Origin of the sequence: Lactobacillus sp. B4005 (assembly GCF_026536045.1) — a bacterium.
Taxonomy (GTDB): domain Bacteria; phylum Bacillota; class Bacilli; order Lactobacillales; family Lactobacillaceae; genus Lactobacillus; species Lactobacillus panisapium.
Map to the genome: position 1 here is coordinate 1 of NZ_JAFNOZ010000007.1, position 57,671 is coordinate 57,671.

Consider the following 57,671-nt stretch of genomic DNA (forward strand, 5'->3'; position numbering starts at 1 on the left):
TACCACCTTAAAATTCATTGTAAATAAAGTGAACCGAGGTTAGGCCGCTATATTGATACAAATAGATTAATGCTATTAAAATAGCACAATAAATAATTGTTGTGAGCATAAACTTGCCAACACGTTTAGCACGTGAAGGAGTTTGATCTTTTTTAACCATATTCTTCATATCTCTTTCAATATCAACAAATATACTATCGAACATAGTACTACTGTTCCTGATTAACCAAAGATTTTTTGCTATTCTTTTACCAAATTTAAATATTTTATTAACAATTTCAAAGTTTCTCCAGCTTACGGCTGGCACTATAAGCGAAATAAAGCGGTATCAAAATAATAAATGGCATAAAAAGAAACGAAAATACCATCAGTATTAAAATTTTTCCCGGCTTATGCCACATTTCACTTTCAGCGGTTGTTAAAACAAAAACAGCAAAGATAACTATAGTAGCTATTTCCAATAAACAGATGATTGCTAAATCTTTTGCGCCTACCATTCGATAAACAAATAGCCACATTGATGCTGGCAATAAACAAAACCAACCAGAAAAACGAAGCCAAAAAGTTATTTTTTTCCGAAATTTTTCTTGTTCCATTTTTCTCCTTACATTCAAAAAACCTTGATATAAAAACAATATCTCTAATTATATCAATGTAGTCTTTAACAGACAATTTTTTCATTATTCAAAAATTTACTTTATTTTAGCTTTCGTCATACTTTTTTCACATTTACTTTGTATACTAAAGCTGTGACATGATATGAGATAGTCTCATATCATGTCACACTCAACTTTTTGTTTTTCATTCATACTCCTCCAAGTATAAATAATGAAAAAACCGAAATGACTTTAAGGGTCATTTTCATATCTATCCCTTTCGACTCACGTGTATTACGTGGGTTTTTCTATGCCTTTAAAACTTCTAAAGAAATTCTTTACACTTTTATAAGGTATTTTCTAACTTTACTTCAGAATTAACGCTTATTATTACTAACTGTAGTAAGCGAAAAAGCTTGCTACATACTCCCACTTTTTATTTCATTCATTCTTACTCCTTCAAAGTAGATGAAAACTAACAAGGCTCGCAAATGTTGCGAGCCTTTTTCCTTTGTTATAGGATAAGCATATTAATGTATACACTTACAAACGAAAGGTCCATTAGATGTTTTCCCCCTCTATTCAGCACTTATTAGAAGAAAAATCTGGTTCATTTATTATTCCAGCTACAAGAATAGCTTTTGTTGAAGATGATAATCCTCTTTACCATGCCTTTTTAATTTTGACGAAAGTCAAATATTCGAAAATTCCTGTTCTCGACCGCAAAAGTCGTGTCGTCGGTCTACTCAGTCTAGCCATGATTACTGATAAAATGATGACAACTGACAGCATTACCCTTGAGCCATTAAATCAACTAAAAGTGCGCGACGTTATGCAAATTGAGTTTGATAAAATCAACTTTGCGCAGACGACTTTGGAAACTCAGCTGCATTTACTAGTTGATAATGCGTTTTTACCAGTAATCGATGATTATGGTGTCTTCCAAGGGTTATTAACAAGACGTGAGTGGATCAAAGCGTTTAACTATGTGGCTCATAATTTTGAGCAAAAGTACAAAGTTCTACCTAAAAAATAACAATAAATAAAAAATAACATCCGTTATTACTTTTTTACTACAATTTTTAAGAGTATTTTTTAACACCTGTACAAAATATGTACTATAATGATCTTAATAGAAATATATAATTACTATAGCTTAACTATATGGCATTTATATTACTATGTTGCTTATAATCAAATAATAACTATGTGTATTTTTTAATATGTGCTTAAACATAAATAGTTGTTGTAAAAAGTTGGCTTTATAAGCGTAAAAATAAATTGATTAAAATAAAAAACGAAGTAGGTTTCTCTTTTTATCAGTCAGAATGGAAGATACTAAGATGACAAATAAAACAATTTCTGAGCAATTAACATTTTTAATCCAAGCAATTATTAAAGATTGGACGTATCCTGGGGGGCAGGAACTAACTTTAAAGCAACGGCAAGATTTAGTTGCTCAATTAAAAAAAATCGTACATGATTCAGACGACATGAATGAAGCCAGAATAATCGCAGATGCATTTTATAAAGATAAAGTTGTCAAACACTTTAGATCTATGGATACAAACTTTTCGTGGATTTTTGAAATTATACAACACGAATTAGTTTCGGCGAGTCGTTTACAAAATTTACTACTGGATTTGGCTCGTGAAGAACACTTTTCAGATAAAGGAATCAAAAAAATCAATCATTATTTTGCGGAATCGTCTGATCACGGCGATAATGACAACTTTATTACTTTGTCTTCGTCGGATGTTATTGATTCAATAAGCCGTGCTAAGACATTTCAAGTTGATCATACCGCCAAAAAAGATAGTGATACTAAAACACCGGTATCGGAAAGGGCGCAAGTTAATAATGATACGGAATTAGACGAGCCTAAAAGTCACGCTGACAACATTATTAATTTAAAAGATTATTGAAGAAAAAAGAAAGTTAAATCATTTAATACTGTTAGCTCTGCTTCTATTCAAATTTATTTGGACGGCAGCTTTCACCAAAGCAAAGTATGTTAGATTTAGCTTTCTTTTTTTGCCATTTTTAGTTCGACTAAAATTTTCAATCTAATTTAGACTTATTCTAATTAAAGTAAGTAATTTAGTGTTAAAATTGGAAGCAAATAATTTTATTTTAGTCACTGGAGGAAACAGACAATGAGTTTAAGACGGCAATGGAAGTTTATTCTTGTACTAGTAATTGGTGCAATTGGCCTTATATGCCAATTTGGCTTTCACACCAAAAATTTGTTTCAAATCGGTAACTTGCAGTTTCCGATTCAAGCACTATTGATTGATGTTGTGGGCATCATGATGACAATTTCATTATTAGGTGAAATTGTCAGTGATTTTAAATCTGGCCGTTACGGTGTTGACATCTTGGCAGTTATCGCAGTTATTTCAACTATTTTAATTGGCGATATCTGGGCAGAATGGATGATTTTAGTCATGATGACTGGTGGACAAACATTGGAAGATTATGCTACCGGCCAAGCCGACAAAGAATTAAGATCTCTTCTCAGCAATTCACCCACAATCGCTAATAAAATAGTTAATAGCGAGTTAGTGTCAGTTAAAGTAGAAGACTTAAACATTGGCGATCACGTTTTAGTCAAACCGGGCGAACAGGTTCCGGTAGACGGAAAAGTTGTCAGTGGAGAATCAAGTTTCGACCAGTCCTCATTAACTGGCGAATCCGTGCCAGTGCACAAAAATATTGGTGATGAATTAATGTCTGGCTCGATTAACGGCAGCGTAGCAGTGGAAATGGTTGTCACAAAGAAAGCAAACGATTCTGAGTACCAAACTATTGTTTCATTAGTTGAATCATCACAGGCTAAACCGGCAAAATTTGTTAAAATGGCTGATCGCTACGCTGTTCCTTTTACTATCATTTCCCTAGTAATCGGAATTGCAGCCTGGATTCATTCAGGTAATCCAATTAATTTCGCTGAAGTTATGGTAGTCGCTTCCCCTTGCCCGCTTTTAATTGCTGCACCGGTGGCTCTTGTTTCGGGCATGAGTTCAATGTCAAAACATCATATTATTGTTAAATCCGGTCCAACACTTGAAAAACTAGCTACGGCCAAGACCTTTGCCTTTGATAAAACTGGTACTTTGACTGAAAACCAACTGGTAATCGATGAGATTGTGCCTGCCAAAAGGACCTCTTTTAGCCAAGAACTACTATTAAGCTATGCTACAAGTGTTGAACAACAATCCAGCCATATTATTGCCAACTCTCTAGTTGATGTGACTGATAAAAAATTATTGAAACCTGCTACCGATATTAAGGAAACAACTAGCCAGGGAATCAGCGGGATCGTTGAAAGTCACTTAGTTAAAGTGGGTAAAATGAGCTTTGTGACTGAAGAAAAAGCAGCTCCTTCAGTTAACTCAACGGCAATTTATATTTCAGTTGATAATCAGTACGCTGGTTACATTACTTTTAAAGATCAGGTACGACCAGAAAGCCAGCAAACTATTGCTCGGTTAAAGCGGCAAAGTGGAGCTCACATCATGATGTTAACGGGTGATCACCAGGATGTAGCCGAAAAAATTGGTAAAACAGTTGGCGTGAACGATATTCGTTATAATTTATTACCTGCACAAAAAATTGAAGCAATTAAACAAGTACCAAAAGAAAAGCGTCCAGTTGTCATGACTGGTGACGGCATCAATGATGCGCCAAGTTTGACCGCTGCTGATGTTGGTATCGCCATGGGTGCTAAGGGGGCTTCTGCCGCTAGTGAAAGTGCTGATGCAATTATCATGGTCAATGATTTATCTAAAATTAATGATGCTGTAGCGATTTCTAAACATACAATGAAAGTAGCAAACGTTGATGTTTTAACTGCTATTACAATCGTGGTTATTATCGAATTAATCGCCTTTACCGGAGTTATTCCAGCTTTTTGGGGGGCAATTTTACAAGAAGTTGTTGACATGATTTCCATTAGCTTGGCTCTTTTGGCAAAAACTACACCGAAAAATCCGGCCCAAACAGGTATCGCAGAACCACAAAAATAATTTACCTACAAAAAGAACCTTGTAAATCGTTTGGTGTTCAAGGTTCTTTTTTCTTTTAAAGGGTAGTGTTGTTACATCTGAAACCATATTATTATCTTTAGTCATTTACTTTAATCAAAACCGACTCATATAAAGCCTAATGAGTTAAACAGCACATGAGTAATAACCGAATATCGCAAATCCTTTGTTTGAACGTAAACCCATGCCAAAATGCACCCTAAAAACCAATAGATCCAAATAAATTTGGTTAATCCAGGATCATGCGCAAAGCCAAAGACAAAACCACTAGCTAATATACCAACCCATTTATTGAAATTGTTATTATCAGAGAAAAACATATTAAAAAAAAGGCCACGAAAAATGGTCTCTTCAAAAACGGGCGCAATAACCGTAATCATCGGAATAAAAAAACTACCGGCGTGTTTTGAAATAGTATTAAGATCAGCTTGATTTGCTGAAGTAGTATTTACCCCAATATGAAGGATTAGTGTCAGTACGATTTCTGATAGAAGCATTAAAAATGCGGCTACCACAGCAAGCAATAATCTATTAGTTGACCAATGAGGTTTTTCGTTAAATTGCCAGTCATTTTTCTTATTCAACTGACCACAGTAATATCGCAGCAAAATAAGAAGGATTGCTAGCGTTACTACGAGTGTTAATGCTAGATAAATAACGGTATTTAGATGATAATTCTTAATTATTTTATTCGGAAAAAAATAAAATTGTTCAACCACCCCGTACATGACAAAGGCTAAAATGATGACAATTAAATTTCCTAGGAAATAAATAGCTTTTTTCATTTGACTTTTCCTTTAAAGTAACAGCCAATAAGTTAGACGATTCATTTATTATGGACGTTATTAACTCCGCGTGCAAGTTTCAAGAGGTAATTACCCAGCGACTATAATTATTCCCTGGGGAATAATTATAGTTGTTAAAGAAGGCTAAGCTCTATAAAGCTAGTACCATTATTTGTAACTACTTTGTGCGTGCTTTATTTGCTATTACTTTTCTTTTCTTTTTACTATAATAGAATTAGTCTTATTACTGACGGAGGAAATCATGAGCAGTCTTTTTCAATTTTTCAGCCAAAATAAGCCATTTATTTGTTTGTCACTAATAATGTTGGCATCTTTTCTTGTTTTCTTAATTTCTTGGATAAAGGAACCACGTAGATTACTAAACGGAATTTTTTTTACAGTTTTTCTGTTAATGTTTGGCATCTGGCTGACCGTAGCAATTTTATCTACTAGTTTAAGGCCGCTAATTCTTTCTTATGAAATCCTACTAGTACTTTTTATTGGTGCAATTACCCTTATTGTCACTTTTTCTTGGTTATTCTTTCTTTGGAATGCCTATTTTGTTTGGAAACGAGAAACACACACTATGTCAAATCTCTTAACCCTATTTATCGGTATTGCCATTCTCGTCTCGTGGATTATAGCTTTAGTTGGTCCTTTCAATAACTTTCCTTCCTGGGCAAAAACACTACTATACACACCAATAGCTATCATTGATTATCTATTGTTTGTAGCTTATAATTTTTTGGTTAATTTAACGCTTTACCAAATTGTTCCACGACAATATAATCAAGATTATTTAATTGTCCTTGGTGCTGGTTTAGCCAAAGGCAATACTGTTACTCCTTTATTAGCAAGTCGTATCAATCGCGCTATCCAGTATGCGCAAAAACAAGTTGCTAAAGGACGCAAAATGCCTAAATTAATTATGTCTGGGGGTAAAGGTGGCGACGAACAAATTTCTGAAGCTGAAGCAATGTCCCAATATGCTGTTGGCCGTGGAATCAAACCCGATTACATTATTTTAGAAGCTCAATCCAAAAACACTTTTCAAAATATGAAGTATTCAGCTGCTGCTGCTTTTAATGATTTTGGTAGTAAAAATTATCGTGCTAAATTTTTCAGTAATAACTATCACATCTTTCGGGCCGCATTATTCGCTAAAAAAGCTGGCCTTAACGCTAATGGCGTGGGAGCTTATACCAGATTTTACTTTCTTCCCAACGCTATAGTAAGAGAATTCGCGGCTATCCTTGTGCTTAACAAAAAGCGTCATCTTATTATTACTTTGTTAATTATTGTTTTCTTTATTATTTATGCCCTTTTACAATTAACTGGGCTCGCTCATTAATCTAATATTCAACTTTAAGCTTAGAGCATATTTTAAGAAATATGCTTTTTGTTTTATAAAAATAATTTTTAGTTAGCAATTTTGTGGCAATAAAGTTAATATATTATAAATACTATTAACAAACTTTAGATTTATTTAATTATAAATGTTAAACTGTTTTTTATGATTATTTAACTAGAGGGAAAAGGAAAACAGCAAAATGCTTCAATTAAAGAACTTACGCAAGTCATATCATGTTGGCGATTCTGTAACCCATGCTTTGGATGACGTGTCCATTTCATTTCGAAACCAGGAATTTATAGCAATACTAGGGCCCAGTGGATCGGGCAAAACGACAATGCTAAACGTTATTGGTGGTCTTGACCGCTATGATAGCGGCGACTTGGTTATCAACGGGAAATCAACCAAAAATTTTAAGGAAACTGATTGGGACGCATATCGTAATAATTCTGTAGGCTTTGTTTTTCAGAATTACAATTTAATTTCACACTTATCAATTATCGCAAACGTTGAGTTAGGTATGAACCTATCTGGCGTTCCTGCCTCTGAGAGGCGCAAGCGTGCGATTGATGCCTTATCAAAAGTTGGCTTAAAAGATCATATCGCTAAAAACCCTAATCAGTTATCTGGTGGACAAATGCAACGGGTCGCAATTGCTCGTGCACTTGCCAATAATCCCGACATTCTTTTGTGTGACGAGCCCACGGGTGCTTTAGATACTGAAACCTCGGTGCAAATCATGAAATTAATCAAGGAGTTGTCGAAAGATCGTCTTGTTGTCATGGTTACTCACAATTCTGATCTAGCTAAAGAATATGCAACTAGAATCGTTAATTTCCAAGATGGCCAAGTTTTAGATGACTCAAACCCGTTTACACCTATTAGTGAAAAAGACACGTTTAATTTAAAGCGGACAAAAATGTCATATTGGAATGCCATCAAGCTGAGCTTTACCAACATCATGACTAAAAAGGGGCGTACCACTTTAACCGCATTTGCCTCTAGTATAGGGATTATATCAATTGCCATTGTCTTGTCCCTGTCTAACGGTTTTCAAAAACAAATTGATACTACTATGAGCAAAGCCTTGGCGAAGTATCCGGTAACAATTACGAAAACCGAAACTGACCTCAATAGTATTAGAGATCGTGAAGAAGCTGACAAAGAAAAAAATGTTAAAAATCGGGGTTATATCATCGCTAAACAGGATAGACTACTAAAATCCTCCCATGAAAACAAATTTACGCGCGAATACATCAATTATGTTAAAAAAATCAATCCCAAATATGCCAATAATATTTCTTATCAAGTTGGTGCTAATCTTAATTTAATTGGTAATGATAATGGCCAGATAAAACCTGTCCAGTTTTCACCTCTGCCAGCCGGAACTGCCGCCTCCCAAGCTTACGAACAAATGCAGTCCCAAGCTGCTAGCATTTCCTTTATGGGTTCATCAGTTTTTCCAACTTCACTTGATCAAAGCAAAGGAAACTTCCTTAAAGATAATTACCAGCTTCTTTCCGGAACATGGCCCAAAAAGGCAACCGATTTAGTTATGGTAGTAGATAATAAAAATTCGCTTAATCTTAATGTTCTGAAGAACATCGGCATTAAGATAAAGTCAGGTGAAAAAATAGACTATCACAAGGTGATCGGCAAAGAATTTAAAGTAGTTTCTAACAATAATTATTATCAAGAATTACCGACTGGCATGTTTATTCCTAAAAAGCCTGATAGGGCGATGTATGGTAATAGCAAAATTAAATTGCGTCTAGTCAGCGTGATTCGACCCAAAAGTGCGGATTCAATGGCCTTGCTTTCTGAAGGCATTGTCTACAGCGATAAATTAGCTGTTAAAATCATTAATGAGAATCAAAACTCTGATATTGTTAAAGCTCAGAAAAAAACTTCACGCAATGTTATGACTGGACAAAATATGAATGGCGCTGTTAAGAAGCAAATGATGCAATCAATCGGCGGTTCTAGTCTTCCCGCCGGGATTATGATCTACTCTAATGATTTTGAATCTAAAGACAAGGTTTTAGACTACCTTGATAAGTGGAACAAGGGTAAAAAGAAAAAAGATCAGATCCTTTACACTGATATGTCTAGCGCGGTTACTTCCATGACTGGTGGTTTACTCAGCGGAATTACAACTGTGCTAGTCGCCTTTGCAGCAATTTCACTCATAACCTCGATGATTATGATTGGTATTTTAACTTACACATCTGTGCTAGAGCGAACCAAAGAAATTGGAATTTTAAAGGCTCTTGGAGCAAGAAAGAAAGATATCACACGAGTATTCGATGCCGAAACGTTTATCTTAGGAATTTTTTCTGGTGTATTAGGTGTTGTCATCGCTCAATTGCTTGTTTTCCCGATTAATAGTATCTTGTATTCGATCACTAACCTTGCAAATGTTGCGCAACTTAATCCCCTTCACGCGCTAATCTTAATAGTTATTTCTACTATTTTAACCGTGTTAGGCGGGCACTTACCTGCACGAATGGCAGCTAAGAAAGATGCAGCGATTGCTTTAAGAAGTGAATAAAACCGTTAAAAGCAATTATTATGTTACATGTGAAACATAATAATTGCTTTTTCCCTGCTTAAATTTTTTTGAATAAATATCATGTTTCTTTTTGTAGCTAGTTGACAAATTGGTATATGCCAATTTATAATAAATTTATGATATTTTGGAGGCGTAATTATGAAAATCATCGTTACAGATAGTAAAGAAAATGGCAGCACTAAAGGTTTTAAGCTTTTTGAAAAAAGCATTAACAACGGTGCTAAGGTAATCGGCTTAGCTACTGGCTCTACCCCAGTAGGCCTATATCATGAATGGACTGAAAGTGATCTTGATAATACCAACTTGATCAGTATTAATCTAGATGAATATGTTGGCTTAACTTCTGATAATGATCAAAGTTATCATTACTTCATGCAAAAAAATTTGTTTGCAAAGAAACCTTTTAAAAAGTCATACATTCCTGATGGTATTAAAGCAATTAACGATCCACAAGGTGCATCTGATGATTACAACCAAATTATCGCTGAAAATCCAATCGACATTCAGCTTCTAGGTTTAGGTCAAAACGGTCATATTGCTTTTAACGAACCAGGAACACCTTTTGATTCGGTAACTCATGAAGTTAAATTGACTGAAAATACCATTGAAGCCAATTCACGTTTCTTTAATAAGATTGAAGATGTGCCAAAATCTGCAATTTGTATGGGTATTGCAAATATCATGGCAGTAAAAGAGATTGTCATTATGGCCTTTGGTGAAAACAAAGCGGATGCTGTTAAGAAGATGGTTGAAGGCCCTGTAACCGAAGATGTACCTGCTTCAATTTTGCAAAAACATGATAATGTAACACTTATTGTCGATAATGCTGCTGCAAGTAAGCTTAGTGCTAGTGCAAAGAATTAGATAATAAAATAACAAAGATAGAAAAAAGATGCATTAATGCATCTTTTTTTGTGTCCTAAAACAGTAAATCCTAAACAGATATAAATTGGTGCATATCGCTAGGCTAACAAAATAATCCGTATTATGATTAAGTTGAATCATGAGAGGATGGTGATAAGTTGAAGCGAAGTAAAAAGTGGTTACTGGTAGTGTTAATGATTTTATTATTACCCTTGCCAATTTACTTTCTATGGGAAACTAGTGGTTTTTGGCAAAAGTATTTAAAGATTAAACTACCCAGTATGGGGACACTAAATCCAGTACTAGAATGGTATTTAATCGTTGTCAGCGCTGTTGTCCTTTTAGTTTTAATTATTAGTTTATTAGTTGTCCTATTTTGGCCTGTTCAAAGGTACTTTATTTTGATTCACAAGCATGACGGACAAGTCAAAGTTACTAGCAAAGCTATTAATGGCTACGTCATGAATTCATTGGCAGAATTGCCTTTTATTAATAAAGTCAAGGTTGATTCAAAACTCACTGATCATAAGATCAACATCAAAATTAGTGGTAATCTTGGGCGCGGTGAAAATGTTAGTGCCCTTCTCGAAAATTACTTAGAAGAGTTAAAGAACAACCTTAACCGGTTATTGGGTATTGAACAGAAGCCAAAGATCAAAATCAAATTTGTTAATTATCAAAACCCCGATAAACCAGAGACGCGCGTTCAATAAAGGAGGCTGAAATGAACGAAATTTTACAAAAACACCTCCCAGAAATATGCGGTGCTGTAATCGGCTTGTTACTAGCATTTTGTTTTTTGGGACTAGGATTTTTTAAAACTATTTTTGTAGTCGTAATGTTAGTAGTTGGTTTTTTAGTCGGACACTATTGGCCCCTGCTGAAAAGTCTTGTAAGTAAACAATAATTGAAAGGAACTTAATATGGTACAAAATAATAATCAAAGTAGTGCAAACAACTCAAGCAGCTCAAAGCAAGAAATTAAGGGCGACTTAAAGTATGACGAAAAAGTCATTCAAAAGATTATTGGTATTGCCCTCTCCGATGTTAAAGGCTTATTGGATGTTAACGGCGGCTTTTTCTCAAACTTAGCTGACAAGATTGTTAACAACGATGATGTTACCAATGGTGTTAATGTTGAAGTTGGTAAAAAGCAAGTAGCAGTTGATATCGAAATTATTGCTGAATACGGTGTTGAAATTCCTAAACTTTATGATGAAATCAGACAAAAGATTTACGACAAGGTTAAGGAAATGACGGGCTTAGACACGGTTGAAGTTAATGTCACCGTTGTTGATATCAAGACTAAAGAAGAACACGAAAAAGATTCAGTCAGTCTGCAAGATCGGATTACCGGTGCAACACAAGATGCCAAGGATAAGATTGGCGAACAAAAAGATAAGGTTGAAGACAAAGTCGAAGATAAAAAAGAAGACCGCGTTAAATAATCACCCTTTAGCAGGATAAGTTTTAAAAAGTGAAGTAGTACACTTAAATGCTACGTCACTTTTTTGGTTTCACGTGAAACGAAGTACTTTTTATCAAAGCAAAATAGCACAAAAGCCGTCTAATTTAGCTGGATTTTTTATGTAGCAATAACTAAATCTACCGCCATTAACAACTAAGATAACCTCTTAAATTTTATACCAGTTATTGCATAAAAATATTGCCAATTTATTACTGTTTAAAAACAAAATAATATACCAAAAATTGACGACTGTTTTTTTAGCACTGCTCAGTTACTTGGTTTCACGTGAAACAATAACTATTGATCTAGATATTGAAAAATATTTGGTTGTACTCAGTAATTTTTTAACTATTTTATACAAAATCACTTGACTTTTTAGTGGCAATTTCAATTAACTTTTTACTTGTATGCCACTATATCTCGTATTAAACTAGATAAGAATCTATATATTGTATTTAAGAAAGAACGTGATTCAAGTTATTGTTTTAAGCGGGCCAATTGGAGCCGGTAAATCCAGTTTAACCAGTATTTTAGCCGAACATTTAGGTACTCAGGCCTTTTATGAGGGAGTTGATAATAATCCAGTTCTTCCTTTATATTACAAGGACATGAAGCGGTACACTTTTTTACTTAATATCTACTTGCTCAATCATCGGTTAGCTCAAATTAATCAGGCAGTCAGAGAAAAAAATAGCGTTTCCGATCGTTCAATTTATGAAGATGCACTCTTTTTCCAAATGAACGCTGAAAGTAAGGTTGCCGACCCTACTGAATTTAAAATTTATGACAGTCTGCTTGAAAATATGATGGAGGATACTCCTGGAAATCCAAGCAAAAAGCCTGACTTATTAATTTACATTCGCGTATCTTTAGACACAATGTTAAAACGCATTGAAAAACGTGGCCGTTCTTATGAGCAAATCAGTACTGATCCTAGTCTGAAAGATTACTACGCACGTTTGATTCGCTACTATGAACCATGGTATGAAAACTATGATGCATCTGCCAAAATAGCAATTGACGGCGATCGGTATGATTTCATCGGCAACGAAGACGCTAAAAAAGAAGTTTTGAACCAGATTGATAATAAATTGCGTGAAATCGGCAATTTGAAATAAAGAAGGAACGTGATGACAGTTATTGTTTTAAGTGGCCCAATTGGAGCCGGTAAATCCAGTCTAACCAGTATTTTAGCTAAATATTTAGGAACTAAGCCTTTCTATGAAAGTGTTGACGACAATCCTGTCTTGCCACTTTTTTATGCTGACCCTAAGAAATATGCATTTTTACTGCAAGTCTTTTTCCTAAATACACGCTTTCGTAGTATCAAAGATGCGCTAACCGATGATAACAATGTGCTTGATCGTTCCATCTATGAAGATGCACTCTTTTTCCAAATGAACGCAGACATTGGCCGCGCAACTACTGAAGAAGTTGACACCTATTATGAGCTTTTGAATAATATGATGAATGAGCTAAAGCATATGCCAAAGAAAAATCCTGACTTGCTTGTTCACATTAATGTTTCTTATGACACAATGCTCAAACGAATTCAAAAGCGTGGCCGACCATACGAACAGCTCAGTTATGACGCAACGCTTGAGGATTATTACAAACGGCTCTTACGTTATTACAAGCCATGGTATGAAAACTATGACTACTCGCCAAAAATGGAAATAAATGGCGATGAACTTGACTTTATGACGGACGAGCACGCTCGCGAAGTTGTTTTAGAGCAAATTGTTGCTAAATTAAAGGAAATGGGCAAGTTGCCTGAATCGTGGGATAAGTCAACGAAAATTGAAATTGATGCCTAAAGATCTAATCGCTTTTCTACTTAAAAGTTAGAGAAGCGATTTTTTTGCCATTTTGCAATGATAGTGCTTAATTAAGCGATATCATTTAAAAAGTCTACAGTCACATGCTTTATCAGAAAAAAACTGTGGTATGCTTGTTCTATGTAACTTTTTCAGGTAATTTTTCACCTAGAATTCAACTAACTCAGCTGAGTTGTACGGCTGCTACAAAGGAGAACACAATGAACTATATTATCTCAATCATGCCTTCTCTATTTTCTGGCGCAAAAATGACGCTAATCCTCTTTATATGGACACTTGTTATCTCTATTCCTCTTGGCATCATTGTCAGCTTAGGCTTAGTCTCACACTTTAAACCATTACGCCTAGTCTTGAAATTTTATATATGGATTATGCGGGGAACGCCGCTGTTATTACAATTAATTTTTATTTTTTACGGTTTGCCAATTATTGGTATCATTTTTCAGAGATACAATGCTGCCCTTTTTGCATTTGTTTTAAACTATACCGCGTATTTTGCCGAAATTTTTCGGGGTGGTTTTCAATCTGTTCCAGCTGGGCAATATGAGAGTGCGCACGTATTGCAATTAACATACTGGCAGACTCTGCGACATATTATTATTCCGCAAGTAAGCAAAATTGTAATCCCGTCAATTGGTAACGAGGTGATTAATCTGGTAAAAGATACCTCGTTAGTGTACGTTATCGGCCTAGGCGAACTGTTACGAGCTGGGAATGTGGCAACTGCACGTGACGTAACCCTTGTTCCATTGGTCTTAGTAGGCATAATTTACTTATTAATGACAGGAATTGCTTCATTTGTATTGAAAAAGATCGAACATAATTACTCTAAATGGAAATAGAGAAAAGGAACTATCATGCTTGAATTAAGAGATATTACCAAAAAATTTGGTTCCCGTGTCATCCTAAACAAATTAAACTTGACTATTCCTGACGGACAGATTTTAGCAATTGTTGGCCATTCCGGTGCAGGAAAAACAACCTTACTGCGCTGCTTAAGCGGTCTTGAAAAAATTGATTCCGGTCACTTCTTCTGGAATAAGCATGAATTTGACCCAGCCGTTCCTAACCAAAAGAGTCAAATTATTGGTGTCGTCTTTCAAAATTACGAATTATTTCCTAATTTGACCGTTAAAGACAACATTACTTTGGCACCTATATTAGTCCGCAAAGAAGACCGTAAATTAGCAGAGCAAAAAGCGCAAGAATTGTTGGAGCAGCTTGACCTGATTGGTAAAGATTCACTTTACCCCTACCAACTTTCAGGCGGTCAGCAGCAACGGGTTGCTATTGCCCGCGCTCTTGCAATGGCTCCAAGGATTTTATGCTATGACGAACCAACATCTGCTTTAGACCCTGCTTTACGTACAAAAGTCGGCGAAATAATCCTTCAGTTAAAACAAGATCATGGTATGACTCAGATCATTGTTACTCATGACATGGATTTTGCCAATCAAGTTGCTGATCGTATTTTTACAGTCAAGGCTTTGGATAACGGAGAAGGCCATGAAAATGAAGACTAAACGATTTCCAGCCCTCATAATTCTAGTTTTAGCACTAGTAATGTTATCTGGGTGCAGTGGCATTTCTTTAAATAAACGAGCTAACACGATCGATAATTGGTCTCATATTAAGCAACGAGGCTATGTTATTGTCGGTGTTGACGATACATTTGTGCCAATGGATTTCCAACAAAAAAACGGTCGGTTAACGGGTTACGATGTCGATTTAGCAAATGCTGTCTTTAAGTTATACGGCTTAAAGGTCAGTTTTCAAACAATTGACTGGTCAATGAATACAACTGAGCTGCGCAACGGTACAATTGATTTAATTTGGAATGGTTTTAGTAAAACACCGGCAAGAAAGAAAAAAGTAAGGTTTAGCAAAACCTATTTATATAGTAGTCAAGTTTTAGTTGCATTATGCCGGAATAAAATCTTTAAGCCAGCTGATATGAAACAACAAACACTCGGAGTGCAATCCGGATCATCTGGTTACAACGATGTCATGAATTATCCCCGTGTTTTTATTAACAGAATTAAAGGACACGATCCAATTCTCTACGATTCCTTCACCAATGCCTTTATTGATCTAAATGCTGGTCGTATTCAAGGTCTATTAATAGATAGCACCTACGCAAATTATTATATTTCACACGAGAAAAAACCAGAATTATTTTCTGAAGTCGACAGTCCTTTCCCCAAAGAAGAATTTGCAGTTGGAATGCGGAAAAGCGATACAACTTTATGCCGAAAAGTCAATGCAGGTCTAGAAGAGCTCGCACGAAATGGTACTTTAGACCGAATCAACCGTAAATGGTTTGGCAACAAAGCACAATCACCTTTATTAAAAGCAAAGTGATAACTATTCTAACCAATCAAGCACTTCTGCTATCCCGTCATGATTGTTATCAGATGTTACATCAGTAAAATGACGCTTTAAGTCCGCAGGTGCGTTCCCCATTATGATTGGGTGACCAACGGCTTTTAGCATTGGCTCATCATTATAATTATCGCCAAAAGCCCAGCAATTTTTCAAATCAACATTGAACTCCTCGGCTAGCATTTTAACGCCTTCACCTTTAGAAACGTCTTTAACCATTATTTCTAATAAATTAGGTGCAGATTTCACTATTACAAGCTCTGGATACTTACTGCTTAACTCCCTTTGTTCTTCAGTCAGCTGTTCAGGATTTCCTAGTAACAGCACTTTATGAACGCCTTTAAGCTCTTGAATTTGTGTAATTGAACTTGCTTTAGCCTTGACCTTCACGATTTGTTCTTCTTGCTTTATTAAATCACTATTATTTCCTGGGAAATAATACCAATCATAGCCACTATATACACTCCAAGTAGTTTGATTTTGCTTTTCTTCGATATAAGTGCAGATTTCTGCTGCCTGCTTTGCTGTCATATATTTCGAACATAATGGCCGTCCCATTTCGTCTAATACGAGTGCACCATTATAAGCAACCATTGGGCAAGTTTTCATAATTTGTCCCGCTGCTGTCATAATTGCTTGGGGCATTCTAGCCGATACCGGTATAAAAACATTGCCATTAATAATTTGTCGCCGGATTGCTTCTTTAGTTTTTGCAGTTACCTCTAATTTAGAATTGATTAATGTTCCATCAATATCTGAAAATAGCAGTTTTGCCATATTTTTTGCCTCTTCATAATTTAGCTTACTTAGTTACTTTTACTAATTTTACCGGTATTTGAATTACCGGGTCAATCTATGCCAAAGCTAAATTTGTTCGAAAATCTTTCCTATATTGTCATTTTCGCTTACTATAATTCGCATTTGCAATTATCCATTCGCGTGCTACACTATAATAGTTGTTAGTTTATAATAAAAACACGAACATTATTTTTGTAGGAGAGATTAGATGAATTTTATCAAGAGCTACTTTCAGCTCGACAAATACAAGACTAGTGTCAAGGTGGAATTTCTAGCCGGTTTGACTACCTTTATCAGTATGTCATACATTTTATTTGTTAACCCTAGTGTCTTAGGTGCTAGTGGGATGGACAAAGGAGCAGTTTTCACTGCGACTGCGTTAGCAAGTGCATTGGGAACAGCCTTAATGGGAATAGTTGCCAATTATCCAATTGGTGAGGCTCCCGCTCTCGGAATCAATGCTTTCTTTGCCTATACAGTTTGTATCGGGATGCATGTTTCATGGGAAACAGCACTTGCAGCTGTTTTCGTTGCTTCAATTATCTTTATCCTGATTACGATGTTTAAATTAAGAGAAAAAATCATTAATGCTATTCCAGCAGATTTAAAATTTGCAATTTCTTCCGGAATTGGCCTCTTTATTGCTTTTTTGGGCATGCAAGACGGTGGCATTATTGTTGCTAATAAATCCACATTAGTTGGTCTAGGTTCTCTTCATGATCCTGCAGTTTGGATTACTATTTTTGGTCTGTTAGTAACAGTTATCCTGATGATTTTAAACGTTCCTGGTGCAATTTTCATCGGAATGGTATTAGCTGCTTTGTTTGGTGTAGCCACAGGGCAAATTGCTCTGCCAACCAAAATTATTTCAGTGGCACCAAGCATTGCGCCAACTTTTGGTCAAGCTGTCTTTCACGTTAAAGACATCAACTCACTTCAAATGTGGGTCGTAGTCTTAACCTTCTTATTAGTTACCTTCTTTGATACTGCTGGTACATTAATTGGTTTGGCTCAACAAGCTGGTTTTATGAAAAATAATAAAATGCCACGTGTCGGCAAAGCTTTGGCATCTGATTCCACTGCAATGATGGCCGGTTCTGTTTTAGGAACTTCCCCCGTCGGTGCGTTCGTAGAATCAAGTGCTGGGATTGCCGTTGGTGGTCGAACAGGTTTAACGGCTGTCTTTGTCGCTATCTTCTTCTTAATTTCAATGATTTTTAGTCCGCTATTAGGTCTGTTTAATACGCATGTTACGGCTCCAGCACTAATTATCGTTGGCGTTTTAATGGCACAAAATACCGCCCACATTCACTGGGAAAAGATGGAAATTGCCGTCCCTGCTTTCTTAATCTTAATCGGTATGCCACTAACTTACTCTATTTCAGATGGGCTAGCCTTAGGCTTAATTACTTATCCAATTTGTATGCTTGCAGCTAAAAGAGGTAAGGAAATTACCCCAATGATGTGGGTACTATTCGTAGTCTTCATTATTTTTCTGGCGGTCTTAAACTTCTAAATTTAAAGAAGCGTCATGAAGACGTTAGAAAAAATAGACTACCGAAAAATCTATTTTTCTGCTTTTATTTGGACTGGTTTTCTGGTTCACAACACCGATATGACCAGCTGGTGTAACAACGCAAACATCGCACATGCTAACAATTTACACTGCAACATTTGTCGGCTGTAGTATATTGCCAATTGCAAGCATTGGGGGCACGTTAATTGGTTTTACATTAACCATCTGTCATGATTTAGTACCACTTGCAGATAAAGTAGTTGACGGCAATTAGTTGAAAAAGGGGCAATTAACGCCTTCTCTAATACCTCTGCTTGATTAATTGTAATGGTATTTATGATTTCAAGAGAATAGCCAAAACCGGTTTGGGCTAAAGAATCACTTTTTACATCATAAAGTGGTTTGGTCACAAGTCATTAGGCTTAGTCTATGCTATCGGAGCAATCGATTTAATCCTTTCGCCAGCAACTCCTTTTAATGGTGCTAGAACCGGTGGTGTGGTTTATCCATTAATCGAATCATTGGTAATAATTTATGGCTCTAATCCTAACGATCTATCACGAAGAAAAATGGAAGCGTATTTGATTTTCAAGTAAATGTCATTACTTCGTCCCTATTTATGACTGCCTGGGTACCGAACTTAATTGCAGTTGCTTTAGCGGGTAAGGGTGGCGTAACACTAAGCTGGATGCCTTGGCTTACTGCAAGTATCGTTCCCGCAGCGATTTGTTTACTCGTAGTTCCTTATTTTGTTTACAAAATTTATCCGCCTGAGATTAAGGAAACACCTAATGCAAAGGAATGGGCTACTAGTAAACTTGCTGAGATGGGTAAGTTAACCTTGCCTGAGAAAATGATGGCTATTATCTTCGTAGTCACGTTAGCGCTATGGATGCTTTCAAGTACTTTAGGAATTGACGCAACTTTAATTGCCTTTATTTCTGTTGTTCTCTTATTGTTAACTGGCGTATTGACACCAAAAGATATTCTAAGTGAAACAGGAGCATGGAATATTTTAATTTGGCTGTCTATCTTAGTCTTTATGGCAGAGAAACTAACTCAATTCGGCTTTATCGGTTGGATTTCGACTAGTATTTCTAGCAGCATGAAGGGTGTTAGTTGGTTAACAACTTTAATTATTTTGGCATTAGTACTGTTTTACACACGCTGCTTGCTTGCTGGTGCAACAGCTCACAACTCAGCAATGTTCTTGCCATTATTAACTGTTGCAATTGCTGCTGGTGCTCCAAAAGTAATGGCTGCACAATTCTTAGCATAATTCTCAGCAATTATGGGATCAACTACACATTACTCTAGTGCCGTTTCATCTGTTTTGGCTTCTGCCGACTATGCTAAACAAAGTGAATGGTGAAAAATGAGTTTTATTTTCGGTATCTTTTATATTTTGGTCTATGGCATTATTGGCCTAGGCTGGATGAAAGTAATCGGAATGTGGTAAGTAAAAAAGCAAGTCTGAAAGGGCTTGCTTTTTTATTTCCCGGGAAATAGTAATTCAAACTGGACTGTGTGTGCTACACTAGTTTAGATAGTTCATTTATAATTAATTTTTTGGAGGAAAAATGACGACACTAGATAAAGTCTTTCATTTAAACGATGCTCATACCACTGTCAAACGTGAGTTAATTGCTGCATTAACCACTTTTGTCAGTCTCTCCTACATCCTTTTTGTTAACCCTAATATTTTACATGCAGCTGGCATTGATAAGGGGGCTGCCTTTACTGTCACGGCAGTCTCCATTGCAGTTGGTTGTTTTATCATGGGCCTAGTTGCCAATTATCCTATTGCACTAGCTCCCACACTCGGAAGTGCAGCATTTTTTGCATATAATGTTTGTGGTGGCATGCATATCAATTGGCAAACTGCACTAGCTGCTGTTTTGGTAGCTTCAGTCCTATTTATTTTAATTACGATTTTAAAGCTACGTGAAAAAGTGGTCGATGCTATTCCGCAAGATTTAAAATATGCTATTTCAGCCGGTATCGGTCTCTTCATCGCCTTTATTGGTTTGCAAAACGGCAAATTAATTGTCAACAGCGACTCAAACCTCGTTACTTTAGGCAAATTTAACTCTCCTGCCGTTTGGATCACTCTTTTTGGCTTGACGTTAACAGTTATTTTAATGGCAATGAATGTTCCCGGCTCAATTTTTATCGGGATGGTTGTTACGGCTATTTTTGGTATTGTTATTGGCCAAGTGGCGGTACCAAAAGCTATTGTTTCAGCAGCGCCAAGTATCGCACCTACATTTGGTCAAGCCGTCTTTCACTTGAAAGATATTAATACGCCGCAATTATTTATGGTAGTTCTAACCTTTTTATTAGTCACTTTCTTTGATACCGCCGGCACACTTATTGGTATGACCGAACAAGCTGGAATGGTCGATAAAAATGGTAAAATACCTCGTATCGGTAAAGCCTTTGTTTCTGACTCCCTAGCCATGGTTGAAGGAGCGGTTTTAGGTACTGCTCCCCTTGGAACCTCAGTGGAATCAAGTGCTGGGATTGCTATGGGCGGACGGACTGGCTTAACTGCAGTATTTGTAGGTATTTTCTTTTTAATCAGTATGATTTTTAGTCCTTTACTTGCAGTGATTCCGACTACAGTTACCGCTCCAGCTTTAATTATTGTCGGCGTGTTAATGGCGGGCAATTTAAAGAAAATTAACTGGGACAAATTTGAAATTGCCTTTCCGGCATTTCTCACTGTAATTGGTATGCCTCTGACATACAGCATTTCTGATGGTTTGGCACTAGGAATGATTGCTTACCCAATTACAATGCTCGCTTCTAAACAAGCCAAAAAAGTCTCACCGATGATGTACGCATTATTTATCGTCTTTGTCATCTTCTTTTTAGTGACAAATATGTAATCTTTTATAAGCAAAAAATACCGCTTCCAACCAAGTGGTATTTTTTTATTTTGATAATTTGCTAGCAAACCTGTGGGTATACAAAAATTGGACCTAGTAATTTAAAGACGTTTTGCAAGAAACCGAAATCTTTGTTATGTTATTATATAATAGCTTTGGCGTAAATAAAGGAGATGCAACAAATAGCCCACGATTTAAACCTTTCGGACTATGATTATGTTAAATAAAAAACATAGAATTAAACAAGATTATAAAAAAGCACCGCTTTCTAAAGTACATTTGCGCGTCATGTTGGCAATTTCTTTAGGACAATTTACCTGTGGCTTTTCACTTGGAATAACTGGAATGGCAATGAATAATGCCAGTAATTATATCGCAATCAGTGATTTATGGACTGGACTAATTGGTGCCGGTGGTTTAATTGGCTTATCAAGTAGTGCTTTTATTGGCCGTTTATCCGATAAGATTGGGCGCTGTGAACTATTAATGAGCAACATGTATGTGTTGGCAATTTTATCATTACTTCACCTCACAACTACCAATCTTACCTGGACCTTTCTTATTCGAATTGGCATTGGTTTAATGATGGCAATCGACTATACAGCCGGTAATGCCCTACTGACCGAATGGTTACCTAAAGGAGAAGACAGTAAAAGGCAGAGTCATCTCTTGATTTATTGGGTTCTTGGCTTTATTGCCTCATATCTTACTGGAACCCTCGTAAACGGTTTTGGAGCTCGTACTTGGCAGATCATTTTAGCAGCTGGAGCTGTTCCCGCTACTATTACTGCACTATTTCGGACAATTTTTCCCTTACCACCATCACCAGGTTGGCTTGCTAATAAAGGTAAAATAAAAATTGCTAATCGAGTAATTGGTAAAATATTAGGACACAAATGGGGTATTTCCAGGCATTTTAAGCGTCCGAAGGAAAATGGTTCAAGTTCCTGGACTATTTTATTCAGTAAAAAATATCTACGAAGAACTATGGTTGGCGGAATCTTTTATGCCTGTCAGACTTTCGCTTTCTTTGGTATCAGTATATTTTTACCAATTTTGCTAAATGGCATGAACATAAGCAACCCACGTGTTTCAGGAAATTTATACAATATCAGTATGCTGCTAGGAATTTTTCTGGGAATCTTTCTTTTCGATCATCTCAGTCGACGCGCATTTTTAATTAGTAACTTTTTGCTATCAACATTTTTAATCGGCCTGCTAGCACTGCTGCCAAATGCGCCATCTTCATTTAAGCTTCTACTATTTTCAGTTTTCTCAATTATTTTATCATCGGGTTTGGTTTTAGATTATCCATATCCAACCGAGTTGTTTGACGATAGTGTCCAGGCTAGTGGTGTGGGCACGTGCATTACTATTAGCCGCATTGGTGCTGCAGCTGGAACCTTCTTACTTCCAGTTTTGACCGATGTTGGCGGCGTCAATTTGGCAATGCTTGTTTGCGCCTGCGTATTATTCGCCGCCTTTCTTGTCTGCTTAATTTGGGCACCAGAAACTGCACCAAAATATTTAAAAAAGAACAAATAAAAAAAGCATGCTGCACTTGCTTTGATTGATATCGTTTTGAAATTGAAATCAACGCAATCAACAGCGTGCTTTTTTAGCCATCATACTTAATGCCTTGGAGTTGCCGCATTTGACTATAAACTCGGCCCCGTTGGTTTGAATCTAGTGCTAGGATCAATGAGTCTCCCGGCTTGATCACGGATTGACCATTAGGAACGATATAATTACCATCATGATAGATTGCTTTAACCAAGGTATCTTCTGGCCACTTAACTTGGGCAATTGTTTTTTCAGCAAGTTGACTGTCCTCATAGACAGGAACAGTTAGTTGATCCTCCTTACCCGATTTTTGAATAGTAACAGATGCGCCTTGTTCGGCCATTTTTTGGGCTAATATTCCGTATATTGGCTTACCACCTAACAGTTCATCAGTAAGTAAAGCAATAAACGCAACGACTGCAAGCGGCATTAAGTGCAGAAGCGATCCCACCATTTCCGTAATCAGCATTATCGCTGTAAATGGTGCCCGAATTACCGCAGCAAAATAGCCAGCCATCGCAAAAATTATTAAGTTAATTACTAACTTGGCGGGCAAAAGATGAAGCTGAACCATCATTAGACCATAACAGGCACCAATTAAAGCACCCATGGTTAAGACGGGTAAAAAGATTCCACTTGGCAAGCCAGAGTCATATGAAATGATTGAAAATACTATTCTAATGACAAAATAAAGCACAAGTAGTTTTACCATCTGCCAATTATTAATTTTAATCATCTTTGGTAACGCCAAAATTAAGCGATTGCCTGGTCCAGTTATCAGTGGCCAAAAATAGGCAATTGGAATTAAAATTACTAGCGGAATAAGACTGTATAACCAGTTAGGCAGAATTTTGATTTTGGCATAAAATTCTTTTCCCTTAAATAAACCGGCTTTGTACAGATGCCCTAAGAGACCTAAGAGCAGTCCCAATACCAATAGGTGTCCGTATAATTGAACAGGAAAAGTATGCCGATAAACTAAAGATAATGCCGGTTTTTGACCAAAGAAATTGGATACGACATAATCTGAAACCAAGGCCCCAGCTAGTGCATTAAGTCCTACACGAGGTGAAAAGTTGTGAAAAACTTCTTCTAATACAAATAAGGCTCCACTAAGTGGTGCACCAAATGCGGCTGCCAGTCCACTTGCGGCACCCGTTGATAGCAATACGCGCTCGTTTGTTTTAGCCTCTTTAGAGGCTTTTGCCATCCCTTGACCGATAGTTGACCCGATCTGAAGTGAAGGCCCCTCAGGCCCCAAAAATAGGCCCGTACTAATGACTAGAATGCCGCCAATCACTTTCCGCCACAAAATCGGCCACCAACTAAGTTGCAATTTACCTGCAAGCTGTAATTTTACTTCAGGAATACCAGATCCCCCAACGTGGGGATATTGCTTAACAAAATAGCCCGCAATCAAGCCAACTGCAGCTAAGCCGATAACAATTGGTAAGAACCATAACCAACTTTGATGAGCCAGATGAAACAACATTAGCCACAAGCTAGACATTTGCTCTATTCCAAACCGGAAAAAGCCAACAACTATTCCACTGCAGAGGCCGACTAGCATTGCCTCTAGCAGCAGCTTAATCTGAATTCTATTATTTTTCATTTCGTACCCACTTTGAACTAGTTTCATCACAGCAAAAAACCAGTCAAAAACTAATTTTAACTGGTTTTTGTTTTGTTACACGTGTAACAGAATTATTTTTCTTCGTACCACTCAGTATGGTAAACTCCATCACGATCATTTCTGAAGTAAGTATGTGCGCCAAAGTAATCACGTTGACCTTGAATTAAATTAGCTGGCAGACTTGGATTAAAAATTGACTCCAAATAGTTAAGTGAAGCACTTAAAGTTGGTGTAGGAATCCCGGCCTTGGTTGCAAGCTCAAGCACTTTACGCAATGCTGGGGTATCCTTCTCCATCAAGTCCTTAAAGTAAGGATCTTGGAACATATTGTCAAGCTTCTTGCCATCAGCAAAAGCTTTTTCAATATCTTTTAACATCGATGAGCGAATAATGCAGCCAGCTTCCCAAGATTGAGCAATTGCAGGATAACGTAATTCCCAATGGTAAGCATCAGCAGCCATTTTTAATTGCTGGAAGCCCTGCGCATATGCAACAGCCTGGCTTAACTGCAATGCTTTTCCTAGGTTTTCGATTAAATCATCTGGAACTTCACCAGTCCAATTAATTTCTTTACCTTCACGCGTAGTAGCCTTTGACATAAACCGACTGATAACTGCTTCGGCTATTACACTAATTGGAACACCTAAATGAACTCCATCTTCTAGCATCCAGTTACCAGTACCCTTATATGAAGCAACGTTTAAAATATGATCAATTACATGATCTGGGGTCAAATCATCTTTTTGCTTCAATACTTCGGAGGTTATCTCACTAAGATAGGCCTTAACTATGCCTTGATTCCAGTCAGCAAAAATTGCGGACATTTCATCATTAGATTTTCCTGCTACTTTACGTAAGATATCGTAAACTTCGGAAAACTCTTGCATGATACCATACTCAATTCCGTTATGTACCATTTTAACGTAATGACCACTGCCTTCAGGACCAATGAAGCTGACACATGGCTGGCCATCATCATTTTTAGCAGCAATTGCTTCTAAAATAGGGGCAACTTCCTTATAAGCTTCTTCATCACCACCCGGCATCAATGCTGGACCATTTAAAGCTCCCTCTTCACCGCCTGAAACACCCATGCCAATAAAATGAATGCCATGCTCTTTCATTTCGTGAAAACGCCGATTAGTATCATGGAAGTTTGAATTTCCACCATCAAGTAAAATATCGCCTTTATCAAGTAATGGTAATAGCTTATGTAAAGTTTCATCAACTGGCTTGCCGGCCATAATTTGAATCAAAATCTTACGTGGTTTCTCTAGAGAATTGACAAATTCTTCCCAAGTATAAGTTGGTTTTAATTTATCATCCTGATATTTGGCAAAAGCATCGACTTCTTTTTTATCAATACTAAAGCCTGAAACGGAGAAGCCACTATTTCTAACATTTAAAGCAAGGTTCTTGCCCATTACGGATAAGCCAATGATTCCGAATTGTTGCATATTTAATCCTCCATCGTACAATTTCATACTCTATTATTATACTTGTACGGTAGCAAAAAAGCGAAACTTTCAAAAAGTTTCGCTTTTCCATTTCTAATAATATTTATTAGTGTGCTGAAGCACCTGAAGTTGTGTCAGGCTCTTCTTCTTCTGGTTCAGGTTCTTCTTCTTCAGCTTCTGAAGCACCTGAAGCAGCATCTTCAACTAAACCATATTTATCAGCAAAGTAGCTGAATGGCTTCAAATCTTCAGCTTGATACTTCTTAACAAATTCAGGGTCATCAAGTGTGTTCAATTCAGTTGAGTAAGGCATGTCATGAGTGAACTTGATGTCGATTAACATTGGTCCATCCATTTGCTTGAATTCCTTAACTGCGTCTTCGAATTCCTTCTTAGTACGTACAGTTACACCCTTAACGTTCATACCTTCAGCAACTTTGGCCCAATCGTTGTTTGGCAAAATAACGCCAGATAATGGTTGGTGTGATTCGTCAACTTGTTCAGCTTCAATGTAGCCTAAAGTATCATTAGTAAAGACAACGTTCAAAATGTGCATGTTGTAACGAGCTTCAGTCAATAATTCTTGATTCATCATTGCAAAGCCACCGTCACCACCTAAGTTCCAAACTTCACGTTCTGGGTGAACAGTTGCAGCAGCAAGAGCAGCAGGGGAGCCAAAGCCCATAGTTGCGTATAATCCAGAGGTTGCCCATGTTTGTTCATCATGCAGATTTACTAAACGCTGGAAATCAATATTGATGTTACCAACATCAATTGCAAATTGTGCATTGTCTGCAGCATATTTATTAATAATATCAAAGATTGGTTCGCGACGAATTGGCATTTCGTCTGAGTCAACAAAACTGTTTTCCCAGTCTTCCCAGTTTTTACGGTCTGCAATGGCAGCCTTGTAAAGTGGTGATTCTTCACGAGCTTTACCGGCATCAATGATTGCTTGCAAAGTCTTGGCACCATCTGCCAAAATTGGGACATCAACTGCGTGACGCTTACCCAACTTTTCAGAATCTACATCAATTTGAACAACCTTGGCCTTAGGGTCAAAGAAGAAAATTGAAAATGGTGAGTCATTACCAACCCAAATTACAGCATCTGCGTGAGTTTGAATATCGTCACTTGGCTTTGGAGCAACACGACCGATTGAACCCATGTATGCTGGACACTTATCTTCAACAACACCTTTAGCCATAACTGACGACATCAATGGGGTCTTGAATTTTTCAGCGAATTTTTCTAAGACATCGCCATGTCCCTTCATACCTAAGCCAAAGTAAACAACTGGATTTTTAGCTTCTTCAAGAAGCTTAACAGCTGCATCAATCTCTTCTTTCTTAGGAGCTGCATAGTTAGGAATCGCTTCCAATGCATTGTAATTTACACGGAAATTGTCATCAATCTTATCCCAACCAAAGTCCTTAGGTAAGATTAAAACTGCTGGACCCTTCTTAGCATAAGCTTGACGAATAGCTTCATCCATCATTGCAGGGATTTGTTCAGCCCGCTTGATTTGGTGATTCCAAACTGCAACGGGATCAAACCAAGGCTTTTCATCAAATGCTTGGAAAAAGTCCATATCTTGACGACTAGTTGGAACATTAGCAATAATCGCTACCATTGGAACCTTGTCGTATTTAGCATCGTACAAACCATTCATTAAGTGAACAGCACCAGGACCAGCTGAACCAAAGCATACGCCAACTTTGCCAGTAAATTTATATTCAGCTGAAGCTGCCAAAGCTGCAGCTTCTTCATGCCGAACCTCAATATACTTCAATTTACCCTTGAAGTCGTGGATAGCATTCATAGTTGAATCGAATGAACCACCTGGGAAACCATAAATATGATCAATATGCCAGTCCAATAAAACTTGGAGCATAGCATTTGCGCCATTAATTTTTGCCATTTTTAAAGTGCATCTCCTTAAATACATTTACTTACATACTGTATTAAAACATATAATTTCACAATTTCAAGTGAGTAAAATTATTGGTTGGACAGATATGTAAGCGCTTTGTAAAAATATTATTTTCACAAACTTATATCAATAAATAATCACTTTAAGATAAGAGCAATAATTATATTTGTGATTATCTGATCATTAACGTTTATTTTGTGTCTTTTTTGAATTATTTATTTTCAGAAAAAGAATTTTAAATTTTTTCTAAAAGTTACTTTTTGATTTTAGCATAACGACCATTTTGAACGTAAACACTCAAAATCGCCATATCGGCTGGATTTACCCCAGAGATCCGTTCAGCTTGTGCGATCGTCTCAGGTCTAATCTTCTCAAATTTTTCCCGTGCTTCTGTTGCTAAGCCTTCAATTGCTTGGTAATCAATATCAGCTGGTATTTTTTTGGCTTCTTGGCGGTGCAAACGATTAATTTGTTGCTGTTCCTTCTTAATATAGCCGGCATACTTAACATTAATTTCAATCTGCTCCTTAACGTAGCGCTCAGTTGAAATTGTTTCGCCCGTCAGTTTTTCAATATCATCAACTTTAACTCGTGGCCGACGTAAGAATACATCTGCTTTTACACCAGCTTTAAGCTTATCTTCACCAATACTTGCAAGGTATGCCTGCACTTTTTCATCGGGATGAATAGTAATTGTCTTTACAGCATTTTCGGCTTGCTTGATTTGCTCTTTTTTAGCCAAAAACTTCGAGTAGCGCTCTTCCGAAATCAGACCAAGTTGATAACCATAATCCGTTAAACGTAAGTCAGCATTGTCATGACGTAAAATCAGCCGGTATTCCGCCCGTGAAGTCAGCAATCTATATGGCTCTTCTGTTCCCTTCGTTACTAAATCATCAATTAAAACGCCAATATATGCCTCATCGCGACCTAAAGTAAAGCTAGGTCGATTGGAAGCACGTAAAGCTGCATTAATACCAGCAATTAAGCCTTGTCCCGCAGCTTCTTCGTAACCAGAAGTACCGTTCATTTGCCCGGCAGTAAACAGATTCTTAATGTTTTTAGTCTCCAAGGTATGCTTTAACTGCCAAGGATCAATTACGTCATACTCAATCGCATAACCCGGACGCATCAATTCGGCATCTTCTAATCCTGCAACCGTGTGTAGCATTTTTAATTGAATTTCTTCGGGCATTGAAGTTGAAAAATCGCCAACATAAACTTCCTTGGTATTTTTACCTTCCGGCTCAAGAAAAATTTGGTGGCGCGGCTTATCAGCAAAACGCACTACCTTTGTCTCAATTGATGGACAGTAACGTGGACCCACACCTTTAATCTCACCTGAAAACATTGGTGAGCGGGTTAGATTTTCGTTAATAATTTTGTGTGTTCTTTTATTAGTGTACGTCATCCAGCAAGAAACTTGCTCTTTTAGATAGTCCTCATCTTTACTTTCAAAGGAAAAATGACGCGGTATCTGATCGCCTGGCTCCTCTTCCGTTTTAGAGTAGTCAATCGTATTACTATTGACGCGTGGCGGCGTCCCGGTTTTAAAACGACGTAATTTAAAACCCAGTTTTTCCAGATTCTCAGAAAGTTTAATTGCCGGAATAGTATTGTTAGGACCTGAAGAATAATTTAATTCACCAATATAAATGCGACCACGAGCCGAAGTTCCTGTAGTTAACACAACACTTTTGGCATGATACCTGGCACCCGTATTAGTAATTAGTCCTTTACATACACCGTCTTCAACTATTAGTTCATCAACGGTTGCCTGGCGCAATGTCAAATTAGGTGTTTCTTCGATTACGCTCTTCATCTGCTCATGATATTGCCACTTATCAGCTTGCGCACGGAGAGCTTGAACAGCGGGGCCTTTACCCGTATTGAGCATTCTCATTTGAATATAAGTTGCATCAATGTTTTTACCCATTTGACCACCAAGGGCATCAATTTCACGTACTACTGTCCCTTTCGCTGGACCACCAACCGAAGGGTTACAAGGCATAAACGCAACCATATCTAAACTAATTGTTAATAGCAGCGTCTTTTGGCCCATTCTGGCGCTAGCTAAGGCAGCTTCACTACCTGCATGACCTGCACCAACGACGATTACGTCATAATCGTTTGAGTCATAATTCTTAATCATTCTTTTACACCTATTTTCCTAAACAGAATTGACTAAATAGTTGATTAACAAGTTCATCTGGACTACTTTCACCAGTAATTTCGCCTAGAGTATCCCAAGCACCATTGAAATCAATTTGTGCAATGTCAATTGGCACCTCAGTTTCTAACGCAGCAATGACATCCTGCAACTGCTTTTTGGCCTTTTCAAGTAATCCTACTTGTCTTTGATTAGTTACCATTACTTGATCGTTTGAATTTTCAATACCGTTAAAGAATAAATCTTTAATTGCTTCTTTTAACTGATTCAAATTCTTTCTCTGCAAAATAGAAGTCGGAATTACTTCGCTGTTAGTTAACTCTTTCATTTCAGCAGCTGATACTTTTTGGCCCAAATCGGTTTTATTTAAGATAACAATTCTCTTTTTGTTTGCCGTTGCCGCAATTAATTCGCGATCTTCTGGATCTAGCTCCTTACTTGAATCAAACAAGAGTAAAACCAAATCAGCTTGATCCAAAGCCTTTTTTGATCGTTCTACGCCAATTTTTTCTACTTTATTTTCAGTGTGCCGAATACCAGCTGTATCAATTAATTTTAGCGGTACCCCTTCAACAGAAACGTATTCTTCAAGCGTATCTCGCGTTGTACCAGCGATATCCGTTACAATTGCAGTATCGCTTTTAGTTAAATAATTGAGCAGCGATGACTTACCAACGTTGGGTTGACCAATAATTGCAGTCGCTAGACCGTTACGTAACGCCGTTCCCTCGGCAGCAGTCTTAAGCAGACCATCAATTTTACCAATAACTGATTGCGAAACCCTAGTCATTTGCTCAGATGTCACTTTATCAGCATCATATTCAGGATAATCAATATTAACTTCAACATTTGCAAGAGTGTCTAAAATCTCTTGGCGCATTGCCTGAATTTTTGCTAATAATCCACCTTCAAGCTGATTTTCGGCAACCTGCCTTGCACGATCGGTTTTAGCGCGAACAATATCCATTACGCTTTCAGCTTGGGTTAAATCAATTCGCCCATTAACAAACGCCCGTTTAGTAAACTCTCCTGGCTCAGCCATGCGCGCACCGTTTCTTAGCAAAAGCTGTAAAATGCGATTGGTGACAACAATTCCGCCGTGACAATTAATTTCCACAATGTCTTCGCGCGTAAAAGTCTTTGGCGCCAGCATAACGGAGACCATTACTTCGTCAATTATTTGCTTATTTTCGGGGTCAACAATGTGCCCATAATGAATAGTATGACTAGGAGCTTTAGTTAAGTCTTTTCCTTTAAAAACCCGGTTGGCGATTTTAACTGCATCTTCACCAGACAATCTGACAATTGAAATACCACCTTCACCGATCGGCGTTGAAATTGCTGCTATCGTATCAAATTCAGTCAAAGTTTGTGCCATGATTTCTCCTTTTCAATAAAAAAAGCGCATTATACCACCATGAATAATAATCATGATGGATAAAGCACTTTGACTACTTTATCTAAAAAATACTTTAGATTAATGTTTACGTTTTAATCGTTTATAAGTCTTCCGTAGTTGCCGCTTACGTTCGCGTTCAGCTTCAGCCTTAGCTTCTTGTTCATGCCGATATTTAATCGGATTCTGCAAGATAAAGGTTTGAACCACTTGGAAGAGGTTAGAAATTACCCAGTACAAAACAATTGCTGATTGGAAGTAGATACCCATTATACCGACCATTACGGACATTCCGTAAGTCATAATCTTAGTCGAAAAGTTTTGTGATTCTTTCGGCGTTGATAATTGACTAATGTAAGTCGATAAGAACGTTAAGATCATCGACAAAATCGGCATAATAAAGTATGGATCCGGCTCACCTAAGTCCATCCACAAAAAATGGCCAGTCTGTAATTGTGGCGTCTGCCAAATCGCACCATACAAAGCATACATAACAGGCAGCTGAATAATCAGTGGCAAACAACCTGCGTATGGATTAATGCCAGCTTCTTTATAGAGCTTATTAGTTTCTTGTGAAAGCAGTGTTCGCGATTCTGTATCATTACCTGGATATTTTTTGCGCAATGCATCAATTTCAGGCTGAATCCCTTGCATTTTAGTTGTACTCTTAATCTGCAATGCACTAAGTGGATACAAGATTAACCGCACAATAACGGTAAAGACAATAATTGCCCAACCGTAACTGTTGTTCATTATCTTCGCAAGCCATAACAGGAACGTTGACATGTAATAAATTACCCAACGATCCCACCAGTTACCACTAGTATGTGAAACAGGAGCTGGCTTAGCATTTGAAGCAGCACATCCAGTTAGTACAACGGCAACTGCCATCACTGCTAATAGCACAAGTACACGTTTGACATTCTTTTTAGTTAAAATGTCTTTCACTCTAATCTTCCTCAACTTTTTCAGGTATTTCTTCTATAATATTAGCCAAAAAGAGCGCATGAAGCAAATTCTTCCGGACTTCTGCCATCCTAAAATTTCGTACAAACGGTCTAGCAATTACCAAAAAATCAATCTGTGTATCAATTGCAGGCTTATTTTCAGTAAGAACTGCTCGAATATAACGTTTGAGGCGATTACGTACAACCGCGGTATGTCCGACCTTTTTGCCAACTGAAATTCCAACCCGAAAATGAGTATTCTCGGGTTTAGCTATTTTATAGATGACAAACGCCCGATTTGCTACTGAATTACCAGATTTAAAAACTCGCTGAAAATCATTTTCAGTTTTAACTCGATAAGACTTTCTCAAAACGTTTCATTCCACTCTTTGATATTAAAAAAACCACTGGGATTCAGTGGTTTAAGCAGATAAGACTTTTCTACCCTTTGCACGGCGTCTAGCCAAAACCTTACGGCCATTTGATGTGCTCATACGCTTCATAAAGCCATGAACGCGTGAACGGTGACGCTTTTTAGGTTGGTAAGTTCTTTTAGTTGTCATTAAACTACACCTCCATTTTTAATATGCTAACTGCACAATTTAATATCTAGGATACCATGATTAAAATAAAAAACCAAGTGAAAACGAAAAAAATGCGAATTTACTACCTAAATATATGTTCTTAGCCCCAAAAGATTCTAACACATGTCTTTAGAATGTTTGATCAGCTTTATATTCTTTATTTTTAGCAATTCTACTCTAGAGCAGATTTTTGTTTCATAATTGGATATAATTCGGTAATTTTGCCACTTTTATTATGCTCTAGTAAAAATTCTTGCTATCTTTTTACTTTCCATTCAAATCTTCTTGATGAATTTCAATTGATGGGTAATGACCTAATGACGGCAAAAAGGTATCTAATGGGCAACTATAAACCATGTAGTAATCCCCTTCTTCTTTATTAGCATTATATTCAGTGAACTTCTGCTCAGCCTTTTTGGGATCCTTAGTAAGGTAGACTACACTGACAACACCGACTTTTTCCTGAGCAACATTTTCAACGCATCCCTTAAGAATCACTTTAAGGTTACCATCGTCTTTTAATGCCATTTTGATATAATCATCGTTCATTGGCTAAAATCTCCTTTATTTTTTCAGTAATTGCGTGAAAATATTTAGTTCTATTTTACTATTTTTCACGTGAAACAAAAAGTGGTTCTCACCTTCATGGTAGAATCACTTATCATTATTACTCTAAATATATTTTTCTCAAGGCAACGACTTCTTCAGGGGTAACCTTAAGTTCATTCTTAAAATAAGCGTCAATGCTGCCAGAAAGATTAATCATTTCAGCAAAAGAGGCCTCTAAATATTCCGATCGGGTATCAAGCATCGAATACAAGTAAGCAAGTACATTTTGATCATCTGTTTCGTGCGCATATTGCGCCATTCGATGCTGGTTGCGCTTCTTACGCAGCGTCTTAGTCAGCATATAATCACTTATAATCGTATCCATATCAACACCAAGCAGATACAAAATGATTGCTACACCGTAGCCTGTCCGATCTTTACCGCCACGGCAATGCTGATCTAGCGGAACGTTTTCTTGCTCTAGCAAAACATCTAATAATTTGCGATAAATCCGTTTATTCTCATCAAGCCGGACAAAATCTTTACTTTGATTAATCATCGTCTTGCCTGAATTATCTAAACGAACATTTTGATCTACTTCTCGCTGAACTAATTGGCGAACTTTTTCATGTGTACTGCCAGCCTTGGCCGCCAGAACTGCTCTTTGCGCGTCAGGAACTAGGTGAAAAGTTTGCTGCAATGCTTGCCAGTTCTGATTTGGCTGAGCCAAATATTCGGCTGGACTGCGATAATCAACCACCGTTTTTAGTCCAATTAAATCCAAAACCCGCTTATCATTTTCAGTAAGCCGGTGCAAATGATCAGAGCGAAATAATTTCCCCCACCTGATCCTTTTTCCATCTGCACCAAGATATCCGCCTAAATCACGAAAGTTATTGGTCCCCTCAAGAGGAACTACTCTAGTTGCCCAAATTATTTCATTATCTTCGTCTTTAAGTAGAAAATATGGTCGCGCGTACTTAGTTACTTTTATTTCAATAGAGTTTTCTGATGTTGTCAGTAAAAACTCGCTGACAACTTTATCGGGCTGTGGCAATAAATAGATGCTAGTCTCCTTAGCATTACTCCATTTTAATTTGTACTCATCCCTACCCAAATATTTGACGTTAACATTTGCAATCATAAATCCTCCACTATTATTTGGTTTCTTCAGTTTTGGCTGCTTCTTGCGCACAGCATTGTTTATCAATCATTCTCATAAATGGATACCAGATAGCAAGTAAAATCACGAGTTGAACAACGTGCCAGATGACCATTCGCCATCCCCCCAGAAGAAATGCCCGGAAAAATTCAGGAGTTCCGGCAGTCTGAACCGGGATGCCATTAGGACGTGGAATAAGTCCAATATAAGTAGCCAAATACGTTGCTGCTACACTAATTGTTCCGCCCATCGTTAGTGGAATGAAGGCTAACGGATTTAATACCATTGGAATGCCGAATTTAAATGGCTCGCTTATGCCAAAGAAGGCAGGAATAAACCCGACTTTTCCCAAAGAGCGCAACCGTTCACTCTTAGAACGAATACATAAAATTGCATATGCTAAAGCTCTCGGGCCTTTTTGGTTAGTAATAAAAGTCATCGTCACAATATACGGCAATGCGGTTCCCGCTTTAAATGCATTTAAATTAGCAACATCAAATGGATAAAACAGGGTATATAGTACTGCTGTCGTAGCCATTGTTCCATGAATTCCAAAAAACCAGCAAAATTCGGCAAAAAACACGAGGACTAAAGCAGCAAATGGACTTGATCCTAAACCTTGCAAAGGTACTTGAATTAGCGTCATGATCATATCATCTACATTATGATACGGCGTTAATGTAAATAAGAAATTAACAATCGCATAAATAATAGTAATTAAGAAAATCGGCAACATTGACGCGAATGTTTTTGATACAAATTCTGGCACACTATCAGGCATTTTAATCACTAAATATTTATTATTAGCAAATAGCGCAAACAGCCTCGTAGCGGTCAGCGCTACTACCATGGCGACCAACATCCCTTGTGAGCCAATATAATTCATATCAAGGCCAATAAATTTACCTTTTTGTTCAATCATCGGTGTTACCAGTAAAAAGGCAACAAGCGATGAAATAATTGCCATAAATTTATCAACTTTAAGTTCAGCAGCTAAACTATTGGCTAATGAAACAACAACATAAATTGATAAGATATCGGTAGTAACTGCCGTAATGATATTAAAAATATTTTTTATTCCAGTTTGTGTAATAAAGCTTTGATACGGGCCAATATTTAAACTAAAAAAGATAGACGAAAATGAGCCGACCATCAAAACAGGTAAGATAGCCATCATCCCGCCGGCAATGGCAGAGACATATTTATTACGCTGAAATTTTCCCATTCCTGTTTGAATTTTGTCACGCCACTGTGCTAGCTTGGCCTTATTTGCGCTCACCATTAGCTTTTTTCTCCCCTTCCAAAACTTCTAGAGCATCATTAAGAACTTTTTCACCATTCATCATGCCGTAATCCATCTGGTCAATGACTCTGATCGGAATCGAAAATTCTTTCTCAAGTTCTGGTTTAATATGCCCCACTTGTGGCCCAAGCAAGATAATATCGAGGTCCGTATAATTATTAAGCGCAGATTCCGCAACGGCATTGATGTCAGCGTCAACCTTCTTTTTCTTAGCCGCTTTCTTCATCTGAGTCACCAACATGCTTGTAGAAAAACCACCTGCACAAGCTAACATTATTTTATAAGTCATTTTTACTAATTCCTTTCTTTTAAAATAGCAATAAGTTCTTTGGCCAAATCATTGACGGTCATCGCATTCATCAGATGATCTTGTGCATGTACCATCAATAAGGAAGGCCTTTCTGCACTGCCATTAATTTCTTTTTGCAATAATTTAGTTTGTAAGTTATGCGCCGCAAGTAGGTCATCATGCGCTTTTTTTAGCAATTCTTCGCTTGCCTGATAATCTTGCGAGCGTGCCTTACGAATTGCTGCAATACTTTCAGACCTAGCACTTCCTCCCTGCGAAATTAACTGCATAATAATTTGTTCTTGCTCCATCAATAAAGCCTCCTTCAATTGAGCTACAAGCGCTATTATAAGCGCTTACATTTTGGGGATGGCTTTTTTTTGGAAAAGTACACTATAAATCAGCTGATAAATAAAAAAACGTGTAATATTACACGTCTTTGATTTCCTTATTTAACCTTTTTGCATATCGCTTGAACAGCTCATTCATAACTAATAATACGGGTACTTTATCAGTAACATTATAATCATCGATTCGCTTGTCGGGCGAATAACAAAAAAGGCGTTCATCTGCCAATTTTGCCAACGGATTAACTGATAGATTGGTTAGAGTTATCAAGCAATTACCATGGCTCTTAATTTCCCGCGCTAGCTTCAATAATGGCTTTTTATTGCCAGATAAGCTAATTAGAAAAAAGAGATCACTACTTTCGTGGCCAATAATATGAGTTAAGTCACTAGGATAGTCATAAAAAAAGGACTTGTAATCAAGAGCATAAAAATTGCCAACGATTAGCCTAGTAACATATGCGGTTTGCCCCATTGAATAAAAATTAATCTTTTTCGCACTTAGCAATTTATCTAACACACGTTCCCATGGCATTTGACTAATTAGTTCCAGGTTTTTCTGTAATTCTTTTGCGCCATAATCACCAACCTTTTGGTTATCTATGGTTTCATTCTTGATCGAGCTCTTTAAATCGGCGAACCCAGTGTAGCCTAATTTATGGCAAAGCCGCGTAATTGTATTTGGATATGTGTAAAAGCGTCGCGCCAAGTAAGTGATTTTTAAGTCACCGATATCCTTTTTATTAGCCGCAAAATACTGCACGATCCTATCTTCTAAATCCGTAAAATTGATTGATTGACTGATAACTCGCTCTTCAAAAGTCATACTTTTCCCTCTTTACTAAAAAAATTTGTTGAGGCCATTGTACTTTTAGACTTTACGAAGTTACTAAAATGTAAACAAGTTATGAAAACAGCCACTAACTAATTCAATGAAGTTGAATTCTTCATGTGTTTATCTTGCAGTTAAGCTTAAAAGACACTGGTATAAGTTTTATTTTATGCATGCTAATAGCTATCATCTTTTTTTAATAAAAAGTGTTTTACCCATGAACGACCGCTAGCATGAATTAGTTAATTTTGATCTTTAATTTGTAAAACAAGCAGCCCCTTTTTACCGACAATAGCATTTTTATTATTCAATGTATTTAGGAGCAAATTGGTACCAAGTTTTAACATTTTTTCAGATAATTACTTATGTATCTTGTTTACAAAAGACCAGCATTTTTTATCCACAATTTATAACACACAGCAGTTTGCACAAGTTTATCCACAAGACACAACCTGTTAAAAAAGATATTCACAGCATGTGGATATCTCGCTGCATTATTCATCTCTTTTACTGGTAAATTAATAAAAATAATCCACAGGATTGCCTGCAAATTTCTCATTTCAAGATTTATTTCTCGCAAAATTTGTGTATCTTTCTAAAATATCTATCCACAACTTGTTGATTTTGGATTAATGTTATTCACTTGTGGAAAACATTTTATTTAGATGGTACAATAAGTTTTGCTTAACGTTATCGGAGGGAATTATTTTGTTTGACATCAATAAATTTTGGCAGCATTTTAACGATGAAATGCGTGAACGTTTTAATGAAGTTGCCTACAATGCTTGGTTTAAAAATACTAAACCCGTTTCCTATAATAAGGAAACTCATGAACTAAAAATTGCCGTCCAAAATCCGGTTACTAAAGGATATTGGGAAAAGAATTTGTCTACGCAGCTCATTCAGTCAGCATACGGATATGCCAATATTGAAGTGATTCCTGTTTTTCAGATCGAAGGCGATAGCAGTACTGAACGGCTCGTAACCCCAAAGCCGCAAACACAGCCATTACGTGAAAAGACGCAAAGACAAGAAACCAATGCATTTGTCCGCAATCTTAAGCTGAATGATAAATATACTTTCGATAACTTTGTTCAAGGTGAAGGAAATAAACTTGCAGCAGGTGCTGCTTTAGCTGTTGCCGATAGTCCTGGTAGTTTTTACAATCCGCTTTTTATCTTTGGTGGCGTGGGTCTAGGTAAAACACACTTGATGCAAGCGATTGGTCACCAAATGCTGGCAGAACGACCGAATGCGAAAGTCGTTTATATCCAAAGTGAAACCTTTGTTAACGACTTCATTAATTCCATTAAAAATAAAACGCAGGATCAATTCCGGGAAAAATATCGTACCTGCGACTTATTGTTAGTCGATGATATCCAATTTTTTGCCAAAAAAGAGGGCATTCAAGAAGAATTCTTCCATACTTTTGAAACGCTCTATAACGATCAAAAACAGATTGTTATGACGAGTGACCGGCTGCCAACCGAAATTCCTGACTTGTCCGAAAGACTGGTATCTCGGTTTACCTGGGGGCTGCAAGTTGAAATTACGCCACCCGATCTGGAAACGCGAATTGCAATCTTGCGGAAAAAGGCCGAGGCTGAAAATCTCATTATTGATGACAGCACACTCGATTACATTGCTTCACAAGTTGATACCAATATTCGTGAGCTTGAGGGTGCCTTGGTTAAAGTCCAGGCGCATGCAACAATTGAGCATGAAGACATCAACGTCAATTTAGCTCGCGAAGCCCTAGCAGATCTAAAACTGGTACAAAAAAATCAAGGCTTACAAATTTCTAAAATCCAAGAAGTCGTTGCTAATTATTTCCAAACTTCAACTTATGAATTGAAAGGAAAAAAGCGGGTAAGGCAGATTGTCGTACCGCGCCAAATTGCAATGTACCTGTCTCGTGAATTAACTGATTCCAGCTTACCTAAAATCGGTCAAGAATTTGGCGGCAAGGACCACACAACGGTGATGCATGCTTGCGATAAAATTAGTCGCGAAATAAAAACGGACTCAGATATCAAAACAGCAGTTTTTGATTTGAAGCAAATGCTTGATCGCTAAAAAGTGCTTAAGTGTGGAAAACTTTCAGTCTTGTACACATTTTCTTAACCGTCATAATTACGTTATTTTAGGGCAAATTAAGTTTTTCAACAGAAATCACAGGACCTACTAATACTACTTAATTAAATATATAATTAATAAATAAAACAAATGACAATCTAGGAGGTAACAAATGAAATTTACCGTAAACAGAAATCTGTTCGTTGATAATCTAAACAATGTAATGCATGCTATTTCTTCTCGTGCTACGATACCGATATTAAGCGGAATTAAACTCAACTTAACTGAAGATGAACTTCTTTTAACTGGTAGTGATTCTGACATTTCAATCGAAATTAGAATTCCGGTAAGTGAAGATTTAACTGTTGAATCAACTGGTGCAATTGTGTTACCAGCCCGGTTTTTCAGTGAAATTATTAGACGTTTGCCAGGTAAGGAATTTTCACTTGAAGTAAAAGAAAGTTTCCAAACACAAATTATCTCTGAAAATAGTGAATTCACAATCAATGGTCTTGATGCCAATAACTATCCAAGATTACCGGAAATTCCTGACGAGTCCTCTTTTATCATCTCAGGAAAAACTTTCCGCGAAATCATTAATGAAACCCAATTTGCAGTTGCAACCCAGGAAAGCCGTCTGGTTTTAACAGGTGTTCACTTTGACTTTGGCCCTGAGCGGATTCACGCTGTAGCGACTGACTCACATCGTCTTTCAAGTCGCGCATTGACGTTAGAAAATGGACCACAAGCTAAAACTGACTTAATTATTCCTGGTAAAAGTCTGCTTGAATTAGCACGTATTATCGGGGAAACTGATCCGGAAATTAAAGTTTGTCCGGGTGAAAATCAAGTACTCTTTGAAATTGGTAATATTCTGTTCTATTCACGTTTGCTTGAGGGCAGCTACCCTGATACTGAACGCTTGATTCCAAGTGAAAGCACAACAAGTGTTGAATTTGATTTAGCTGAGCTTTCTAGCGCGCTTGACCGTGCAAGTCTGTTAACTCACGCTGGCCGCAACAATGTTGTTGATTTAACCCTAGATACTGAAAACCAAACAGCTAAATTATCGGGTGAATCGGCAGAAATTGGTAACGTAGAAGAAGATGTTGCCTTTAAGAAATTGGAAGGCAAGAACTTGAAGATTTCCTTCAACCCTGATTATTTGCGTGATGCTTTGCGTGCTTCGGTAACTGATTCGGTTGTAATGGAATTTACCCAGCCACTGCGGCCTTTCACTGTAAATCCAGATAAAGATGATATCGACTTTGTGCAATTAATCACACCAGTTAGAACTTTTTAAACAAACTTTTAGGTAATAATGAAAAAGGCCATCGAAATGATGGTCTTTTCTTTGGCAATTTTCTCAAAATAGACAAAAAAGGCGTCTTATTCTATTTTTACTGTCATTCACTGTGATACGTTTATTTATAAAAAAATCGTTTATAGGGCTTTATATTGCGCTTAAAGTTGTATTTTACCTGTGAAACGCATATACTTAACTATAGGTAATTAAAGTGATGAAGGTGGATATTATCAAAGAGTTTAAGGTAAAGGGTGAGTATGTCACTCTCAGTCAATTTTTAAAAGAAGAAAGTATCATTTCTTCTGGTGGTCAAGCTAAGTGGTATCTGCAAGAAAATCCCGTTATCTTGAATGGGATTAAGGAAAATCGCCGTGGGAAAAAGATTAGACCTGGCGATCAGATTGAAGTTGCCCAAGAAAGATATGAATTTCGGTAACCTGAATGTATCTCAAGCACTTTATTGCACAAAATTATCGTAATTTACAGCAATTAGACGTAGTTTTTGATCCCAATGTCAATATTTTTATCGGGCAAAATGCGCAGGGCAAGACTAATCTGCTTGAGGCGATTTACTTTTTGGCATTAACGAGATCACATCGGACAAGTAGTGATAAAGAATTAATTGCTTTTGACCAGGATTATGCAAATATTTCTGGCCATGTATATAAAAGCCAAATTGATTTATCCTTAAGGGTATTAATTACCAAAAAGGGTAAAAAAGTCTGGGTTAATCGGATCGAACAAGCCAAACTGTCAAAGTATGTTGGACAGTTAAATGCAATTTTGTTTTCTCCAGAAGATTTAGATTTGATTAAAGGAGCACCGACACAAAGGCGGCGCTTTATGGATCAAGAATTTGGCCAGATTAATTCGGAATATCTTTATTTTGCCGGTAAATACAGACAGGTATTGCAACAAAAAAATAACTATCTGAAATTACTGGCAAAAGGACAAGCACGGGACATGATGTTTCTAGATGTTTTGTCCGATCAATTGGCTGGGGTTGCAGCTGAAGTGATTGTTCGGCGATTTAAATTTTTAAAGTACTTAGATCGTTATGCTCAAAACGCATATGAACACATAAGTTCCAGCAATGAAAAATTGACACTTCATTATCGACCATCAGTCAAAAAAGTAACTGAATCTGATAGTGTCGAAGAGGTATATCGCAAACTACTTGCTAATTACCAAAAAAATCAAAAGGTCGAATTACTGAAAAAAACAACTCTTAGTGGACCTCATCGTGATGATATTGAATTTGAATTAGATGGCAAGGATGCACATTTATATGGCTCGCAAGGCCAACAGCGAACAATTGCGCTTAGTGTTAAACTTGCGGAAATCCAATTAGTACATCATTTAACTGCCGAATATCCATTACTTTTACTCGATGATGTAATGAGTGAGCTTGATCATGACCGTCAAAGTGCTCTGCTCAACTACATTCATGGTAAGACACAAACTTTTATTACAACAACAGATCTCGAAGGTATTTCCTGGGAAATAATTAAAAAGCCTAAGGTATACCGGATTAAATCAGGGAAGATTTATTTAGAAGAGGGGAAATTGAATGGCTGATCAGAAGAAAGACAACCTCGACCAAATCAAGCAATATGAAAAAGAAGCTGATAAATATAATGCCAGCCAAATTCAAGTTTTAGGCGGGCTTGAAGCTGTTCGTAAACGGCCGGGTATGTATATTGGCTCCACAAGTTCTCAAGGCTTGCACCACCTAGTTTGGGAAATAATTGATAATGGTATTGATGAGAGCTTGGCAGGCTTTGCAACTAAGATCGAAGTTACCATCAATGAAGATGGTAGCGTAACTGTTCAAGATGATGGACGGGGAATTCCAGTTGACATTGAGAAAAAGACTGGTCGTCCAGCGCTTGAAACTGTCTTTACTGTTCTTCACGCCGGTGGTAAGTTTGGCGGTGGCGGCTATAAAGTATCTGGTGGATTGCACGGTGTTGGTGCTTCAGTAGTTAATGCATTATCAACCAAGCTGGATGTTACAACAATGCGTGATGGCAAAAAGTACTTTATTGACTTTGATCACGGTCGTGTTGATCATGAAATGAAAATGACTGGTACTGTGCCGTTGACTGATCATGGTACAATTGTTCACTTCTTCCCAGATCCTGATATCTTCACTGAAACTACTTCATTTGATGATAAAATCTTAAAAAATAGAATACGTGAATTAGCCTTTTTGAATAAAGGCTTAAAGCTGACGTTTACGGATAAGCGAAAAGATAGCGCCGAGACGGATGTTTATCACTATGAGGGTGGTATTCAAGAATACGTTTCGTTCCTAAATCGTGATAATGAAGTTTTATTTGATAAACCAATTTATGTAGAGGGGACTTTCAGCGACATTAATGTCGAAGTTTCTTTGCAATATACTAAGGGTTATAAAACAACCTTGATGACTTTTGCTAATAACATTCATACCTATGAAGGCGGAATGCATGAAGCAGGGTTCAAGACAGCCTTAACGCGTGTAGTTAACGATTATGCTCATAAGACTAAATTACTGAAAGATAATGATGATAATTTGTCTGGTGAAGATATTCGTGAGGGTATGACAGCAATCGTTTCTGTTAAGCACCCAAACCCACAATTCGAAGGTCAGACTAAGACCAAATTAGGTAATTCCGATGCTAGAACGGCAGTTGACCGGGCATTTTCTGAAACTTTCAATGCTTTCTTAATGGAAAATCCGCAAGTTGGCCGAAAGATTGTTGAAAAAGCACAGTTAGCTGAACGTGCTAGAACTGCTGCTAAGCGTGCTCGTGAAGTTACCCGAAAGAAATCAGGCTTAGAAATTGCTAATTTGCCAGGGAAATTGGCAGATAATACAAGTAATGATCCAAGTATTTCAGAATTATTCATTGTCGAGGGTAATTCAGCCGGCGGTTCTGCTAAGCAAGGTCGTTCAAGATTAACACAAGCAATTTTACCGATTCGTGGTAAAATTCTGAATGTTGAAAAAGCTTCGATGGATCGTATTTTGGCCAATGAAGAAATTCGGTCATTATTTACGGCATTAGGAACTGGTTTTGGAGCTGATTTCGATGTTTCTAAGGCCCGTTACCATAAGCTGATTATTATGACTGATGCCGATGTCGACGGGGCCCATATTAGAACGCTGCTGTTAACACTCTTTTACAACTATATGCGTCCAATGATCGACAAAGGATATGTCTATATCGCTCGTCCGCCTCTATACCAAGTTCGTCAAGGCAAGGTAATCAGATATTTAGATACTGATGAGGAATTGCATGACTACCTAGGCAGCTTGCAGCCAAGTCCAAAGCCAACGGTTCAGCGGTATAAGGGATTAGGTGAAATGGACCCAGAACAATTATGGGAAACAACCATGAATCCTGAAAATAGGCGGCTAGATCGGGTTAGTCCGGAATATGCCAAAAATGTCAATGAGGTGTTTGAATTACTCATGGGTAACGAAGTCGCACCGAGACGTAGTTTCATTGAAAGCAACGCTAAGTACGTTGAAAACTTGGATGCTTAGGAGGTTTAAATGGATAACGACAACCAAAGTCAAGATCACAGAATAAGAAACGTTGACTTGACCAACGTGATGAATAGTTCATTTTTGGATTATGCGATGTCAGTTATCGTAGCACGGGCTTTGCCTGATGTTCGCGATGGTTTGAAACCAGTCCAGCGTCGTATTCTTTACGGAATGAGCGAATTAGGCGTTACACCTGATAAACCATATAAGAAATCGGCCAGAATAGTTGGGGAAGTTATGGGTAAGTTTCACCCCCACGGTGATTCCTCAATTTATTTGGCGATGGCGCACATGGCACAAGATTTTAGCTACCGGTATATGCTGGTGGACGGTCACGGTAACTTTGGTTCGGTCGATGGTGATGAACCAGCCGCAATGCGTTATACCGAGGCACGAATGAGTAAAATCGCGGTTGAAATGCTGCGTGATATCAATAAAAATACTATTGATTGGCAACGTAACTACGATGACTCTGAAAATGAACCAGTTGTTTTACCAGCTAGGATTCCTAACCTGCTTGTCAACGGGACAAGTGGAATTGCCGTTGGTATGACCACGAATATTCCACCACATAACCTTTCTGAAGTTATTCAAGGATTGCATATGTTGATGGACAATCCAGAAATAACTACTAAAGAGTTGATGAAGGCAATTCCGGGACCAGATTTTCCAACTGGCGGAACAATTATGGGCCGAGGCGGTATTTACCGCGCTTATGAAACCGGCCGGGGCAACATTGTTGTTCGGGCTAATACTAATATTGAAACCGAAAAAAGTGGCCGTGAGCGAATTGTAGTTACTGAGATTCCGTACTTGGTCAATAAGGCTGAATTAGTAAAGAAGATTGCTGATTTAGCTCGTTCTAAGACAATTGACGGAATTACCGGTGTTCGTGATGAATCCGACCAATCTGGGATGCGAATTACCATAGATGTTCGGCGTGATGCCAGCGCAAGTGTTATTTTGAATAATTTATTCAAGCAGACACAGATGCAGGCTAACTTCGGCATGAACATGGTGGCAATTGTTGATGGCGCACCACATTTCCTAAGCTTAAAGGAAATGCTGCAATACTACTTACAACACCAAGAAGATGTTGTTACTAGAAGAACCAAGTTCGATCTTGCTAAAGCTGAAGCTAGAGCTCATATTCTTGAAGGTTTGAAGATTGCACTAGATCACATTGATGAAATTGTTCATATTATTCGTCAAAGTGAATCAAGTGATATTGCTAAAGCCGCGTTAATCAGTCGGTTTGGATTAGATGACAAGCAGTCGCAAGCAATCCTGGATATGCGGTTAGTTCGCCTGACTGGACTGGAACGCGATAAAGTTGAAGCTGAATATAAAGAATTAAAAGCCAAAATTGCGGACTACCAAGATATTCTTGCACGACCAGAGCGAATTAACGAGATTATTTATGACGAACTGCTTGATATTCAAAAGCGCTTTGGTGATGATCGCCGAACCAAGATTGGCGAAGGAGAAGTTGTTTCGATTGAAGATGAAGATTTGATCGAAAAACAAGATGTCTTGTTAACCTTGACTCACAGTGGCTACATTAAGCGGATGCTGATTAATGAATTTAAGACCCAAAACCGTGGTGGTAAAGGGATTAAAGGCATGGGCATTAAAGATGGTGACTTCATCGAAAACTTAATGTATTCAAGCACGCATGATTTATTGTTATTCTTTACTAATAAGGGAAAAGTCTACTCTAAGAAAGCTTACGAAATTCCTGAATTTGGTCGGACAGCTAAGGGTTTGCCGATTGTCAATCTCCTTCAGTTTGAGAAGGGCGAAAAAATCCAGACAATCATTAATATTCCTGAAGATGCAGATGATAAGTACCTCTTCTTCATTACCAAGATGGGAACTGTCAAACGGACCCACGTTAGTGAATTTGCCAATATCAGAAATAGTGGTTTAATTGCTCTAACGCTGCGCGATGGTGATGAATTGAGTAATGTCTTACCAACCGATGGTAAGCAAGATATCTTAATTGGTACTCATTTGGGCTATGCTGTTCGCTTTAACGAAACAACTGTCCGCTCTATGGGACGAACTGCTGCTGGTGTCCGGGGAATTAATCTTCGTGACCATGACTATGTAGTCGGTTCCGGTGTCGTTAAAGATAGCGATGAAGTTTTAGTCATTTCTGAAAAAGGCTACGGCAAACGGACCAGAGCTAGTGAGTATCCGGTTAAAGGCCGTGGCGGTAAGGGAATTAAGACTGCGAATGTCACGGAAAAGAATGGACCATTGTCTGGCGTTACTGTAGTAGATGGTTCACAGGATATTATGGTCATTACGGATGACGGAATTATGATCCGCTTTAAGATTACGGATGTTTCTCAAACTGGTCGAAGCACAATTGGTGTTCGCTTGATTAAAGTTGTTGATGGTAGTAAGGTTGCAAGTCTTGCTGTTGTACCTGCTGAAGAAGACCAAGAAGTTGCAAATGACGAAGAAACAACTGCTGAATCAGAAGAATAATTAAGAAAAAAATTATCAGACTTTTTTGCGTATTTAATTGTGAGGGATGAAAAAATTCCTTGTAGGATCACGTGAAGATAGTTTGGTAATTTTTTGTTTCTGTGCTAAAATTAGAGCTTGCGAGTAATAAAACTAAATTACTCCTTGTTCTTGAATTTTTAGCAAGAACCATTTAGTCCAAAAGGAGGTGCACTAGTAATGACAACTACTAAGTATGAAATAACTTATATTATTAAGCCTGATATTGATGAAGAATCAAAAAAGGCGCTAGTTGAAAACTATGATAAGGTTATTGCCGATAATGGTGGTACGATGGTTGAGTCAAAAGACTGGGAAAAGCGTCATTTCGCATATGAAATTAACAAATACCGTGAGGGAACTTATCACGTTATGACTTTCACTGCAGACAACGCTGACGCAGTTAACGAATTTGACCGTTTATCTAAGATTGACACTGCTGTTTTGCGTTCAATGACTGTCAAAGTTGGCGAATAAAAAATAGTAACTTATCGTTTTCGTGATTTAGGAAAGGAAGGACCTAAAGTATGATTAATCGAGTTGTACTTGTTGGCCGTTTAACACGTGATCCTGAATTACGTACTACTGGGAGTGGAATCTCGGTTGCTACGTTTACTCTTGCCGTTGATCGTCAGTATACTAACGCTCAAGGCGAGAGAGGTGCGGATTTTATTAGCTGTGTAATTTGGCGAAAAGCAGCAGAAAATTTCTGTAACTTTACGTCTAAAGGATCACTTGTTGGTATTGACGGCCGAATTCAAACCAGAAGTTACGATAATAAAGATGGGCAAAGAGTATATGTGACCGAAGTTGTCGTTGATAACTTTGCATTGCTTGAATCACGTAAAGATCGTGAAGCCCGTGGTCAAAATGGTGGCTTTACACCAACTGATAACGGCAATTTTGGTAATCAAAATACCAATAATTCGCCAAACATGGGACCATCTAATCAGAATAATCCGCTAAATAGCAGTAATCAATCTGATAATACCCAAGATCCATTTGCTGGTTCGGGTGACACGATTGATATTTCTGATGATGATCTTCCATTCTAATTTTAAAGAAAGGACCTAGGATATGGCTCAACAAAGAAGAGGCGGCCATCGTCGTCGTAAGGTTGACTTTATCGCAGCCAACCACATTGATTACGTTGACTACAAGGACGTTGATCTGTTGAAACGTTTTATCTCCGAAAGAGGTAAGATCTTACCACGTCGTGTCACTGGCACTAGCGCTAAGAATCAACGTAAAGTAGCTAAGGCAATCGAAAGAGCTCGCATTATGGGCTTGTTGCCATTCGTTACTGAAGACTAATTAAGTCAAATAAAATAAAAGGCGGAAAAGTTAATTTTCCGCCTTTTTTGTGTTTTATTAAATATTTTTTTGTAAAGCGGCAGCTAATTCCGCCCAATACTTAAATTATTCTTTATCGCGGCATTAAGCCCCAGCCAAATGTCCGGTCTAAGCAGATATGTGCCAGCCATATTAGGTTAAAGTTGATTAACTGGGTTGTTCTTAAATGGGGGGACAAAGCCAAAATGGTCAAAAAGATTAACGGAAATACAAGTAAATAGCCGAGATTATAAAGAACATTTCCCACCTGAGGCGATATTGCATAGCCAGCTGCCCCAAGATCAAAAACTAGGTACCAGGCAATAAAAAATAGTAATGAACCATCGTTTTTCCAGTATGCTACTAATAGAAAAATTAGTGCGGCAAGATAGTCCAATTTATAAAGATAAGCAATCATATTTTTTCCTTCCAGTTTATAATTCGCCTAACTGTTTTAAGCTATTTTCGATTTCGTCAATGGAGGCTTCTTCTTCAATTTTGTTTTTAAGTTCAGCTAGAATTTTTGTCATTTTGGTATAAAAAATGGCTTGTTGCTGACAATCCTGTGCTTTTTTCGTTACTAGTTTTAAAGTCTCTTTGTCGCAGTAATTGCTTTTAGGGCTTTGATATAAGGCAACAGCTTGTTTAACTTCTGGTAACTTGAGCTGTGCGTGACGCAGGGTATCAGTACTAATATTTACTAGTTTAGCGAATGCAGCAATTTTCATTATCCAAAGCCTCCATGAATTCAGTATCACATTGGAGTATACTCCAAAGTCAAGAATTAATAATATAAAAATAGCGCCTAGTACCACCAGCTAGGTGACTTTTTATCCGCTGTTTTGCTGACTTTAATTTTTAAGCACCAATTTTTATTAGAATGATGCAAGGAAAGCAAGCAGCCTGCTCCAGCCTGCGATAATAGTTGATTTTAGCTTAATTTAAAGATAACCCGGTACCTGCTACTTGTTAGCAGCAATAAAAGCTTAATATTCAGGAGTTTCTTATCAAGTGATTACAAGGTATAATAATAATGATGTACTATACATTAATTTAGGAAGGATCTTACATGAAAGATTTTTTACGTAAGCTTGAATTTCCTGCTTTTATCAAGGATTCACGTTTGACAGCTTCTGTCATTATCATCTTGGCACTGTCACTTTTAGGCAGTATTGTTGCGATGATCATGAATCCATTATTCGGTTTGGCAATGGTACTAATTTTTATTTTGACCGTTGCTTGTACCGTTTATGGTGCTTATATACTTGCTGGTAACGCGAATAACTTTGCTGTCAGTTTGTCTTATCGGATTAAGCGCAGCGAACAAGAAGCGATGATTAAAATGCCTCTTGGCATCTTGCTGTATGACAAGGACAGACAAATTCAGTGGGTAAATCCATATTTACAGCTTTATTTAAAAGATGAAGACCTGATTGGACACACGATTAAATCAGTTGATCCAGATTTAGATAAGTTAATTGATGATTTGTTAAAGGCTAAGACTGCTGAAAATCACGTTGTGAATTGGGATGGTCACCAATTTGAAATGGTCATCCAGAATAATTTGGGTGTGATCTATTTACTTGATATTACGCGTTATGCGAAAATTGAACAGAAATATAATAATGAGTTGTTAGCAATTGGCCAAGTATTTATTGATAATTACGATGAACTAAGCGAAACGATGCATGATCAGGAACTTACGACTACGAGTTCTTATGTGCAAAATACTCTGAGTGATTACGCCAAAAATTACAATGCCTACCTTAAGCGGATTGATGAGGATCATTTCTTGCTACTGTTACATATGCAGGATTTAGCTAAAATGGAAAAAGATAAGTTTTCCGTTTTGGATAAAATGCGGCTAGAAACCAGCCGTAATAATACGCCATTGACCTTATCGATTGGGATTGCTTTTGGCAGTAGTTTAATTACCGAATTGGCTGACCAAGCCCAGTCTAACCTTGACTTGGCTTTAGGACGAGGCGGTGACCAGGTTGTTTTAAGTCAACCTGGAAAGGCCGCGCGTTTTTATGGCGGTAAATCTAATCCAATGGAAAAACGGACACGTGTGCGTGCACGAATGGTTTCCCAAGCAATTAGTGAATTGTTTAAAGAAGCTGACCGGGTTTTTGTTGTTGGTCATGCTAATCCTGATATGGATTCAGTGGGTAGTGGAATTGGTGTCGTTAAGATTGCCAGATTGCATAATGTTAAGGCGAACTTTGTGCTAGACGTCAATAAGACAAACTATGATGTTGGCCGGTTAGTTGCCAAGATGCAAAAAGTTAAGGAAGACACCGATATGTTTATCTCGCCAGACGATGCTTTGGAAAGTTTAACTGACAAGTCAATGCTAGTTATGGTTGATCATTCAAAATATTCGATTACTTATTCAAAAGATTTATACGACCGGTTGAAGAATCGCATTATTGTAATTGATCACCACCGCCGCGGTGAAGAATTCCCTGAAAATCCTATGCTGACATACGTTGAGCCCTATGCCTCGTCAGCATGTGAACTTGTCACTGAAATGGTAGAATACCAACAACCAAGTTCAGGCCAGCGGGTCTTGACCGATTTGGAAGCGACAGCAATGCTAGCTGGTATTACGGTTGATTCACGTGAATTCTCGCTAAGAACGGGAACGCGGACATTTGATGCGGCGAGCTATCTGCGCTCAATTGGTGCTAGCTCTGTTGGCGTAAGCGAGTTGCTTAAGGAGGATATCGATAGTTTCCTTGAGCGCACACGTTTAGTCAGCAGCCTAAAAATGATCAGGCCAAAAATGGCTGTTTTGTGCGGTGATGATGACCAGATTATTGATCCGATAATTACTGCTCAAGCCGCGGATACGGCACTTGATTTGGAAAATGTTGAAGCTAGTTTTGCAATTACTCGGCGCAGTAAAGACACCATTAGCATTTCTGCTCGTTCGATGGGCGAAATCAATGTCCAGGTAATTATGGAAAAACTAGGCGGTGGCGGCCATTTATCTAATGCTGCAACGCAAATTAAAGGTGTTACAGTTCAAGAGGCACTTGCCAAACTGCTTAATGCAGTTGATACTTATGAAAAAGAAAATGAATAGAGGTAAGCAAAATGAAAGTTATTTTTACTAAAGATGTTAAAGGCCGCGGCAAACGTGGTGAAGTTAAGAACGTTCCAGATGGCTACGCCCAAAACTTTTTATTAAAACGCGGTTTAGCTAAAGAGGCTAATAAGGCCAACATGCATACTTTAGAGCGTGTAGAGGCCAATGAAAAGGCTGCTTACGAAAGTGAAAAGGCAGAAGCTGAAAAAATTAAGGCTCAGCTTGACCAAGATGAAACTGTAGTCAACTTTAAGTCAAAGGCTGGTTCAGATTCACGTCTTTTTGGTTCAATTTCCGGTAAGAAAATTGTTGAGGGCTTAGAGGATCAGTTCGGAATTAAGCTCGACAAGCGCAAATTAAACCTGCCTGAGCCAATTAAAACCTTAGGCTATACAAATGTACCTGTTAAGTTATTTAAGGGCATAGAGGGCAAAATTCGTGTCCACGTTACTGAACAGGAATAACTTTAATTTAATAAAAAGTGGTCATGATTAATGGATAATATCGTTTCGCAACAAATACCGCACGATGATGAAGCGGAAAAAGCCGTTTTAGGTGCAATTTTTATTGATCCAGAGGCAATTGCCGACGCCAGCGCGGAGGTTGAGCCGGGTGACTTTTATAAAAAAGCTAATCAATTAATCTTTCAAGCAATGCTTGATTTATCGGATCGCGAAGATGCAATTGATCCGCTAACTTTACAAGATGAATTAACCAAAAAGAATCAGCTGGATGATATTGGCGGAATTGCTTATGTTTCGGAACTTGCCATTGCCACTCCTACGGCTGCTCATATCGTTTATTATGCCAAGATTGTTCACCGTAAGGCATTATTGCGGCGGCTTATTTCTGCCAGTCAAAAAATCATTTCGAACGCAATGCAGGATTCAGACGATGTTACTGCAATTCTAGATGATGCCGAAAGTGAGATCATGAATGTTTCTTCGGAAAACAATGCAAATGGCTTTCGGGGAATCAAGGATATTGTTAATGCCGCAATTGAAGAAATCAATAGTATTCCTGAAGACGGCAACATGGTTACTGGTCTGCCCACAGGCTTTGTCGAACTAGATAAAATGACTACGGGATTCCACGATGATGAATTAATTATTATTGCTGCCCGTCCAGGTGTTGGTAAAACTTCTTTTGCACTGAATGTTGCTCAGTATGTTGGGTTGCATACTGACAAAACGGTCGCCATGTTTTCTTTGGAAATGAGTGGCGAGCAGCTGGTACAAAGAATGCTAGCCTCTGAAGGCCTAATTAATTCGCAGCATCTAAGGACTGGCCAATTGGACGAAGAGGAGTGGCGCAAATTGATCGTAGCGTCTGGCTCTTTGGCTAATGCCAGCATCTATATTGATGATACGCCAGGAATTAAAATGAGTGAGATTAGGGCACAGGCTCGCCGACTTGCCAAGGAAAAAGGCAACTTAGGCTTAATTGTGATCGATTATCTGCAGCTGATTGAAGGACCACGCAGCGAATCACGCCAACAAGAAGTCTCGGCAATTTCGCGGCAATTGAAAAAATTGGCTAAAGAACTACATGTGCCGGTTATTGCTCTGTCTCAGTTATCACGTTCAGTCGAGCAGCGACAGGACAAGCGGCCTGTCTTATCTGATATCCGTGAATCTGGTTCTATTGAACAGGATGCCGATATTGTCTCTTTTTTGTACCGGGATGATTATTACCGCGATGAAAATGAGGAAGATGGTGATGACCAACAAGAAGTTGGTGCAGAGGATGATAATGGTGAAGTAGAAGTCATTATTGAAAAGAACCGGTCTGGTAGCCGAGGGACGGTTAAATTAATGTTCTCTAAGCCATATAACCGCTTTTCAAACCTCGATTATAGTCACGATCAACCCGATCAGTAAACAATACTATATAATTTGTACTTAACATATAAAAATCCTATTATTACAGCTGCTATTCTGGATATCAATCCAAAAATAAAGCATATTTAATGACTTAGTTAATTTAAGATTGTACTATTAAGGTGTAAATAGATTATTTTGCTTATTTTTTAGGAAAGGACCTAGAATTATGGCTGATAAAGGATTTAAAGATAAAGTAGCAGGAAAAGCTAAAGAATTAAAGGGTAAGGTACAGCAAGCTGCAGGTGATATGAAAGACAAAGCCCAAGATGCTGCTGACAATGTCAAAGATAAAGTCGATGACGCCAAGGATAATATGAAAAAATAATACTTGGTAAAAAAAGAGTTGAGGAATATTTCCTCAACTCTTTTTTGTGTTACACGTGAAACTAATTGCTAACGTAATTTGTTTTTAACTTCTGGGGGCAACTCCAAATTAGGGTGCTCCGGATCATAAAATTCGTAAAAGACAGGAGCCTTATTTGAATCATTACTCTTAGGATAGAGTTCATAATTATTAGCCATCAACGGCAGTGTCATATTATTTTTATAGGAATCCCAAATCTTACCTAAAATTTGAGCAATTAACTTACGCTCTTGGGGCTCAAGTGATAAAAAGACCCGACTAAAACGGTAAGTTCCAACCAGTTTATTATTTGTTAGCTGATGTGCTTCCTCAATATCGGCATTTTCAAAGGCTTCGAATAAATCAGAAAATGCTTCACCGCGTTCTTCTTTGGGAATGGAATGATTAAAGTTAATTAGAGCATGACGGAGTACACGACTGCCAGAAGATAATCCTTTTGCCAGGGTAAAACTGTCACGACCAACTGACCAGCGTCGCGGGTCATGCTGGTTGCGCATTGCCGCCGTACTTTTGACAACAATTGTTTGCTCAGGATGGTCAAGCATTGCACCAAAGATTGAACTCTGTGGAATGTAGGTTTTCATTTTAGGCATTGCCTGGACAAAACCGGGACTAGTATAAACCTTATGGAAAAATCCCGGACCATCAAAACTAAGCGCTTTAACCACTCTTTCTTGTGTTTCGGGCTTAGCAGCACTTAGGGCATATTGGGCGAAATTTCCGCCTTTTGAATGACCCAAGAGATAAATTCGCTTTTCAGGTAACTTGGTCGCGATTTCTTCCAAATATTTTGCCGCTACGCTTTGACCGTAAATTTCCGGCAAATAGTTCATGCGCATATCTTCTTTCCAACCAATCATGGTGCCATCAGTACCGCGAAAGGCGATAGCAATGGTATCCTTTGTAATTGAAAATGTTGCAGCACTGAATTGTAGTGGATACGGGTCGTCTTCTAGCCTGTCAGTCCAGTCAAGAATTTTTATATTGCCGATTCTAGGACTCTCGGCAAGTAAGATAATTTCTGCAGCAGTTTCAGAATGCATCTGGTGCTGAAAAGATGCCAAATTACGCAATTTTTCTGCTAATTCAGCTAATGTGTGTCCAACGCTAGAATCGTCTGCGGGAAGATAAACTAATGAAGATAATAAAGCGGCATCGATACTGTTAAAAGGCTTTTCTGCGAAAGTAAGATCACCGCGCCAACGTAAATAATCAAGTGGACCAGCCATAAAAATTACTCCTTTTTATTAAAATTACCACTTTTCAGCATCCATTGTAGCTAATTTGATTTTTGTGAACAAAAAATAAGCAATAGTTAATTTCTATTGCTTATTGTAAAACAATCAGTTATTTTCCGAGACTATCGTAACTGATTCGTTTAATGTCAGGATATTTCCGCAAGGCCATAATAATATCATTTTCATCAATATTATTATTAATAATACCATCGGCAAAGAAAATAATCTTTTCATCACTAACAAATAAAATTTTGACAGAGGCATTTTCAACGTGATTTGCGGCTAATTCATGTTGAATTGTTTCCAAAATATGGGGTCGATTAACTGCCTCAATTTGAACATTAAACCGGATATGCATGATGATTTTATCAATAATATTGTCATCATGAAATAGCATCTGAATAACAAATAACAGGGCTGTAGCCAAAACGCCTAAGAAGTATAATCCAGAACCAATAGCCATACCAATTGCGGCTGTTGCCCAGATGCCTGCAGCTGTAGTCAATCCAGAAACCTGATCTTTTTTGATCAAGATTGTTCCGGCACCAATAAATGAAATACCAGATACAATTTGCGCCGCTATACGTGAGGCATCAAATTCTATGCCGGAAGTTTTTATCACATCATAGAATCCGTACTTGGAAACGATCATAAATAGCGCAGATGAAAATGCGACAACGATGTGGGTTCTGACACCAGCGCTTTTTCTCTGTATTGCTCGCTCATAGCCGATTAAGGCCCCGCATAAAGAGGCTACCAACAACCTTAATAACCAAGGCAATTGGGCATTAATCGGTGCTATATTTGCCATTATATCAATATCACTCCATTTCTAAATAAATCACGTTATATTATACTCTAAAATAAATAGTATTAGAATATAGTTTTTTAAATGTTTATGAAAATTAGACTGAAAGGATCAATGAAATCATTGAAGTCCTAAGCCTCAATAGATTAGTAAAGTGAATTTGTTTTTTAAGTAATCTTGAGAAATTACTTACTATGGTCGCAGTAAATAATTAATTAACTAATATTTAATTGGCTTTGGATGTTTGACGACTTCGTTAGTTAATAAATCATTGAAAAGATAGAACAATAGGTGATTGTAAACGTAAATATTTAAGGACAGCTTTTACGAATAGCAAAATTTGATGCAGGAAAATTAATGTTAATGTTTAGGGGTTAAGCGAATGGATGATAGACTTTTTGCCCAAAAAGTTCTTGAATAGTGGGTAGTCAAGATAAAGTTGAAAAATCCTTGCACTGTGTAACACAGCGCAAGATTATTTCCAATGATGCAGCAGAAATCAATTTTGAGGAACTACGTGCAATAATAATTTTAGCAGCAATTGCTGCAATCGTGACTTTTGTTGTTCAGCTCTTCATGAAAATCGAAGAGCCAAAACAAGCAGCAATAAGCGAGTAAAATTATTTGTAAATTAGATTGAAATAGCGATTTTTAAGTTTAGCTGGCAACAAAAGCGCTTTTTTGCAACAAAAAAATAAATTTACTGGTGAAAAGTACTTGCGTAAAGCTAACTGATATGGTTTAATAAATATCGTTGTCGAGTTTGACAATGCTGACTTAGCTCAGTTGGCAGAGCACGTCACTAGTAATGATGAGGTCGGAGGTTCGAATCCTCTAGTCAGCATAAATAAGAATTATTAAAATTCATTAACCTTAATTTATCAACGTTTTACGCAGGTAAGTTAAGGTTAATTTTTGTTTATAAAAGATAATAAAGAACACAAACGGAACACGCAAAATAGCGTGTTCCGTGAAAAAACTCTTAGATAGAAATAAAAGCTGGTATATCAAGGTTATTAGTCACTTTTACGTGTGCAGGAATGTGCACATTAATATTTTCCAATCCAGAAAAAAATATAATAGTATACTAAATATATTGGTAACGTTGTAGTTGGATTTTTAGAAAAGAAGAAAAGAAATGAATCAAATGAAAAAAGTAATTAAACCAATAATTGCAGTTGTTTTTATGACTTTGCTACTTGGGATAGGAGCCTATGCAGAAAAAAACAATACTAATAATCTGGGTACTAATCAGGTTCATGCATCTAGCATAACAATTCCTAAGAAAATGCGTGGCACATGGAAATCAAAACCACAATACTCATTTGAGTCAAAACATATTAACAAGAATATGGCTGTGCCAGCGATGAAAATGAAAGTTTCAGCAAAGAAAGTAAAATGGCATTTCATTGGCTATGTTCCTTCTGGTTATGACCACCGGAGCCATATTATTAGGTTAGTTTCACTTCAGAATGGTCAACCAGTCCTGAAAGGACACGGTCCATACCGAGATGATAATTATTTACAAATGAGCGGCAAAGTTCTAACTTTAGGCTATCACGGCGGATTTAATAACTTTACTAAAGTAAAAAAATAGTGCTAAAAAAATACGAAAGAAGAATTTAAAATGAAATTTACGAAAACTATCACTAAGTTAGCACTAGCGAGTGCTCTACTTGGTTCTGTTGGTATAACTACCACCGCGCTTAACACTACTACTGTTAGTGCAGAGTCACTTCAAACAGCAAAAACAAAAGATTATAATAAATTATTACAACTATCAAAAGTACCTGGCAAGCATTACATAGGAACTCGAAAATTCTATGCATCATGGGTACCAGGTAATAATGTTGGTAATGTTTATCTTAGCAAATCATATAAATTAGCAAATATTACAATGGATCCTGGACGTGAATGGGCTACAGCTGTTGGAGCTGGATATATACATGGTCAGCAATATGTTATAGAACATCAACATGATGATGTTGAAGTACTAGTTCCAGCCGAATTCTATCATGTCCCATACGGTTTTAGATTCAAAAAGAATCATGCGCCAGTAGAATGCTACTATGGTTCTTTGGCAAAATCATACAATGGTTATGATGAATACCTAGACGAATATGAAATTGGTTATACTGCTACGAACACTATCTACAGTAACCGCAAAGACGGCCATAGAAAGTTAACGCTTTCATATGACGGTCAAGATCGTGGTAAGAATCAAGGATTCTTTATTGGTCTAACAC

Annotated in this window: 56 protein-coding genes, 1 tRNA gene and 1 pseudogene (1 of these 58 running past the window's edge); 36 read left to right on the top strand and 22 right to left on the bottom strand. The window is 37.5% G+C overall.

Going from position 1 to position 57,671, the window contains the following annotated elements:
- Positions 1-7: 7 nt before the first annotated feature.
- The gene (locus J3U73_RS09670; RefSeq protein ID WP_103752600.1) at positions 8-160 is read right to left on the bottom strand and encodes a teichoic acid D-Ala incorporation-associated protein DltX; all 153 of its coding nucleotides are present in this window, start codon (positions 158-160) and stop codon (positions 8-10) included.
- 118 nt (positions 161-278) lie between these two features.
- The gene (locus J3U73_RS09675) at positions 279-596 is read right to left on the bottom strand and encodes a hypothetical protein (RefSeq protein WP_267410320.1); all 318 of its coding nucleotides are present in this window, start codon (positions 594-596) and stop codon (positions 279-281) included.
- A gap of 565 nt (positions 597-1,161) precedes the next feature.
- Here J3U73_RS09675 and cbpB point away from each other — a divergent pair.
- The 3 genes from cbpB (at position 1,162) to J3U73_RS09690 (ending at position 4,624) form a co-directional block, all read left to right on the top strand.
- Complete coding sequence (cbpB, locus tag J3U73_RS09680) at positions 1,162-1,632, top strand: cyclic-di-AMP-binding protein CbpB (RefSeq protein ID WP_220268770.1); 471 nt, start codon at positions 1,162-1,164, stop codon at positions 1,630-1,632.
- A gap of 307 nt (positions 1,633-1,939) precedes the next feature.
- On the top strand, positions 1,940-2,521 hold the full coding sequence (locus J3U73_RS09685; RefSeq protein WP_267410322.1) for a hypothetical protein: 582 nt from the start codon (positions 1,940-1,942) through the stop codon (positions 2,519-2,521).
- 231 nt (positions 2,522-2,752) lie between these two features.
- Positions 2,753-4,624 (top strand): heavy metal translocating P-type ATPase, encoded by a 1,872-nt coding sequence (locus J3U73_RS09690; protein WP_220268772.1) that lies wholly within the window; start codon positions 2,753-2,755, stop codon positions 4,622-4,624.
- Positions 4,625-4,749: 125 nt separating this feature from the next.
- Here the strand turns inward: J3U73_RS09690 and J3U73_RS09695 are convergent, their stop codons facing one another.
- Positions 4,750-5,427 carry a CPBP family intramembrane glutamic endopeptidase gene (locus J3U73_RS09695; RefSeq protein WP_267410323.1) on the bottom strand — a complete coding sequence of 226 codons (678 nt, stop codon included), beginning with the start codon at positions 5,425-5,427 and terminating at the stop codon, positions 4,750-4,752.
- 259 nt (positions 5,428-5,686) lie between these two features.
- Here J3U73_RS09695 and J3U73_RS09700 point away from each other — a divergent pair, with 259 nt between their 5' ends.
- The 11 genes from J3U73_RS09700 to J3U73_RS09750 all read left to right on the top strand — a co-directional run bounded on the left by J3U73_RS09700 (position 5,687) and on the right by J3U73_RS09750 (position 15,881).
- Positions 5,687-6,778 carry a YdcF family protein gene (locus J3U73_RS09700; protein ID WP_374106798.1) on the top strand — a complete coding sequence of 364 codons (1,092 nt, stop codon included), beginning with the start codon at positions 5,687-5,689 and terminating at the stop codon, positions 6,776-6,778.
- A gap of 199 nt (positions 6,779-6,977) precedes the next feature.
- Positions 6,978-9,329 (top strand): ATP-binding cassette domain-containing protein, encoded by a 2,352-nt coding sequence (locus J3U73_RS09705; protein ID WP_267410324.1) that lies wholly within the window; start codon positions 6,978-6,980, stop codon positions 9,327-9,329.
- 159 nt (positions 9,330-9,488) lie between these two features.
- Positions 9,489-10,214, top strand: coding sequence for a glucosamine-6-phosphate deaminase (locus tag J3U73_RS09710; protein WP_267410325.1), 726 nt, complete (start codon positions 9,489-9,491; stop codon positions 10,212-10,214).
- Positions 10,215-10,372: 158 nt separating this feature from the next.
- A complete protein-coding gene (gene amaP, locus J3U73_RS09715; protein WP_267410326.1) occupies positions 10,373-10,927 on the top strand; it encodes an alkaline shock response membrane anchor protein AmaP in 555 nt (184 codons plus the stop codon).
- An 11-nt stretch (positions 10,928-10,938) separates the two neighbouring features.
- The gene (locus J3U73_RS09720; protein ID WP_103752610.1) at positions 10,939-11,121 is read left to right on the top strand and encodes a DUF2273 domain-containing protein; all 183 of its coding nucleotides are present in this window, start codon (positions 10,939-10,941) and stop codon (positions 11,119-11,121) included.
- Positions 11,122-11,137: 16 nt separating this feature from the next.
- The gene (locus tag J3U73_RS09725; protein WP_103752611.1) at positions 11,138-11,662 is read left to right on the top strand and encodes an Asp23/Gls24 family envelope stress response protein; all 525 of its coding nucleotides are present in this window, start codon (positions 11,138-11,140) and stop codon (positions 11,660-11,662) included.
- A gap of 487 nt (positions 11,663-12,149) precedes the next feature.
- A complete protein-coding gene (locus J3U73_RS09730; protein WP_103752612.1) occupies positions 12,150-12,800 on the top strand; it encodes a deoxynucleoside kinase in 651 nt (216 codons plus the stop codon).
- A 12-nt stretch (positions 12,801-12,812) separates the two neighbouring features.
- Positions 12,813-13,499 carry a deoxynucleoside kinase gene (locus J3U73_RS09735; RefSeq protein WP_103752613.1) on the top strand — a complete coding sequence of 229 codons (687 nt, stop codon included), beginning with the start codon at positions 12,813-12,815 and terminating at the stop codon, positions 13,497-13,499.
- Between the two features lie 221 nt (positions 13,500-13,720).
- Positions 13,721-14,362 carry an amino acid ABC transporter permease gene (locus J3U73_RS09740; protein WP_103752614.1) on the top strand — a complete coding sequence of 214 codons (642 nt, stop codon included), beginning with the start codon at positions 13,721-13,723 and terminating at the stop codon, positions 14,360-14,362.
- A 15-nt stretch (positions 14,363-14,377) separates the two neighbouring features.
- Positions 14,378-15,043: an amino acid ABC transporter ATP-binding protein gene (locus tag J3U73_RS09745; protein WP_267410327.1), complete on the top strand. Its 666-nt coding sequence runs from the start codon at positions 14,378-14,380 to the stop codon at positions 15,041-15,043.
- Complete coding sequence (locus J3U73_RS09750; protein WP_267410329.1) at positions 15,033-15,881, top strand: amino acid ABC transporter substrate-binding protein; 849 nt, start codon at positions 15,033-15,035, stop codon at positions 15,879-15,881. The genes J3U73_RS09745 and J3U73_RS09750 overlap by 11 nt, the downstream gene beginning before the upstream one ends.
- 3 nt (positions 15,882-15,884) lie before the next feature.
- Here the strand turns inward: J3U73_RS09750 and J3U73_RS09755 are convergent, their stop codons facing one another.
- Entirely contained in the window at positions 15,885-16,679 is a 795-nt protein-coding gene (locus tag J3U73_RS09755) for a Cof-type HAD-IIB family hydrolase (RefSeq protein ID WP_267410330.1), read from the bottom strand.
- Positions 16,680-16,908: 229 nt separating this feature from the next.
- On the opposite strand from J3U73_RS09755, the gene J3U73_RS09760 reads away from it, so the two are divergent.
- From J3U73_RS09760 to J3U73_RS09780, 5 genes and pseudogenes are all read left to right on the top strand, one after another.
- A complete protein-coding gene (locus J3U73_RS09760) occupies positions 16,909-18,216 on the top strand; it encodes an NCS2 family permease (protein WP_220268780.1) in 1,308 nt (435 codons plus the stop codon).
- A gap of 133 nt (positions 18,217-18,349) precedes the next feature.
- Complete coding sequence (locus J3U73_RS09765) at positions 18,350-18,490, top strand: hypothetical protein (protein WP_267410331.1); 141 nt, start codon at positions 18,350-18,352, stop codon at positions 18,488-18,490.
- 160 nt (positions 18,491-18,650) lie between these two features.
- Positions 18,651-19,495: pseudogene (locus J3U73_RS09770) on the top strand (DASS family sodium-coupled anion symporter).
- Positions 19,496-19,796: 301 nt separating this feature from the next.
- Positions 19,797-21,107 (top strand): NCS2 family permease, encoded by a 1,311-nt coding sequence (locus J3U73_RS09775; RefSeq protein ID WP_220268781.1) that lies wholly within the window; start codon positions 19,797-19,799, stop codon positions 21,105-21,107.
- 210 nt (positions 21,108-21,317) lie between these two features.
- Positions 21,318-22,652, top strand: a complete 1,335-nt coding sequence (locus tag J3U73_RS09780) for an MFS transporter (protein WP_267410332.1) — start codon at positions 21,318-21,320, stop codon at positions 22,650-22,652.
- A gap of 73 nt (positions 22,653-22,725) precedes the next feature.
- Here J3U73_RS09780 and J3U73_RS09785 read toward each other — a convergent pair whose 3' ends face one another.
- The 14 genes from J3U73_RS09785 to J3U73_RS09850 form a co-directional block, all read right to left on the bottom strand.
- Positions 22,726-24,282 (bottom strand): ClC family H(+)/Cl(-) exchange transporter, encoded by a 1,557-nt coding sequence (locus tag J3U73_RS09785; RefSeq protein ID WP_267410333.1) that lies wholly within the window; start codon positions 24,280-24,282, stop codon positions 22,726-22,728.
- A 92-nt stretch (positions 24,283-24,374) separates the two neighbouring features.
- Positions 24,375-25,760, bottom strand: coding sequence for an NADP-dependent phosphogluconate dehydrogenase (gene gndA / locus J3U73_RS09790; RefSeq protein WP_267410334.1), 1,386 nt, complete (start codon positions 25,758-25,760; stop codon positions 24,375-24,377).
- Between the two features lie 106 nt (positions 25,761-25,866).
- A complete protein-coding gene (gene spxB / locus J3U73_RS09795; protein ID WP_267394249.1) occupies positions 25,867-27,681 on the bottom strand; it encodes a pyruvate oxidase in 1,815 nt (604 codons plus the stop codon).
- Between the two features lie 265 nt (positions 27,682-27,946).
- On the bottom strand, positions 27,947-29,845 hold the full coding sequence (gene mnmG, locus J3U73_RS09800) for a tRNA uridine-5-carboxymethylaminomethyl(34) synthesis enzyme MnmG (protein WP_267394247.1): 1,899 nt from the start codon (positions 29,843-29,845) through the stop codon (positions 27,947-27,949).
- 10 nt (positions 29,846-29,855) lie between these two features.
- A complete protein-coding gene (gene mnmE, locus J3U73_RS09805; RefSeq protein ID WP_220268787.1) occupies positions 29,856-31,241 on the bottom strand; it encodes a tRNA uridine-5-carboxymethylaminomethyl(34) synthesis GTPase MnmE in 1,386 nt (461 codons plus the stop codon).
- A gap of 99 nt (positions 31,242-31,340) precedes the next feature.
- Positions 31,341-32,207: a membrane protein insertase YidC gene (locus J3U73_RS09810; protein ID WP_220220409.1), complete on the bottom strand. Its 867-nt coding sequence runs from the start codon at positions 32,205-32,207 to the stop codon at positions 31,341-31,343.
- A gap of 1 nt (position 32,208) precedes the next feature.
- Positions 32,209-32,577 (bottom strand): ribonuclease P protein component, encoded by a 369-nt coding sequence (rnpA, locus tag J3U73_RS09815; protein WP_267410335.1) that lies wholly within the window; start codon positions 32,575-32,577, stop codon positions 32,209-32,211.
- A 51-nt stretch (positions 32,578-32,628) separates the two neighbouring features.
- Positions 32,629-32,769 (bottom strand): 50S ribosomal protein L34, encoded by a 141-nt coding sequence (rpmH, locus tag J3U73_RS09820; RefSeq protein ID WP_003549412.1) that lies wholly within the window; start codon positions 32,767-32,769, stop codon positions 32,629-32,631.
- A 285-nt stretch (positions 32,770-33,054) separates the two neighbouring features.
- Positions 33,055-33,339, bottom strand: a complete 285-nt coding sequence (locus J3U73_RS09825) for a hypothetical protein (protein WP_103752631.1) — start codon at positions 33,337-33,339, stop codon at positions 33,055-33,057.
- Positions 33,340-33,457: 118 nt separating this feature from the next.
- Positions 33,458-34,483 (bottom strand): tyrosine-protein phosphatase, encoded by a 1,026-nt coding sequence (locus J3U73_RS09830; RefSeq protein WP_267410336.1) that lies wholly within the window; start codon positions 34,481-34,483, stop codon positions 33,458-33,460.
- A 13-nt stretch (positions 34,484-34,496) separates the two neighbouring features.
- Positions 34,497-35,783 (bottom strand): PTS sugar transporter subunit IIC, encoded by a 1,287-nt coding sequence (locus J3U73_RS09835; protein ID WP_267410337.1) that lies wholly within the window; start codon positions 35,781-35,783, stop codon positions 34,497-34,499.
- Positions 35,767-36,093, bottom strand: coding sequence for a PTS sugar transporter subunit IIB (locus J3U73_RS09840; RefSeq protein ID WP_220220413.1), 327 nt, complete (start codon positions 36,091-36,093; stop codon positions 35,767-35,769). Before J3U73_RS09840 ends, J3U73_RS09835 begins: the two co-directional genes overlap by 17 nt.
- A gap of 5 nt (positions 36,094-36,098) precedes the next feature.
- Entirely contained in the window at positions 36,099-36,404 is a 306-nt protein-coding gene (locus J3U73_RS09845; protein WP_267410338.1) for a PTS lactose/cellobiose transporter subunit IIA, read from the bottom strand.
- 118 nt (positions 36,405-36,522) lie between these two features.
- Complete coding sequence (locus J3U73_RS09850; RefSeq protein ID WP_220220415.1) at positions 36,523-37,266, bottom strand: MurR/RpiR family transcriptional regulator; 744 nt, start codon at positions 37,264-37,266, stop codon at positions 36,523-36,525.
- A gap of 714 nt (positions 37,267-37,980) precedes the next feature.
- On the opposite strand from J3U73_RS09850, the gene dnaA reads away from it, so the two are divergent.
- The 9 genes from dnaA (at position 37,981) to rpsR (ending at position 48,020) form a co-directional block, all read left to right on the top strand.
- Positions 37,981-39,348, top strand: coding sequence for a chromosomal replication initiator protein DnaA (gene dnaA, locus J3U73_RS09855; protein ID WP_220220416.1), 1,368 nt, complete (start codon positions 37,981-37,983; stop codon positions 39,346-39,348).
- A gap of 172 nt (positions 39,349-39,520) precedes the next feature.
- On the top strand, positions 39,521-40,651 hold the full coding sequence (gene dnaN / locus J3U73_RS09860; protein WP_103752639.1) for a DNA polymerase III subunit beta: 1,131 nt from the start codon (positions 39,521-39,523) through the stop codon (positions 40,649-40,651).
- Positions 40,652-40,868: 217 nt separating this feature from the next.
- Positions 40,869-41,090 carry a S4 domain-containing protein YaaA gene (gene yaaA / locus J3U73_RS09865; RefSeq protein ID WP_103752640.1) on the top strand — a complete coding sequence of 74 codons (222 nt, stop codon included), beginning with the start codon at positions 40,869-40,871 and terminating at the stop codon, positions 41,088-41,090.
- A 5-nt stretch (positions 41,091-41,095) separates the two neighbouring features.
- Entirely contained in the window at positions 41,096-42,232 is a 1,137-nt protein-coding gene (gene recF, locus J3U73_RS09870) for a DNA replication/repair protein RecF (RefSeq protein WP_267410340.1), read from the top strand.
- Positions 42,225-44,189: a DNA topoisomerase (ATP-hydrolyzing) subunit B gene (gene gyrB / locus J3U73_RS09875; protein ID WP_267384989.1), complete on the top strand. Its 1,965-nt coding sequence runs from the start codon at positions 42,225-42,227 to the stop codon at positions 44,187-44,189. Before recF ends, gyrB begins: the two co-directional genes overlap by 8 nt.
- Positions 44,190-44,198: 9 nt before the next feature.
- A complete protein-coding gene (gene gyrA / locus J3U73_RS09880; RefSeq protein ID WP_267410341.1) occupies positions 44,199-46,688 on the top strand; it encodes a DNA gyrase subunit A in 2,490 nt (829 codons plus the stop codon).
- Positions 46,689-46,886: 198 nt separating this feature from the next.
- Complete coding sequence (rpsF, locus tag J3U73_RS09885; protein ID WP_220220418.1) at positions 46,887-47,183, top strand: 30S ribosomal protein S6; 297 nt, start codon at positions 46,887-46,889, stop codon at positions 47,181-47,183.
- Positions 47,184-47,233: 50 nt separating this feature from the next.
- A complete protein-coding gene (gene ssb, locus J3U73_RS09890; protein WP_103752645.1) occupies positions 47,234-47,761 on the top strand; it encodes a single-stranded DNA-binding protein in 528 nt (175 codons plus the stop codon).
- Positions 47,762-47,783: 22 nt separating this feature from the next.
- Complete coding sequence (rpsR, locus tag J3U73_RS09895; RefSeq protein WP_090093298.1) at positions 47,784-48,020, top strand: 30S ribosomal protein S18; 237 nt, start codon at positions 47,784-47,786, stop codon at positions 48,018-48,020.
- A 112-nt stretch (positions 48,021-48,132) separates the two neighbouring features.
- Here rpsR and J3U73_RS09900 read toward each other — a convergent pair whose 3' ends face one another.
- Together J3U73_RS09900 and J3U73_RS09905 are read right to left on the bottom strand one after the other, a co-directional pair.
- Complete coding sequence (locus J3U73_RS09900) at positions 48,133-48,456, bottom strand: DUF4260 family protein (protein WP_267410342.1); 324 nt, start codon at positions 48,454-48,456, stop codon at positions 48,133-48,135.
- A 16-nt stretch (positions 48,457-48,472) separates the two neighbouring features.
- Positions 48,473-48,766: a hypothetical protein gene (locus J3U73_RS09905; protein ID WP_267410343.1), complete on the bottom strand. Its 294-nt coding sequence runs from the start codon at positions 48,764-48,766 to the stop codon at positions 48,473-48,475.
- 341 nt (positions 48,767-49,107) lie between these two features.
- Here J3U73_RS09905 and J3U73_RS09910 point away from each other — a divergent pair, with 341 nt between their 5' ends.
- The 4 genes from J3U73_RS09910 to J3U73_RS09925 all read left to right on the top strand — a co-directional run bounded on the left by J3U73_RS09910 (position 49,108) and on the right by J3U73_RS09925 (position 53,340).
- Positions 49,108-51,129 carry a DHH family phosphoesterase gene (locus tag J3U73_RS09910; RefSeq protein ID WP_220268799.1) on the top strand — a complete coding sequence of 674 codons (2,022 nt, stop codon included), beginning with the start codon at positions 49,108-49,110 and terminating at the stop codon, positions 51,127-51,129.
- A gap of 11 nt (positions 51,130-51,140) precedes the next feature.
- Positions 51,141-51,596, top strand: a complete 456-nt coding sequence (gene rplI / locus J3U73_RS09915; protein WP_103752649.1) for a 50S ribosomal protein L9 — start codon at positions 51,141-51,143, stop codon at positions 51,594-51,596.
- 30 nt (positions 51,597-51,626) lie between these two features.
- On the top strand, positions 51,627-53,012 hold the full coding sequence (gene dnaB / locus J3U73_RS09920; protein ID WP_267410344.1) for a replicative DNA helicase: 1,386 nt from the start codon (positions 51,627-51,629) through the stop codon (positions 53,010-53,012).
- 169 nt (positions 53,013-53,181) lie between these two features.
- Positions 53,182-53,340 (top strand): YtxH domain-containing protein, encoded by a 159-nt coding sequence (locus tag J3U73_RS09925; RefSeq protein WP_127326213.1) that lies wholly within the window; start codon positions 53,182-53,184, stop codon positions 53,338-53,340.
- A 68-nt stretch (positions 53,341-53,408) separates the two neighbouring features.
- On the opposite strand, the gene J3U73_RS09930 is transcribed toward J3U73_RS09925, so the two are convergent.
- Entirely contained in the window at positions 53,409-54,608 is a 1,200-nt protein-coding gene (locus J3U73_RS09930; RefSeq protein ID WP_267410345.1) for a DUF2974 domain-containing protein, read from the bottom strand.
- A gap of 118 nt (positions 54,609-54,726) precedes the next feature.
- Positions 54,727-55,428: an MgtC/SapB family protein gene (locus tag J3U73_RS09935; RefSeq protein WP_103752652.1), complete on the bottom strand. Its 702-nt coding sequence runs from the start codon at positions 55,426-55,428 to the stop codon at positions 54,727-54,729.
- A 417-nt stretch (positions 55,429-55,845) separates the two neighbouring features.
- On the opposite strand from J3U73_RS09935, the gene J3U73_RS09940 reads away from it, so the two are divergent.
- From J3U73_RS09940 to J3U73_RS09955, 4 genes are all read left to right on the top strand, one after another.
- The gene (locus J3U73_RS09940; RefSeq protein WP_267410346.1) at positions 55,846-56,043 is read left to right on the top strand and encodes a hypothetical protein; all 198 of its coding nucleotides are present in this window, start codon (positions 55,846-55,848) and stop codon (positions 56,041-56,043) included.
- A gap of 153 nt (positions 56,044-56,196) precedes the next feature.
- Positions 56,197-56,269 (top strand) — tRNA-Thr (locus J3U73_RS09945).
- A gap of 294 nt (positions 56,270-56,563) precedes the next feature.
- Complete coding sequence (locus J3U73_RS09950) at positions 56,564-57,022, top strand: hypothetical protein (protein ID WP_267394208.1); 459 nt, start codon at positions 56,564-56,566, stop codon at positions 57,020-57,022.
- 300 nt (positions 57,023-57,322) lie between these two features.
- A protein-coding gene (locus J3U73_RS09955; protein WP_267410347.1) for a hypothetical protein crosses the window boundary here: on the top strand, positions 57,323-57,671 show its 5' portion. Its footprint extends 209 nt past the window's final position; 349 of the gene's 558 nt are visible here — the first part of the coding sequence; it begins with the start codon at positions 57,323-57,325; the stop codon falls past the right edge of the window.

What these genes read in the sequence shown, in the direction of transcription:
- J3U73_RS09670 (WP_103752600.1), bottom strand. Translation starts at nt 160, where the DNA reads ATGGTTAAAAAAGATCAAACTCCTTCACGTGCTAAACGTGTTGGCAAG.
- J3U73_RS09675 (WP_267410320.1), bottom strand. Translation starts at nt 596, where the DNA reads ATGGAACAAGAAAAATTTCGGAAAAAAATAACTTTTTGGCTTCGTTTT.
- cbpB (WP_220268770.1), top strand. Translation starts at nt 1,162, where the DNA reads ATGTTTTCCCCCTCTATTCAGCACTTATTAGAAGAAAAATCTGGTTCA.
- J3U73_RS09685 (WP_267410322.1), top strand. Translation starts at nt 1,940, where the DNA reads ATGACAAATAAAACAATTTCTGAGCAATTAACATTTTTAATCCAAGCA.
- J3U73_RS09690 (WP_220268772.1), top strand. Translation starts at nt 2,753, where the DNA reads ATGAGTTTAAGACGGCAATGGAAGTTTATTCTTGTACTAGTAATTGGT.
- J3U73_RS09695 (WP_267410323.1), bottom strand. Translation starts at nt 5,427, where the DNA reads ATGAAAAAAGCTATTTATTTCCTAGGAAATTTAATTGTCATCATTTTA.
- J3U73_RS09705 (WP_267410324.1), top strand. Translation starts at nt 6,978, where the DNA reads ATGCTTCAATTAAAGAACTTACGCAAGTCATATCATGTTGGCGATTCT.
- J3U73_RS09710 (WP_267410325.1), top strand. Translation starts at nt 9,489, where the DNA reads ATGAAAATCATCGTTACAGATAGTAAAGAAAATGGCAGCACTAAAGGT.
- J3U73_RS09720 (WP_103752610.1), top strand. Translation starts at nt 10,939, where the DNA reads ATGAACGAAATTTTACAAAAACACCTCCCAGAAATATGCGGTGCTGTA.
- J3U73_RS09725 (WP_103752611.1), top strand. Translation starts at nt 11,138, where the DNA reads ATGGTACAAAATAATAATCAAAGTAGTGCAAACAACTCAAGCAGCTCA.
- J3U73_RS09735 (WP_103752613.1), top strand. Translation starts at nt 12,813, where the DNA reads ATGACAGTTATTGTTTTAAGTGGCCCAATTGGAGCCGGTAAATCCAGT.
- J3U73_RS09740 (WP_103752614.1), top strand. Translation starts at nt 13,721, where the DNA reads ATGAACTATATTATCTCAATCATGCCTTCTCTATTTTCTGGCGCAAAA.
- J3U73_RS09745 (WP_267410327.1), top strand. Translation starts at nt 14,378, where the DNA reads ATGCTTGAATTAAGAGATATTACCAAAAAATTTGGTTCCCGTGTCATC.
- J3U73_RS09750 (WP_267410329.1), top strand. Translation starts at nt 15,033, where the DNA reads ATGAAGACTAAACGATTTCCAGCCCTCATAATTCTAGTTTTAGCACTA.
- J3U73_RS09755 (WP_267410330.1), bottom strand. Translation starts at nt 16,679, where the DNA reads ATGGCAAAACTGCTATTTTCAGATATTGATGGAACATTAATCAATTCT.
- J3U73_RS09760 (WP_220268780.1), top strand. Translation starts at nt 16,909, where the DNA reads ATGAATTTTATCAAGAGCTACTTTCAGCTCGACAAATACAAGACTAGT.
- J3U73_RS09765 (WP_267410331.1), top strand. Translation starts at nt 18,350, where the DNA reads ATGCTAACAATTTACACTGCAACATTTGTCGGCTGTAGTATATTGCCA.
- J3U73_RS09775 (WP_220268781.1), top strand. Translation starts at nt 19,797, where the DNA reads ATGACGACACTAGATAAAGTCTTTCATTTAAACGATGCTCATACCACT.
- J3U73_RS09780 (WP_267410332.1), top strand. Translation starts at nt 21,318, where the DNA reads ATGATTATGTTAAATAAAAAACATAGAATTAAACAAGATTATAAAAAA.
- J3U73_RS09785 (WP_267410333.1), bottom strand. Translation starts at nt 24,282, where the DNA reads ATGAAAAATAATAGAATTCAGATTAAGCTGCTGCTAGAGGCAATGCTA.
- gndA (WP_267410334.1), bottom strand. Translation starts at nt 25,760, where the DNA reads ATGCAACAATTCGGAATCATTGGCTTATCCGTAATGGGCAAGAACCTT.
- spxB (WP_267394249.1), bottom strand. Translation starts at nt 27,681, where the DNA reads ATGGCAAAAATTAATGGCGCAAATGCTATGCTCCAAGTTTTATTGGAC.
- mnmG (WP_267394247.1), bottom strand. Translation starts at nt 29,845, where the DNA reads ATGATTAAGAATTATGACTCAAACGATTATGACGTAATCGTCGTTGGT.
- mnmE (WP_220268787.1), bottom strand. Translation starts at nt 31,241, where the DNA reads ATGGCACAAACTTTGACTGAATTTGATACGATAGCAGCAATTTCAACG.
- rpmH (WP_003549412.1), bottom strand. Translation starts at nt 32,769, where the DNA reads ATGACAACTAAAAGAACTTACCAACCTAAAAAGCGTCACCGTTCACGC.
- J3U73_RS09825 (WP_103752631.1), bottom strand. Translation starts at nt 33,339, where the DNA reads ATGAACGATGATTATATCAAAATGGCATTAAAAGACGATGGTAACCTT.
- J3U73_RS09830 (WP_267410336.1), bottom strand. Translation starts at nt 34,483, where the DNA reads ATGATTGCAAATGTTAACGTCAAATATTTGGGTAGGGATGAGTACAAA.
- J3U73_RS09835 (WP_267410337.1), bottom strand. Translation starts at nt 35,783, where the DNA reads ATGGTGAGCGCAAATAAGGCCAAGCTAGCACAGTGGCGTGACAAAATT.
- J3U73_RS09840 (WP_220220413.1), bottom strand. Translation starts at nt 36,093, where the DNA reads ATGACTTATAAAATAATGTTAGCTTGTGCAGGTGGTTTTTCTACAAGC.
- J3U73_RS09845 (WP_267410338.1), bottom strand. Translation starts at nt 36,404, where the DNA reads ATGGAGCAAGAACAAATTATTATGCAGTTAATTTCGCAGGGAGGAAGT.
- J3U73_RS09850 (WP_220220415.1), bottom strand. Translation starts at nt 37,266, where the DNA reads ATGACTTTTGAAGAGCGAGTTATCAGTCAATCAATCAATTTTACGGAT.
- dnaN (WP_103752639.1), top strand. Translation starts at nt 39,521, where the DNA reads ATGAAATTTACCGTAAACAGAAATCTGTTCGTTGATAATCTAAACAAT.
- yaaA (WP_103752640.1), top strand. Translation starts at nt 40,869, where the DNA reads ATGAAGGTGGATATTATCAAAGAGTTTAAGGTAAAGGGTGAGTATGTC.
- recF (WP_267410340.1), top strand. Translation starts at nt 41,096, where the DNA reads ATGTATCTCAAGCACTTTATTGCACAAAATTATCGTAATTTACAGCAA.
- gyrB (WP_267384989.1), top strand. Translation starts at nt 42,225, where the DNA reads ATGGCTGATCAGAAGAAAGACAACCTCGACCAAATCAAGCAATATGAA.
- gyrA (WP_267410341.1), top strand. Translation starts at nt 44,199, where the DNA reads ATGGATAACGACAACCAAAGTCAAGATCACAGAATAAGAAACGTTGAC.
- rpsF (WP_220220418.1), top strand. Translation starts at nt 46,887, where the DNA reads ATGACAACTACTAAGTATGAAATAACTTATATTATTAAGCCTGATATT.
- ssb (WP_103752645.1), top strand. Translation starts at nt 47,234, where the DNA reads ATGATTAATCGAGTTGTACTTGTTGGCCGTTTAACACGTGATCCTGAA.
- rpsR (WP_090093298.1), top strand. Translation starts at nt 47,784, where the DNA reads ATGGCTCAACAAAGAAGAGGCGGCCATCGTCGTCGTAAGGTTGACTTT.
- J3U73_RS09900 (WP_267410342.1), bottom strand. Translation starts at nt 48,456, where the DNA reads ATGATTGCTTATCTTTATAAATTGGACTATCTTGCCGCACTAATTTTT.
- J3U73_RS09905 (WP_267410343.1), bottom strand. Translation starts at nt 48,766, where the DNA reads ATGAAAATTGCTGCATTCGCTAAACTAGTAAATATTAGTACTGATACC.
- J3U73_RS09910 (WP_220268799.1), top strand. Translation starts at nt 49,108, where the DNA reads ATGAAAGATTTTTTACGTAAGCTTGAATTTCCTGCTTTTATCAAGGAT.
- rplI (WP_103752649.1), top strand. Translation starts at nt 51,141, where the DNA reads ATGAAAGTTATTTTTACTAAAGATGTTAAAGGCCGCGGCAAACGTGGT.
- dnaB (WP_267410344.1), top strand. Translation starts at nt 51,627, where the DNA reads ATGGATAATATCGTTTCGCAACAAATACCGCACGATGATGAAGCGGAA.
- J3U73_RS09925 (WP_127326213.1), top strand. Translation starts at nt 53,182, where the DNA reads ATGGCTGATAAAGGATTTAAAGATAAAGTAGCAGGAAAAGCTAAAGAA.
- J3U73_RS09930 (WP_267410345.1), bottom strand. Translation starts at nt 54,608, where the DNA reads ATGGCTGGTCCACTTGATTATTTACGTTGGCGCGGTGATCTTACTTTC.
- J3U73_RS09935 (WP_103752652.1), bottom strand. Translation starts at nt 55,428, where the DNA reads ATGGCAAATATAGCACCGATTAATGCCCAATTGCCTTGGTTATTAAGG.
- J3U73_RS09950 (WP_267394208.1), top strand. Translation starts at nt 56,564, where the DNA reads ATGAATCAAATGAAAAAAGTAATTAAACCAATAATTGCAGTTGTTTTT.